Annotated in this window: 32 protein-coding genes, 4 tRNA genes and 2 pseudogenes (1 of these 38 running past the window's edge); 23 read left to right on the forward strand and 15 right to left on the reverse strand. The window is 46.8% G+C overall.

The window, feature by feature from the left end:
• The 11 genes and pseudogenes from C9I43_RS14640 to C9I43_RS14685 form a co-directional block, all read left to right on the forward strand.
• Positions 1 to 725: pseudogene (locus tag C9I43_RS14640) on the forward strand (uroporphyrinogen-III synthase); the annotation flags it as partial.
• A gap of 60 nt (positions 726 to 785) precedes the next feature.
• Positions 786 to 1,976, forward strand: a complete 1,191-nt coding sequence (locus C9I43_RS14645) for a uroporphyrinogen-III C-methyltransferase (RefSeq protein ID WP_107884201.1) — start codon at positions 786 to 788, stop codon at positions 1,974 to 1,976.
• 5 nt (positions 1,977 to 1,981) lie between these two features.
• A pseudogene (locus C9I43_RS14650) lies at positions 1,982 to 3,136 on the forward strand (heme biosynthesis HemY N-terminal domain-containing protein).
• A 428-nt stretch (positions 3,137 to 3,564) separates the two neighbouring features.
• On the forward strand, positions 3,565 to 11,697 hold the full coding sequence (locus C9I43_RS18965) for a beta strand repeat-containing protein (protein ID WP_219907244.1): 8,133 nt from the start codon (positions 3,565 to 3,567) through the stop codon (positions 11,695 to 11,697).
• Positions 11,583 to 17,462 carry an Ig-like domain-containing protein gene (locus C9I43_RS18970; protein ID WP_258192007.1) on the forward strand — a complete coding sequence of 1,960 codons (5,880 nt, stop codon included), beginning with the start codon at positions 11,583 to 11,585 and terminating at the stop codon, positions 17,460 to 17,462. The genes C9I43_RS18965 and C9I43_RS18970 overlap by 115 nt, the downstream gene beginning before the upstream one ends.
• Positions 17,463 to 17,553: 91 nt before the next feature.
• Positions 17,554 to 19,731: a type I secretion system permease/ATPase gene (locus C9I43_RS14660; RefSeq protein WP_107884203.1), complete on the forward strand. Its 2,178-nt coding sequence runs from the start codon at positions 17,554 to 17,556 to the stop codon at positions 19,729 to 19,731.
• Positions 19,728 to 21,110: an HlyD family type I secretion periplasmic adaptor subunit gene (locus C9I43_RS14665; RefSeq protein ID WP_076500678.1), complete on the forward strand. Its 1,383-nt coding sequence runs from the start codon at positions 19,728 to 19,730 to the stop codon at positions 21,108 to 21,110. The genes C9I43_RS14660 and C9I43_RS14665 overlap by 4 nt, the downstream gene beginning before the upstream one ends.
• A 26-nt stretch (positions 21,111 to 21,136) precedes the next feature.
• Positions 21,137 to 22,549: a TolC family outer membrane protein gene (locus C9I43_RS14670; RefSeq protein WP_076500680.1), complete on the forward strand. Its 1,413-nt coding sequence runs from the start codon at positions 21,137 to 21,139 to the stop codon at positions 22,547 to 22,549.
• Positions 22,549 to 23,154: an OmpA family protein gene (locus C9I43_RS14675; protein ID WP_076500682.1), complete on the forward strand. Its 606-nt coding sequence runs from the start codon at positions 22,549 to 22,551 to the stop codon at positions 23,152 to 23,154. The genes C9I43_RS14670 and C9I43_RS14675 overlap by 1 nt, the downstream gene beginning before the upstream one ends.
• 18 nt (positions 23,155 to 23,172) lie before the next feature.
• Positions 23,173 to 23,880: a transglutaminase-like cysteine peptidase gene (locus tag C9I43_RS14680; protein WP_076500684.1), complete on the forward strand. Its 708-nt coding sequence runs from the start codon at positions 23,173 to 23,175 to the stop codon at positions 23,878 to 23,880.
• A gap of 8 nt (positions 23,881 to 23,888) precedes the next feature.
• Complete coding sequence (locus C9I43_RS14685; RefSeq protein WP_107884206.1) at positions 23,889 to 25,808, forward strand: bifunctional diguanylate cyclase/phosphodiesterase; 1,920 nt, start codon at positions 23,889 to 23,891, stop codon at positions 25,806 to 25,808.
• Positions 25,809 to 26,138: 330 nt separating this feature from the next.
• On the opposite strand, the gene C9I43_RS14690 is transcribed toward C9I43_RS14685, so the two are convergent.
• The 4 genes from C9I43_RS14690 to C9I43_RS14705 form a co-directional block, all read right to left on the reverse strand.
• Positions 26,139 to 26,215, reverse strand: a tRNA-Pro gene (locus C9I43_RS14690).
• A 57-nt stretch (positions 26,216 to 26,272) separates the two neighbouring features.
• Positions 26,273 to 26,349: transfer RNA gene (locus tag C9I43_RS14695), tRNA-Pro, on the reverse strand.
• Between the two features lie 24 nt (positions 26,350 to 26,373).
• Positions 26,374 to 26,449, reverse strand: a tRNA-His gene (locus tag C9I43_RS14700).
• A 54-nt stretch (positions 26,450 to 26,503) separates the two neighbouring features.
• Positions 26,504 to 26,580, reverse strand: a tRNA-Arg gene (locus C9I43_RS14705).
• Between the two features lie 206 nt (positions 26,581 to 26,786).
• Between C9I43_RS14705 and C9I43_RS14710 the strand changes: the two genes are divergently transcribed.
• Entirely contained in the window at positions 26,787 to 29,435 is a 2,649-nt protein-coding gene (locus C9I43_RS14710) for a sensor domain-containing phosphodiesterase (RefSeq protein ID WP_107884208.1), read from the forward strand.
• A 34-nt stretch (positions 29,436 to 29,469) separates the two neighbouring features.
• Here C9I43_RS14710 and rep read toward each other — a convergent pair whose 3' ends face one another.
• Positions 29,470 to 31,482, reverse strand: a complete 2,013-nt coding sequence (gene rep / locus C9I43_RS14715; RefSeq protein WP_107884210.1) for a DNA helicase Rep — start codon at positions 31,480 to 31,482, stop codon at positions 29,470 to 29,472.
• Positions 31,483 to 31,714: 232 nt separating this feature from the next.
• Between rep and ubiK the strand changes: the two genes are divergently transcribed.
• The 4 genes from ubiK to C9I43_RS14735 all read left to right on the forward strand — a co-directional run bounded on the left by ubiK (position 31,715) and on the right by C9I43_RS14735 (position 35,394).
• Entirely contained in the window at positions 31,715 to 31,969 is a 255-nt protein-coding gene (gene ubiK / locus C9I43_RS14720; protein ID WP_076500692.1) for a ubiquinone biosynthesis accessory factor UbiK, read from the forward strand.
• 294 nt (positions 31,970 to 32,263) lie between these two features.
• Complete coding sequence (locus C9I43_RS14725) at positions 32,264 to 33,046, forward strand: phosphatase PAP2 family protein (protein ID WP_107884212.1); 783 nt, start codon at positions 32,264 to 32,266, stop codon at positions 33,044 to 33,046.
• Positions 33,047 to 33,228: 182 nt separating this feature from the next.
• Entirely contained in the window at positions 33,229 to 33,729 is a 501-nt protein-coding gene (locus tag C9I43_RS14730) for an Lrp/AsnC family transcriptional regulator (RefSeq protein WP_107885173.1), read from the forward strand.
• Between the two features lie 300 nt (positions 33,730 to 34,029).
• Entirely contained in the window at positions 34,030 to 35,394 is a 1,365-nt protein-coding gene (locus C9I43_RS14735; RefSeq protein WP_076500696.1) for a sodium-dependent transporter, read from the forward strand.
• Positions 35,395 to 35,510: 116 nt separating this feature from the next.
• Here C9I43_RS14735 and C9I43_RS14740 read toward each other — a convergent pair whose 3' ends face one another.
• The 8 genes from C9I43_RS14740 to ilvC form a co-directional block, all read right to left on the reverse strand.
• Positions 35,511 to 36,365 carry a Tim44 domain-containing protein gene (locus C9I43_RS14740; protein WP_107884214.1) on the reverse strand — a complete coding sequence of 285 codons (855 nt, stop codon included), beginning with the start codon at positions 36,363 to 36,365 and terminating at the stop codon, positions 35,511 to 35,513.
• Between the two features lie 481 nt (positions 36,366 to 36,846).
• Complete coding sequence (locus tag C9I43_RS14745; protein ID WP_107884216.1) at positions 36,847 to 38,319, reverse strand: KAP family P-loop NTPase fold protein; 1,473 nt, start codon at positions 38,317 to 38,319, stop codon at positions 36,847 to 36,849.
• Positions 38,320 to 38,798: 479 nt separating this feature from the next.
• Entirely contained in the window at positions 38,799 to 39,932 is a 1,134-nt protein-coding gene (locus tag C9I43_RS14750; RefSeq protein WP_107884218.1) for a pyridoxal-phosphate-dependent aminotransferase family protein, read from the reverse strand.
• A 211-nt stretch (positions 39,933 to 40,143) separates the two neighbouring features.
• Positions 40,144 to 41,751 carry a threonine ammonia-lyase, biosynthetic gene (ilvA, locus tag C9I43_RS14755; protein ID WP_107884220.1) on the reverse strand — a complete coding sequence of 536 codons (1,608 nt, stop codon included), beginning with the start codon at positions 41,749 to 41,751 and terminating at the stop codon, positions 40,144 to 40,146.
• Between the two features lies 1 nt (position 41,752).
• Complete coding sequence (gene ilvD, locus C9I43_RS14760; RefSeq protein ID WP_076500707.1) at positions 41,753 to 43,642, reverse strand: dihydroxy-acid dehydratase; 1,890 nt, start codon at positions 43,640 to 43,642, stop codon at positions 41,753 to 41,755.
• 138 nt (positions 43,643 to 43,780) lie between these two features.
• Positions 43,781 to 44,038 carry an acetolactate synthase 2 small subunit gene (gene ilvM / locus C9I43_RS14765; RefSeq protein ID WP_076500709.1) on the reverse strand — a complete coding sequence of 86 codons (258 nt, stop codon included), beginning with the start codon at positions 44,036 to 44,038 and terminating at the stop codon, positions 43,781 to 43,783.
• The gene (gene ilvG / locus C9I43_RS14770) at positions 44,035 to 45,708 is read right to left on the reverse strand and encodes an acetolactate synthase 2 catalytic subunit (RefSeq protein WP_181317920.1); all 1,674 of its coding nucleotides are present in this window, start codon (positions 45,706 to 45,708) and stop codon (positions 44,035 to 44,037) included. Before ilvG ends, ilvM begins: the two co-directional genes overlap by 4 nt.
• A 651-nt stretch (positions 45,709 to 46,359) precedes the next feature.
• Positions 46,360 to 47,838, reverse strand: a complete 1,479-nt coding sequence (gene ilvC, locus C9I43_RS14780; RefSeq protein WP_107884224.1) for a ketol-acid reductoisomerase — start codon at positions 47,836 to 47,838, stop codon at positions 46,360 to 46,362.
• 254 nt (positions 47,839 to 48,092) lie between these two features.
• On the opposite strand from ilvC, the gene ilvY reads away from it, so the two are divergent.
• Positions 48,093 to 48,980, forward strand: a complete 888-nt coding sequence (ilvY, locus tag C9I43_RS14785) for an HTH-type transcriptional activator IlvY (RefSeq protein ID WP_107884226.1) — start codon at positions 48,093 to 48,095, stop codon at positions 48,978 to 48,980.
• An 83-nt stretch (positions 48,981 to 49,063) separates the two neighbouring features.
• Here ilvY and paeA read toward each other — a convergent pair whose 3' ends face one another.
• On the reverse strand, positions 49,064 to 50,386 hold the full coding sequence (paeA, locus tag C9I43_RS14790) for a polyamine export protein PaeA (RefSeq protein ID WP_107884228.1): 1,323 nt from the start codon (positions 50,384 to 50,386) through the stop codon (positions 49,064 to 49,066).
• 939 nt (positions 50,387 to 51,325) lie between these two features.
• Here paeA and C9I43_RS14795 point away from each other — a divergent pair.
• The 4 genes from C9I43_RS14795 (at position 51,326) to yihG (C9I43_RS14810) (ending at position 55,427) form a co-directional block, all read left to right on the forward strand.
• Positions 51,326 to 51,694: a DUF6232 family protein gene (locus C9I43_RS14795; RefSeq protein ID WP_107884230.1), complete on the forward strand. Its 369-nt coding sequence runs from the start codon at positions 51,326 to 51,328 to the stop codon at positions 51,692 to 51,694.
• A 251-nt stretch (positions 51,695 to 51,945) separates the two neighbouring features.
• On the forward strand, positions 51,946 to 53,472 hold the full coding sequence (locus C9I43_RS14800) for a YifB family Mg chelatase-like AAA ATPase (RefSeq protein ID WP_107884232.1): 1,527 nt from the start codon (positions 51,946 to 51,948) through the stop codon (positions 53,470 to 53,472).
• A 109-nt stretch (positions 53,473 to 53,581) separates the two neighbouring features.
• Positions 53,582 to 54,484 carry a 1-acylglycerol-3-phosphate O-acyltransferase, YihG family gene (yihG, locus tag C9I43_RS14805; protein WP_076500723.1) on the forward strand — a complete coding sequence of 301 codons (903 nt, stop codon included), beginning with the start codon at positions 53,582 to 53,584 and terminating at the stop codon, positions 54,482 to 54,484.
• Positions 54,485 to 54,491: 7 nt separating this feature from the next.
• On the forward strand, positions 54,492 to 55,427 hold the full coding sequence (yihG, locus tag C9I43_RS14810; RefSeq protein ID WP_076500724.1) for a 1-acylglycerol-3-phosphate O-acyltransferase, YihG family: 936 nt from the start codon (positions 54,492 to 54,494) through the stop codon (positions 55,425 to 55,427).
• A 26-nt stretch (positions 55,428 to 55,453) separates the two neighbouring features.
• On the opposite strand, the gene C9I43_RS14815 is transcribed toward yihG (C9I43_RS14810), so the two are convergent.
• The gene (locus C9I43_RS14815) at positions 55,454 to 55,924 is read right to left on the reverse strand and encodes a 2-thiouracil desulfurase family protein (protein WP_444860955.1); all 471 of its coding nucleotides are present in this window, start codon (positions 55,922 to 55,924) and stop codon (positions 55,454 to 55,456) included.
• A gap of 329 nt (positions 55,925 to 56,253) precedes the next feature.
• Between C9I43_RS14815 and C9I43_RS14820 the strand changes: the two genes are divergently transcribed.
• Positions 56,254 to 57,021 carry a GntR family transcriptional regulator gene (locus C9I43_RS14820; RefSeq protein WP_107884236.1) on the forward strand — a complete coding sequence of 256 codons (768 nt, stop codon included), beginning with the start codon at positions 56,254 to 56,256 and terminating at the stop codon, positions 57,019 to 57,021.
• Positions 57,022 to 57,070: 49 nt separating this feature from the next.
• Positions 57,071 to 57,671: the 5' portion of a methylisocitrate lyase gene (gene prpB / locus C9I43_RS14825; protein ID WP_076500728.1), read on the forward strand. The gene runs 278 nt beyond the window's last position; only the first 601 of its 879 coding nucleotides appear in the window; it begins with the start codon at positions 57,071 to 57,073; the stop codon falls past the right edge of the window.

Here is a 57,671-nt window from a genome sequence, read left to right on the forward strand (position 1 = left end):
CTGACGCGTCCTGAAGGGCGCAATCAGTCTATGGTTGATGCCTTGAATGAACGAGGCATTGCCCACTGGTTACACCTCTATTGTGTGTCCAAGCGAGGCCCCTATCGCAGCAAGTATCCCGCATCCACTGGCCAACGCCGATATGATTATCTGTATCAGCGCCAATGCGGTAACGTTTGCTGACGACGCTTTAACCGCTACAGATCCACAAACTCAAACATGGCCTCAAGCTCAATATTTTGCTGTTGGACACGCTACGTGGGAAGCATTAGATAAACTCGATATTGTCGCCCGAAGCCCCAGATGATTGTCAGCAGACCGAGGGATTACTCACACTCTCGCCGCTACAAGATATTAAAAATAAACAAATTATTATTATTCGGGGTGTTGGCGGCCGTGAAACATTAGCCGAGCAATTAGTTGAGCGCGGCGCCAATGTTCGCTATTGGGAAGTGTATCAACGAGCTTGTCCACCGCTAAATGGACGACACATTGCCTTACAATGGCAACACTGCGGGATAGACACTATTGTTATCACCAGCGGTGAAACTCTCGATAATCTGATTAATTTAGTGCCAAAAGAGTTATTTGCATGGCTGCGCGCATGTCATATCATAGTCCCAAGTCATCGAGTAGAAGCTCAAGCTCGCGCTTTTGGTATAACCCAAGTTACCAATGCTAGTGCAGCCAACAACAAAGCCGTGCTAAACGCCCTTAAACTCTAAGCGCTATTTAGCCGGGTTTTACTCGAGTTTCGGCAGTAGCATGTTTTCAAGGACTGTTAAATGGATAACAATAAGCACGACGCAAAAAATACAGAATCAGAGGCTACTCCTACTATTATTGCACCATCGATAATAACCGATGACACGCCCGCGACTTCAGCATCCTCCGCTGAAACTCAAACAAGCAAAGCCAAACCACAAAGCACTGCGCGCAAAACCACTGTCTCCACTAGAAGCTCATGGGCAATTCGTTTGGGGGTTTTATTAGCATTAGGCTTAACGGTATGCTGCCTTGGCGGCGGCTTTATGTTGTATCAACAGATGCAACAACAACTACTAACGCAGAATCAGAAAAATCTCGCCCTGCAAGAGCAACTACAGCAAGCACTGCTACAACCCAATCAACGTATTAGTCAGCTTGAGCAGCAACAGCTAAATGATGCTAAGACTTACCAAGAATTATCTAAGTTAACCGAAGAACAAAAGCAATTGCAGGATAGGATCAATAAACTCGCCCAGCGCAGTCCTACTCATTGGATGGCCTCAGAAGCCGAATATCTAGTAAATATGGCAGGTCGCAAACTATGGCTAGAGAAAGATCCCCGCACTGCCACTGATTTATTGAAATCAGCCGATGAAACCATCGCCGCAATGAACAACCCCGCGTTATTACCAATTCGTAAAGCACTGGCAAAAGATATCGCCGCCACGTCCAGCATAAAACCAACCGATATTGATGGTAGTGTGTTAGCTCTGGATACCTTAATTGAGCAACTCGATAAACTGCCACTTAATCGCACTGATGTAGACGCCGATGCGCCGCAAGATACTGTGATTACCAGCGATTTAAATGATTGGCAAAGCAATTTAGGTAAAACCTGGAAAGCATTAACTGAAGACTTTATCACTATCCGCCATAAAACTGCTGATGCACCCGCCTTACTCGCACCAGAGCAACAATGGTATTTAGTTGAAAATATTCGCCATAAACTATTGCAATGCCAACTTGCACTATATCGCTATGATAGAGCTTCGTATCACCAATCGCTTATGATGGCGCGTAAATGGATACAAACCAACTTTGATATACAAGATCATAAAACGGTCGAAGCCATTGCCGAAATTGATAAATTAGCAACCTTAGAACTTGACCCTATAACCGTAAAATCCTTTGCCGCAAAACCTTTACTGTTACAGCTCACAAGTTATGGTGAACTCACCCTCATTAGAGGGTGCGCCACCTATGATTAAGATATATAATATTGTTACTCATAGTGCTGATTGTTTATGCAATCAGCCCTTGGTTAGTCGGCAATACTGGGTATGTATATCATTGCGGCAGGTGATTATCAGATTGAAACCAGTTTAGTCTTTGGCATCATTGCTTTAATTATATTTTTTATGCTGTATTTCAAATACTGGAATGGATAGTAGTTACTGCCATTAACCTAATGTTACGTAGCCGTTTTATCCCGCACCACTGGCGCCGACGTTCCGCTAAAAAACATACATTAATGGGCGCATTAGCACTGGCTGAAGAAGATTGGCCAGCAGCAGAGCGAGCGATGATCAAAGGCGCTGACAACGGTGAGCTACCTGCACTGAATTTACTTGCTGCGGCACGGGCTGCACAGTATCAACAAAAAATAGCCGAGCGTGACCAATATCTTAATCGCGCAGCAGCACAACCACTGGCAGCAAACGCGGTTACAACCACACGCACTCGGTATCTTTTAAAACAAGGGGAATTAACCTTAGCCCGCGTCGAGCTCGACAAGTTATCTCCTACAAGTAAAAGCAAAGCCCAGTACTTAAACTTGCCCTTGAGCTACATCAAGCACAAGAAGATTGGGATGCGCTTAAACTATTGTTACCTATTTTGAAGAAACGCCAAATCCTTGATGATACTCAGCTGAATGAACTAAATATCGCCACTCACAGTGCTTTACTGCAAGCGGCAACCATTAAAGGTGAAGAAGCATTAGAACAATGTTGCAATGGTTACCACGCAGCGAGCGTAATCAGTCTCAGTTTCTAGCGATTTATGCTATGGGTTTGTGTCGCTTTAATCGTAAAGATCAAGCCATGAAACTGCTCTCGAAAAAGTTACGCAGCTCTCCAGAACCCACATTGCTACAAGCTATCCCCGAAATTACAACAGCTCAAGATACCGAGATCCGTAAAGAGTTACTGAAATATGAAGTGACTCATGAGAATAATGCAGACTACCAGACCTGCCTAGCCAAGCTATATCAGCAAACCAGGGACATGAAAGAAGCAAAATCTGCTGGCAAAATGTTTGTCGACTAGAACCGACTAAAGCCTCTTGGTTAGCCTTAGCTAGGATTCAAGAACAGTTAGGCGAGCAAAGTAACGCTAATCAAAGTTATCGTCAGGCTGCTAATCTATAACTCTATTCAATCCATCGATAAACGATGCCGTGATTTCTAAATAATGAGTCACGGCATCATGACTAACAACTCAGCAACGCCATATTCCCTGAAAATCCCACCTATTTGCTAATAAAAAACTATTTTTACAATTTACTAATCTCTAATTTAAGATTAATTTGTTATATATATGTTTTTTTATAGAAACCAAAGACACTAAATACAGCCCACTCTGCAAATTTAACCACTATATCTAGTTACACATCTAAATTTTGACACTATCGTACGTTTATCTTGCTCAAGCCCATTAAAACTAACCAGCGCAGCTGTGTCAATAAATTGACATCCGTCGTTCCATTAGCTAATATTTCGCCAATTGTATCGCGATCCAACACATCTGTTGGATTAATACTTTATGGATTAACACACTTGGCTGTTGGGAGCTTACTATGGGATCGGTAATTACATCAAAAAAAGGTTTGCTTAAGCTGGTAAATGGGCAAATTGATATCGAAGTTGATGGTTCAAAGCAACCCGCTAAGGATGGCGAACAACTCCCTAAAGGTGCTGTGCTCAATATAGGCGAAAACGCAACCTATGAGATCACCTTCGACGATGGCACTAAGCTATCTAACGAGGTTGAACCGAATACAACAGCTGCGGTTGCTCCCACGGCAAATAATGACGCTGCTTTTGATGAAATCCAAGCGTTACAAGATCTTATCGCATCAGGCGAAGATCCAACCAAAAACCTACCAGAGACCGCCGCAGGAAACACACCCGGTCGTGACGGTAACTCAGGCTATGTCACTTTAGCCCGTGGTGGTAGTGAGATAATAGCAAGCTCAGGCTACTCAACGTCAGGCCAATCATTCGCAGCGACAGTTATCAATACACCAGAACAAACAATCGCCACCGACTCTCCCTCAATCCTTAACAATGACAGTAATATTGTCGACGAAGATACTATTGCTTCTGGCAACGTTCTCGATAACGACAGTGATGTAGATTCAATTTTAAGCGTCGTTAGTTTCGAAATAAATGGAACAACCTACGCGGCTGGTACAGAAGTCGCCCTCGAAAGCGGCTCCTTAGTATTAAATGCTGATGGCTCGTACACTTTCACACCTAATGAAAACTGGAATGGCCAAGTCCCAGTCATTACCTACACCACTAATACTGGTGCAAGTACGACGTTAACGATTAATATCACACCTGTCGACGATCCTTCCATCATTACAAATGACAGTACCACAGTTGCAGAAGACACTGTAGCAACAGGCAACGTGCTTGATAATGACAGTGATGTAGACTCAACCTTAAGTGTTGTGAGTTTCGAAGTCGGCGGTACCACCTATGCATCAGGAACAGAAGTCGCGCTCGAAGGCGGTATTCTGGTTCTTAATACAGACGGATCTTATACTTTCACGCCAAATGAAAACTGGAATGGCCAAGTACCAGTCATTACTTACACAACCAATACTGGCTCTTCAGCAACATTAACCATCAATGTCACACCAGTCGCCGATGGGGGACCTAGTGTCACTATCAATACTGATACAAACAATGATGGTTTTATCAGTAACGAAGAGCTAGCTGGCAATACTGAAGTCAATGTCACTATTGGCTTAGATGGCACAGGTGCAAATGTAGGCGATACGCTGACTGTTAATGGTGTTGACTACACACTGACTCAGGAAGATATCAACAATGGCTTTGTGAATCTCAACCTTCTAGCTCCCGGTGAAGGCGAAACGATTACAGTTGTAGCGACGATCACAGACAGTGCCGGTAACACATCTCCTGAAGGCAGTGATTCAGCACTACTCGATACGACTGCGCCAACAATTACTGTTGATGCACCTGATGAAACCCAAGATACTACACCAACGATCACAGGTTCGACTGATGCACCGCCAGGTAGCACTATTACGATTGTTGTCACCGACAGCACAGGTGCAGAGCAGACTCTCACCACCACAGTAAACCCTGATGGTACCTATTCTGTCGATGTCATTAGCCCACTCGCCGAAGGCCCTATTACAGCAACAGCGACAGTTACAGATCCTGCAGGTAATACTGGCACAGCCACCGATGACGGTAATGTGGATATCACAGCACCTAATATTACTGTAGATGCACCCGATAATACACAAGATACCACCCCAACTATTACTGGTTCGTCAAATGCAACGCCAGGTAGCGCAATTACGATTGTTGTCACAGATAACACAGGTGCAGAACAGACATTAACAACGACTGTTAATGAAGATGGCACCTACGCAGTAGACGTCACAACCCCTCTGGCTGAAGGTGATTATACCGCTGTAGCAACAGTGAAAGATCCAGCTGGTAATACAGGTAAAGCCACTGATAATGGCAATGTAGACACCCAAATTGACCAAGATGGCGACGGCAACACCGTGGCGATCACCAGCATTACCGATGACACTGGCGCCTCGGGCAGCGACTTCATCACCAATGACAACACCTTAGTGTTCAACGGCACGGTCGATTTAGGCGACAACAGCACCTTGGCCGTCACCATCAATGGCGTGGTGTACACCACCGCCAACGGCTTAGTGATTGATGTCAGTGGCAACTGGAGCATCGACTTAACTGACAGCGAGCTGGCTGACGGCACTTACCCTGTCAGCGCCACCGTCACCGACTTGGCCGGCAACAGCAAAACAGTCACCCAAGACGTGGTGATTGATACCGCAGCGCCCAGCGCCACCATTACGGTGGACAACATCACCAGCGATGACGTCCTCAATGCCCAAGAAGCGGCTGGCGATGTCACCGTCACCGGTACCGTTGGTGGCGATGCTGCCATCGGTGATACTGTCACCATGGTGATCAACGGCACCACTTACACCACCACCGTTATCGCCCTCACCACTGGCGGCCTAGGCTTTAGCCTCCCTGTTGCGGGAAGCGATTTGGCACTGGATACCACGTTCACCGTAACCGTTTCTGGTTCCGATGACGCCGGTAACCCATTTACTGCCGACACCGTTTCGACACACACCGTCGATGGCAGCGCCAGCGCCACCATTACGGTGGACAACATCACCAGCGATGACGTCCTCAATGCCCAAGAAGCGGCTGGCGATGTCACCGTCACCGGTACCGTTGGTGGCGATGCTGCCATCGGTGATACTGTCACCATGGTGATCAACGGCACCACTTACACCACCACCGTTATCGCCCTCACCACTGGCGGCCTAGGCTTTAGCCTCCCTGTTGCGGGAAGCGATTTGGCACTGGATACCACGTTCACCGCAACCGTTTCTGGTTCCGATGACGCCGGTAACCCATTTACTGCCGACACCGTTTCGACACACACCGTCGATGGCAGCGCCAGCGCCACCATTACGGTGGACAACATCACCAGCGATGACGTCCTCAATGCCCAAGAAGCGGCTGGCGATGTCACCGTCACCGGTACCGTTGGTGGCGATGCTGCCATCGGTGATACTGTCACCATGGTGATCAACGGCACCACTTACACCACCACCGTTATCGCCCTCACCACTGGCGGCCTAGGCTTTAGCCTCCCTGTTGCGGGAAGCGATTTGGCACTGGATACCACGTTCACCGCAACCGTTTCTGGTTCCGATGACGCCGGTAACCCATTTACTGCCGACACCGTTTCGACACACACCGTCGATGCCAGCGCCAGCGCCAGCATTACGGTGGACAACATCACCAGCGATGACGTCCTCAATGCCCAAGAAGCGGCTGGCGATGTCACCGTCACCGGTACCGTTGGTGGCGATGCTGCCATCGGTGATACTGTCACCATGGTGATCAACGGCACCACTTACACCACCACCGTTATCGCCCTCACCACTGGCGGCCTAGGCTTTAGCCTCCCTGTTGCGGGAAGCGATTTGGCACTGGATACCACGTTCACCGCAACCGTTTCTGGTTCCGATGACGCCGGTAACCCATTTACTGCCGACACCGTTTCGACACACACCGTCGATGGCAGCGCCAGCGCCACCATTACGGTGGACAACATCACCAGCGATGACGTCCTCAATGCCCAAGAAGCGGCTGGCGATGTCACCGTCACCGGTACCGTTGGTGGCGATGCTGCCATCGGTGATACTGTCACCATGGTGATCAACGGCACCACTTACACCACCACCGTTATCGCCCTCACCACTGGCGGCCTAGGCTTTAGCCTCCCTGTTGCGGGAAGCGATTTGGCACTGGATACCACGTTCACCGCAACCGTTTCTGGTTCCGATGACGCCGGTAACCCATTTACTGCCGACACCGTTTCGACACACACCGTCGATGGCAGCGCCAGCGCCACCATTACGGTGGACAACATCACCAGCGATGACGTCCTCAATGCCCAAGAAGCGGCTGGCGATGTCACCGTCACCGGTACCGTTGGTGGCGATGCTGCCATCGGTGATACTGTCACCATGGTGATCAACGGCACCACTTACACCACCACCGTTATCGCCCTCACCACTGGCGGCCTAGGCTTTAGCCTCCCTGTTGCGGGAAGCGATTTGGCACTGGATACCACGTTCACCGCAACCGTTTCTGGTTCCGATGACGCCGGTAACCCATTTACTGCCGACACCGTTTCGACACACACCGTCGATGGCAGCGCCAGCGCCACCATTACGGTGGACAACATCACCAGCGATGACGTCCTCAATGCCCAAGAAGCGGCTGGCGATGTCACCGTCACCGGTACCGTTGGTGGCGATGCTGCCATCGGTGATACTGTCACCATGGTGATCAACGGCACCACTTACACCACCACCGTTATCGCCCTCACCACTGGCGGCCTAGGCTTTAGCCTCCCTGTTGCGGGAAGCGATTTGGCACTGGATACCACGTTCACCGCAACCGTTTCTGGTTCCGATGACGCCGGTAACCCATTTACTGCCGACACCGTTTCGACACACACCGTCGATGCCAGCGCCAGCGCCACCATTACGGTGGACAACATCACCAGCGATGACGTCCTCAATGCCCAAGAAGCGGCTGGCGATGTCACCGTCACCGGTACCGTTGGTGGCGATGCTGCCATCGGTGATACTGTCACCATGGTGATCAACGGCACCACTTACACCACCACCGTTATCGCCCTCACCACTGGCGGCCTAGGCTTTAGCCTCCCTGTTGCGGGAAGCGATTTGGCACTGGATACCACGTTCACCGCAACCGTTTCTGGTTCCGATGACGCCGGTAACCCATTTACTGCCGACACCGTTTCGACACACACCGTCGATGCCAGCGCCAGCGCCAGCATTACGGTGGACAACATCACCAGCGATGACGTCCTCAATGCCCAAGAAGCGGCTGGCGATGTCACCGTCACCGGTACCGTTGGTGGCGATGCTGCCATCGGTGATACTGTCACCATGGTGATCAACGGCACCACTTACACCACCACCGTTATCGCCCTCACCACTGGCGGCCTAGGCTTTAGCCTCCCTGTTGCGGGAAGCGATTTGGCACTGGATACCACGTTCACCGCAACCGTTTCTGGTTCCGATGACGCCGGTAACCCATTTACTGCCGACACCGTTTCGACACACACCGTCGATGCCAGCGCCAGCGCCACCATTACGGTGGACAACATCACCAGCGATGACGTCCTCAATGCCCAAGAAGCGGCTGGCGATGTCACCGTCACCGGTACCGTTGGTGGCGATGCTGCCATCGGTGATACTGTCACCATGGTGATCAACGGCACCACTTACACCACCACCGTTATCGCCCTCACCACTGGCGGCCTAGGCTTTAGCCTCCCTGTTGCGGGAAGCGATTTGGCACTGGATACCACGTTCACCGCAACCGTTTCTGGTTCCGATGACGCCGGTAACCCATTTACTGCCGACACCGTTTCGACACACACCGTCGATGCCAGCGCCAGCGCCACCATTACGGTGGACAACATCACCAGCGATGACGTCCTCAATGCCCAAGAAGCGGCTGGCGATGTCACCGTCACCGGTACCGTTGGTGGCGATGCTGCCATCGGTGATACTGTCACCATGGTGATCAACGGCACCACTTACACCACCACCGTTATCGCCCTCACCACTGGCGGCCTAGGCTTTAGCCTCCCTGTTGCGGGAAGCGATTTGGCACTGGATACCACGTTCACCGCAACCGTTTCTGGTTCCGATGACGCCGGTAACCCATTTACTGCCGACACCGTTTCGACACACACCGTCGATGGCAGCGCCAGCGCCACCATTACGGTGGACAACATCACCAGCGATGACGTCCTCAATGCCCAAGAAGCGGCTGGCGATGTCACCGTCACCGGTACCGTTGGTGGCGATGCTGCCATCGGTGATACTGTCACCATGGTGATCAACGGCACCACTTACACCACCACCGTTATCGCCCTCACCACTGGCGGCCTAGGCTTTAGCCTCCCTGTTGCGGGAAGCGATTTGGCACTGGATACCACGTTCACCGCAACCGTTTCTGGTTCCGATGACGCCGGTAACCCATTTACTGCCGACACCGTTTCGACACACACCGTCGATGGCAGCGCCAGCGCCAGCATTACGGTGGACAACATCACCAGCGATGACGTCCTCAATGCCCAAGAAGCGGCTGGCGATGTCACCGTCACCGGTACCGTTGGTGGCGATGCTGCCATCGGTGATACTGTCACCATGGTGATCAACGGCACCACTTACACCACCACCGTTATCGCCCTCACCACTGGCGGCCTAGGCTTTAGCCTCCCTGTTGCGGGAAGCGATTTGGCACTGGATACCACGTTCACCGCAACCGTTTCTGGTTCCGATGACGCCGGTAACCCATTTACTGCCGACACCGTTTCGACACACACCGTCGATGGCAGCGCCAGCGCCACCATTACGGTGGACAACATCACCAGCGATGACGTCCTCAATGCCCAAGAAGCGGCTGGCGATGTCACCGTCACCGGTACCGTTGGTGGCGATGCTGCCATCGGTGATACTGTCACCATGGTGATCAACGGCACCACTTACACCACCACCGTTATCGCCCTCACCACTGGCGGCCTAGGCTTTAGCCTCCCTGTTGCGGGAAGCGATTTGGCACTGGATACCACGTTCACCGCAACCGTTTCTGGTTCCGATGACGCCGGTAACCCATTTACTGCCGACACCGTTTCGACACACACCGTCGATGGCAGCGCCAGCGCCACCATTACGGTGGACAACATCACCAGCGATGACGTCCTCAATGCCCAAGAAGCGGCTGGCGATGTCACCGTCACCGGTACCGTTGGTGGCGATGCTGCCATCGGTGATACTGTCACCATGGTGATCAACGGCACCACTTACACCACCACCGTTATCGCCCTCACCACTGGCGGCCTAGGCTTTAGCCTCCCTGTTGCGGGAAGCGATTTGGCACTGGATACCACGTTCACCGCAACCGTTTCTGGTTCCGATGACGCCGGTAACCCATTTACTGCCGACACCGTTTCGACACACACCGTCGATGGCAGCGCCAGCGCCACCATTACGGTGGACAACATCACCAGCGATGACGTCCTCAATGCCCAAGAAGCGGCTGGCGATGTCACCGTCACCGGTACCGTTGGTGGCGATGCTGCCATCGGTGATACTGTCACCATGGTGATCAACGGCACCACTTACACCACCACCGTTATCGCCCTCACCACTGGCGGCCTAGGCTTTAGCCTCCCTGTTGCGGGAAGCGATTTGGCACTGGATACCACGTTCACCGCAACCGTTTCTGGTTCCGATGACGCCGGTAACCCATTTACTGCCGACACCGTTTCGACACACACCGTCGATGGCAGCGCCAGCGCCACCATTACGGTGGACAACATCACCAGCGATGACGTCCTCAATGCCCAAGAAGCGGCTGGCGATGTCACCGTCACCGGTACCGTTGGTGGCGATGCTGCCATCGGTGATACTGTCACCATGGTGATCAACGGCACCACTTACACCACCACCGTTATCGCCCTCACCACTGGCGGCCTAGGCTTTAGCCTCCCTGTTGCGGGAAGCGATTTGGCACTGGATACCACGTTCACCGCAACCGTTTCTGGTTCCGATGACGCCGGTAACCCATTTACTGCCGACACCGTTTCGACACACACCGTCGATGGCAGCGCCAGCGCCACCATTACGGTGGACAACATCACCAGCGATGACGTCCTCAATGCCCAAGAAGCGGCTGGCGATGTCACCGTCACCGGTACCGTTGGTGGCGATGCTGCCATCGGTGATACTGTCACCATGGTGATCAACGGCACCACTTACACCACCACCGTTATCGCCCTCACCACTGGCGGCCTAGGCTTTAGCCTCCCTGTTGCGGGAAGCGATTTGGCACTGGATACCACGTTCACCGCAACCGTTTCTGGTTCCGATGACGCCGGTAACCCATTTACTGCCGACACCGTTTCGACACACACCGTCGATGCAGCGCCAGCGCCACCATTACGGTGGACAACATCACCAGCGATGACGTCCTCAATGCCCAAGAAGCGGCTGGCGATGTCACCGTCACCGGTACCGTTGGTGGCGATGCTGCCATCGGTGATACTGTCACCATGGTGATCAACGGCACCACTTACACCACCACCGTTATCGCCCTCACCACTGGCGGCCTAGGCTTTAGCCTCCCTGTTGCGGGAAGCGATTTGGCACTGGATACCACGTTCACCGCAACCGTTTCTGGTTCCGATGACGCCGGTAACCCATTTACTGCCGACACCGTTTCGACACACACCGTCGATGGCAGCGCCAGCGCCACCATTACGGTGGACAACATCACCAGCGATGACGTCCTCAATGCCCAAGAAGCGGCTGGCGATGTCACCGTCACCGGTACCGTTGGTGGCGATGCTGCCATCGGTGATACTGTCACCATGGTGATCAACGGCACCACTTACACCACCACCGTTATCGCCCTCACCACTGGCGGCCTAGGCTTTAGCCTCCCTGTTGCGGGAAGCGATTTGGCACTGGATACCACGTTCACCGCAACCGTTTCTGGTTCCGATGACGCCGGTAACCCATTTACTGCCGACACCGTTTCGACACACACCGTCGATGGCAGCGCCAGCGCCACCATTACGGTGGACAACATCACCAGCGATGACGTCCTCAATGCCCAAGAAGCGGCTGGCGATGTCACCGTCACCGGTACCGTTGGTGGCGATGCTGCCATCGGTGATACTGTCACCATGGTGATCAACGGCACCACTTACACCACCACCGTTATCGCCCTCACCACTGGCGGCCTAGGCTTTAGCCTCCCTGTTGCGGGAAGCGATTTGGCACTGGATACCACGTTCACCGCAACCGTTTCTGGTTCCGATGACGCCGGTAACCCATTTACTGCCGACACCGTTTCGACACACACCGTCGATGGCAGCGCCAGCGCCACCATTACGGTGGACAACATCACCAGCGATGACGTCCTCAATGCCCAAGAAGCGGCTGGCGATGTCACCGTCACCGGTACCGTTGGTGGCGATGCTGCCATCGGTGATACTGTCACCATGGTGATCAACGGCACCACTTACACCACCACCGTTATCGCCCTCACCACTGGCGGCCTAGGCTTTAGCCTCCCTGTTGCGGGAAGCGATTTGGCACTGGATACCACGTTCACCGCAACCGTTTCTGGTTCCGATGACGCCGGTAACCCATTTACTGCCGACACCGTTTCGACACACACCGTCGATGGCAGCGCCAGCGCCAGCATTACGGTGGACAACATCACCAGCGATGACGTCCTCAATGCCCAAGAAGCGGCTGGCGATGTCACCGTCACCGGTACCGTTGGTGGCGATGCTGCCATCGGTGATACTGTCACCATGGTGATCAACGGCACCACTTACACCACCACCGTTATCGCCCTCACCACTGGCGGCCTAGGCTTTAGCCTCCCTGTTGCGGGAAGCGATTTGGCACTGGATACCACGTTCACCGCAACCGTTTCTGGTTCCGATGACGCCGGTAACCCATTTACTGCCGACACCGTTTCGACACACACCGTCGATGGCAGCGCCAGCGCCACCATTACGGTGGACAACATCACCAGCGATGACGTCCTCAATGCCCAAGAAGCGGCTGGCGATGTCACCGTCACCGGTACCGTTGGTGGCGATGCTGCCATCGGTGATACTGTCACCATGGTGATCAACGGCACCACTTACACCACCACCGTTATCGCCCTCACCACTGGCGGCCTAGGCTTTAGCCTCCCTGTTGCGGGAAGCGATTTGGCACTGGATACCACGTTCACCGCAACCGTTTCTGGTTCCGATGACGCCGGTAACCCATTTACTGCCGACACCGTTTCGACACACACCGTCGATGGCAGCGCCAGCGCCACCATTACGGTGGACAACATCACCAGCGATGACGTCCTCAATGCCCAAGAAGCGGCTGGCGATGTCACCGTCACCGGTACCGTTGGTGGCGATGCTGCCATCGGTGATACTGTCACCATGGTGATCAACGGCACCACTTACACCACCACCGTTATCGCCCTCACCACTGGCGGCCTAGGCTTTAGCCTCCCTGTTGCGGGAAGCGATTTGGCACTGGATACCACGTTCACCGCAACCGTTTCTGGTTCCGATGACGCCGGTAACCCATTTACTGCCGACACCGTTTCGACACACACCGTCGATGGCAGCGCCAGCGCCACCATTACGGTGGACAACATCACCAGCGATGACGTCCTCAATGCCCAAGAAGCGGCTGGCGATGTCACCGTCACCGGTACCGTTGGTGGCGATGCTGCCATCGGTGATACTGTCACCATGGTGATCAACGGCACCACTTACACCACCACCGTTATCGCCCTCACCACTGGCGGCCTAGGCTTTAGCCTCCCTGTTGCGGGAAGCGATTTGGCACTGGATACCACGTTCACCGCAACCGTTTCTGGTTCCGATGACGCCGGTAACCCATTTACTGCCGACACCGTTTCGACACACACCGTCGATGGCAGCGCTGATGCACCGACCGTATTAATTGTCGATGACGGTACCCCTGGTGACGGTCTGCTGACACAAGGCGAAATCAGCAGCAATGGTGCTGGCGTACAGTTAACCGTGAGCATCAATGCCGCGGACTTCAGTGCCGGCGGCCATGTGAACCTGACTATCGTCAATGGCACCGAGACCACCAATGTGGAACTGAAACTGGTGAATGGCGAGCTGCGGTTTGCCAATGGCACTCCAGCGAGCGGTTACAGTTACAACGCCACCACTGGTGTTATCAGCTGGACTGAAACCACCCCAGCTGAAGGTGGCAGCATCACGGTCACCGCGACCCAGACCGATGCAGCAAACAACACATCAGACCCAGGCTCTGATACGGCAACGGTCATTTATGCGAAAGACGATAGCTTTACCGAGAAAGAAGATCAGTTGGTAACTGGCAAACTTCTGACCAACGACCATCCAAGCAATACCAGCGTCGTCAGCTTTACCGTTATGCATAACGGTGTGCTAACAAGCTACAATGCTGGTCAAACAGTAGCCCTCTCCATAGGTAGCTTACTAATACAAGCCAATGGAGAGTTCACGTTTATACCTAATCAACATTGGTCAGGCGATGTATCCACTGTGACATACACGACTAATACGGGAGATACGGCAACACTCAATATTTCTGTGCAGCCAGTTGCAGACAAACCATTGGTTGACGTGATACTGACCGCTAATGGCACACCACTTTACAGCGGATTTATCAGCTCAGGGATTACAACTGAACAGTTCCGCAGTGGTGATTTCACTAAACAGCCATTTAGTACCGAAGCTAAGAAGACCGATACCACCAGCAGCCAAGATCAAGTGTTGGGTTCATCCAATAACGATCACCTTGTCAGCCAACAAGGTGGCGGTGATATGCTCTACGGGTACGGCGGCAATGACGTTCTGGTTGGTGGCGATCATATTCAAGGTGATTCACTCTATGGCGGAACTGGTAATGACATTCTGGTTGCAGGTTTAGGCCATGATGGCTTGTATGGTGGCACAGGAACTGATATTGCCGTGCTGATGGGCAATCGTGCAGATTACATCATCACCAACGGCAGTGGATATCATCCTCAAAACGATATCTGGTTTGATTTTACAACTAAAGAAAATGGCGCAGCCGTCGTTAAGGCGCTTCATGATATCGAGTACATTCAATTTGATGACGGCATTTATACACTTGACAAGAACACTGGTCAGCTCGTCATGGTTCAGCCAACCTATGTTGACTACCCAGTTGAAATCAATGCATCTCTAACTGATCGTGACGGCAGCGAATTGCTCGACTCCATTGAATTAAGTGGTTTGCCCGCTGGCACGCAAGTGTTCTACCAGGGAGTGCTACTCGGTGTAGCTGACAATGATGGCAAGCTACTGCTGGATTACAACGGCCCTAATGGCTGGAGTGGTGGCAATCTCTGGGCTGAAAATGCACTGGACGCTTCGCTGACTGGAGTCACAATTCGCGTTCCAGGAGCAACTGCAGGTCAGGTGGACTTGGTGGTAGAAGCGGTTGCCAGAGAAAAAGGGACCGATCTCACTAATTCAGCAACGGGTGAAGATACTATCCGCCTTGATTACTTCAAGGGCACTGAAGGTGAACCTGGAAACCAAGATGTCAATTTTGGTAGCGAGCACAATATTGTGGTTGGCGACTTAGATGGCAGCATTATTCTGCCAGGCCAAAACTACAATATCGCCTTTATGGTCGATAGTTCCGGTAGCATTAACGCTAATACGCTAGAGACGATGAAGTTGCAGTTGGCCCAGGTATTGGAAACCCTCATAGACAGTGCCGGTGGTCCACAAAGCGGCACAGTGAACATCTTCTTGGTTGATTTTGATACTCATGCTAAGGGCAGCATCAGTGTAGATCTTAGTGACCCCAATGCATTGAATATTCTTCAAGAAGCATTAGATGATATGAGCAGCGGCGGCGGCACCAACTATGAGGATGTATTCACTACCACGGCCAACTGGTTCGCCAATGGTGATGCCCAAAATAATAGTGGGGCTACTAATCTTGCCTTCTTTATCACTGACGGCAAACCGACCTACTATAATGCTAATGCGGGTGGTAACCCAAAGGTCTACGACACATGGTGGGACAATAATGATCGTAGCTTGTCACAAGTCATCGGCACTAGCTACGTATTCGGCCAAGTCTATACAGTTAACGGACGTGTGGTGATTGATGAAAATGGTAATGTGTTCAGCGTAGACGACTTCTACAGCGTGAGCCGGAGCCTTGTTGGAGCCATGCGACCCGATGCCCAAGGTAACTATCAGTACTATGCTTTATCTGGTAACGGTAAAGACACCGATACAGATGCAGTTACAAATTCCCAAGCTGGTTTTGCATTACTCTCGGGCCTTGGAGTCACAGTTCAAGCCATCGGCATGGGCTCAAACATCAATGAGGCTGACTTATTACCTTATGACACTGATGGTAATGTTCAAACGAATATAGATGCTGATGATCTAGCCGATGCCATTCTTGGTGACCAAGTTAACGCCATTCCAGGCTCAGATCGTTTTGATGGTGGTGCTGGCGACGATGTCATCTTTGGTGACGCGATACACTTTGCCGGTATTAGCGGTCAAGGTTACGCAGCCATTAAAGCCTACGTTGCCGATAAACTCGGTATTAACGAAGCCAGTGATGCGCAGGTACACAGGTATATCAGTGAACATACTGACGAGTTTGACCAATCTGGGACAAATGATAAAGCAGACATCCTATTTGGTGGTGCCGGTAACGACATTCTCTTTGGTCAAGGTGGTAATGATTATTTAGATGGAGGAGCAGGCAAAGATACTCTCTATGGCGGCACTGGCAACGATACCTTGATTGGCGGTGCTGGCAACGACACTCTGATTGGAGGTCTTGGTAATGACGGCCTGCGTGGTGATGGCGGCGCAGATACCTTCGTGTGGCGCTATGCTGATACCGATAATGGCACTGACCACATTGTGGATTTCAATGTGAATGAAGATAAACTCGACCTGAGTGATTTGCTCCAAGGAGAAACGGCTAATACATTAGATGAATATCTCAGCTTTAGATTAGATAATGGTTCTACCGTTATCGATATTGATGCAAATAAGGATGGCATAGCTGATCAACATATCGTGCTTGATGGGGTTGACCTCTATAGCCAATATGGAACGACTGATAATGCCGGAATTATTAATGGGTTACTTGGTACCAATGGTAATGGCCCACTCATTATTGATGCCGCGCCAGTGACACTAGATGCACCACAAGGAGTGACGTCACTGATAGACCCTTATAATAATACTAACGGCACTATCATTCCTTAAATAAAATCAATTCATATGGCCTATAGAAATATAGGCCATCATGACCGATACTTCCTATAACCGTATAAAAATCCAAAGGATAAGTCATTAGGTGTCTGCTGCAGCTTCTGAAAAAATAGACCAATGGGCCATTTCAGCCTCACAAAGAGTGTTAGTGGATCCTCTACTGGATTGTTTAGTATTACTCACTGAACATTTTGGTAATCCGTGCTCAAGCGATTCGCTTGCGGCAGGTTTACCTATGTCAGGCGCCGTATTAACGCCTGATTTAGTCCCCCAAGCCGCATCGAGAGCTGGCCTAGCGGCTAAGTTGTCTCGAAAAGGTTTAAATGAAATATCCCCTATATTGCTGCCTTGCATTTTATTATTAAAAGACAAGAAAGCCTGCATATTACGTGCGTTAGACGTCGAGTCAGATAAAGCCATTATTCAATTGCCAGAAACAGGTGGTGAAGAAACGCTAACGATTGAGTCACTCGAAGCCTTATATGTGGGATATTTATTCTTAGTCAAACAAGAATATCGTGGTGATATGGGTTTTGATGTTTACCTTCACGATAATAAAACCCACTGGTTAATCCAAACTCTAAAAGAGTCTGCACCAATTTATCGTGATGCATTAATCGCCTCTGTATTAGTGAATTTATTCGCTTTAGTTTCACCCTTATTTATTATGAACGTGTATGACAAAGTCGTACCCAATCTGGCCTTCGAATCCCTTTGGGTGTTAGCGATTGGGGCATCTATTGCTTATTTGTTCGACCTTATAATGCGTCAACTAAGAAGCTACCTTATAGATGTAGCTGGTAAAAAAGTCGATATTATTGTTTCTTCCCGCTTATTTGCTAAAGCGATTGGTATTCCACTTGAAAAGCGCTCACCCAGTATTGGTGGTATGGCAAAACAGTTAGGTGAGTTCGATAATATACGTGAGATTTTAACGTCTGCGACGATTACCACCTTAGTCGATCTCCCCTTTGCACTATTTTTCGTCATCATTATCTATATTGTTGCTGGAGATCTCGCCGTTGTACCCGTAATTGGTGGCATGATTATTATTACTTTTACCCTGTTTATTCAACCTAAGCTCAAAGCTGCCATTGAAGAAGGTAATAAATTCTCTAGCTTAAAACATGGCCATTTAATTGAAAGTTTATCTGCATTAGAGTCAATTAAGGCTAATGGCGCTGAAGGCATAGTACAAAAAAGCTGGCAACAAATGATTGGCCATAGTGCTAACTGGCAATTAAGGTCAAAAAAACTCTCTAACGCAGTATCGAATGTAGCTAACTTTACCGTGCAATTTACGGTTGTGTGCGTGGTGATTTTAGGTGTGTATCGCGTAGCGGATAATGCGATATCTATGGGCGGTATTATTGCTGCGGTCATGTTGTCGAGTCGAGCGATTTCCCCCATGGCACAACTTGCAGGATTAATGACAAGAGCGAACCATACCGCTAGTGCATTGCGCCAACTGAATGAAATCATGACTCAGGAGGATGAGTTTGAAAACAAAGGACACTTAGTCAGCAAGTTGAGGTTACTTGGTAAGATTAATGCTGATCATGTCGGATTTAGCTATCCTGGCTCCGAAAAACCCGTGTTACATCCTATGTCATTGACGATTAATCCAGGTGAACGTGTTGCGATTATCGGCCGTAATGGTTCAGGAAAAAGCACATTAGCAAAACTACTGGTTGGGCTATTCCAACCAACAAACGGCAGTTTGCGCTACGACGGTTTAGATTCGGCGCAAATCCACCCGAGTGATTTACGTCGTAACTTTGGCTATTTACCACAAGATGTCACCTTATTCCACGGCACAATTCGCGATAATATTCTATTTGGTACACGCCAAGTCACTGAACATCAGCTAATTCGTGCTGTGCAACTGTCTGGTGTCAGTCAATTCACCAATCTCGAAGCCGAAGGTTTAGATCAACAGGTTGGCGAAGGCGGCATGTCACTCAGTCGTGGACAAAGGCAAACCGTTGCCCTTGCACGTGCCACACTCAATGATCCTCCAGTACTACTGATGGATGAACCCACGGCTAGTTTAGATGCAAGAGCGGAACAACAGTTTATTCGCTCAATGCAAAATGTTAGTAAAGACAGAACCTTAATTCTTATCACCCATAAAATGCACCTATTACAGCTTGTTGACCGCATTATCGTACTCGAACGGGGTCATGTGGTTGCCGACGGACCCAAAGCTGAAGTGTTAGAAAAACTCAATTTTGGCCTTGTGAATGGTGAGGCTAAAAGATGAGTAAAAATTTAACAGCAAACGATTTAGACATGGTTGATGACGTCTATGGCGCCATGATGACCGATGCTCCTAGCGGTCACAGATTAATTATTTGGGCACTTGCTGCCATGGTGGTGTGCTTTTTACTCTGGGCTGGCTTTGCACAATTAGACAAGGTCACCACAGGGACAGGGAAAGTGATTCCTTCATCACAGGTTCAAGTCATTCAAAGCCTCGATGGCGGCATAATGCAAGAGCTCTACGTTCGAGAAGGAGAGATTGTGACTAAAGGACAACCTTTAGTCCGTATTGATGATACCCGTTTCCGCTCCGATTTTGCGCAGCAAGAACAAGAGGTTTTTGGCTTACAAACCAATGTGATTCGGATGCGTACCGAGCTTGACAGCATTCTAATATCTGACATGACTGCTGATTGGCGTGAACAAGTGCTTATCACAAAAAAAGCGCTTATATTTCCTGATAATATCATTGATGTTGAGCCAGCTTTAGTGAAAAGACAGCAGGAGGAATATAACGGACGCTTAGATAACTTAAGCAATCAACTTGAAATACTCGTGCGTCAAATTCAACAAAGACAGCAAGAAATTGATGATCTTGCGTCGAAAATCACAACCTTAACAACGAGTATGCAACTGATTTCCCGCGAACTTGAACTTACTCGTCCTTTAGCCAAAAAAGGAATTGTACCTGAAGTTGAACTGCTCAAACTCGAGCGGACAGTTAACGACCTACAAGGCGAACTCAATTCAATGCGTCTGCTTCGCCCTAAGGTCAAAGCGGCAATGGATGAAGCCATCCTCAAACGTCGCGAAGCCGTATTCATCTATGCTGCCGATCTACGTGCGCAGCTCAATGATACCCAGACTCGCCTCTCTAGGATGAATGAGGCGCAGGTAGGCGCACAAGATAAAGTCAGTAAAGCCATTATCACCTCTCCAGTTAATGGCACTATAAAAACTACACATATCAATACACTCGGTGGTGTGGTGCAGCCCGGCGTCGATATTATTGAGATAGTGCCGTCAGAAGATCAATTACTAATTGAAACCAAAATTTTGCCTAAAGATATTGCCTTCTTACATCCTGGCTTACCGGCCGTAGTTAAGATTACCGCCTATGACTTTACGCGTTATGGCGGCCTAAAAGGCACCGTTGAACATATCAGTGCAGATACATCTCAAGATGAGGAAGGTAATAGCTATTACCTCATCAGAGTTAGGACCGTAGAGTCCAGTTTAACCAAAAACGATGGCACACAGATGCCAATTATCCCGGGGATGTTGACTTCTGTCGACGTGATTACGGGGCAAAGATCTATACTTGAGTACATCTTAAATCCAATTTTAAGAGCAAAGGACACTGCGCTCAGAGAGCACTAAGCTTTTTATAAACCGGGAGGTTGGTCATGAAGATTCCAGCAAAACAACAATTTCAATATTCAAAGATAGCCGTTGTACTGTCATTTATACTATTACCGTTATCGGCTCAAAGTCAGACGCTAGAACAAGCTGTGGCACATACGCTCGATACCAATCCTGATTTACGTGTTGCCTTCAATCGCTTTAAAGCGCGAGAAGAGCAAGTTAATCAAGCGATAGCAGGTTATATGCCGACTATTGATATCAATGGCGGTTATGGTTATGAACAGACTGATGGCGTATCGACCCGTAGACGACCAAATGTAGGTGATGTCGATAGTGATGGCGTGGCCGAATTAAACCGCGGAGAGTTTGGTGTTAGCTTAAAGCAAATGCTTTTTGATGGTTTTTATACCAGCAGTGAAGTTGATCGTTACAGCTTCGAAGCTAGTGCAGACCAATGGGCACTACTTGCAGCAGCAGAAGACATGGCGCTTGATGTCAGTAAAGTGTACCTCAACTATCTACGCAGTGATGAAGTACTCAGATTGGCGGAAAAAAACCTTAACAGCCATAAGGATATATACGACCAAATTAAGCAACGTACTGATTCTGGTTTAGGTTCTATTGCGGATTTATCTCAAATAACCGGACGTCTTGCACGTGCAAATGCTAACGTTATTTCTGCTCGCAATAATTTACTCGATGCTAAAGCACAGTATATTAAAATTGTAGAAACAGCGCCAACAGACCTGATATTACCCGTGCCAGATGCCGATATGTTACCTAAGGATCTCGGCTCAGGCATTACCACTGCACAGGAAAACCATCCCATTCTGAAATCTGCCGCAAATGATATCCGTGCAGCAGAGAATGAACGTTCTTCAGTCCAAGCTAGCTATTATCCCCAGGTTTCTTTAGAACTAAATGGCAACTGGAATAATGATATTGGTGGTGAAGATGGCGTGAGTAATATTCCAAGTCAGAATGTTGGAGGTTACAGCAATGATTTAGTTGCCATGGTTCGCGTGAGATACAATCTATTCGCTGGCGGTAAAGATTTAGCTCGCGAAAAAGAAACCGCTTATAAGTTAGGTGAAGCCAAGGAAATCCGTCAACGCGCTCAACGTGAAGTAGTTGAAGGCGTTAACTTGGCTTGGAACGCATTTGAAATGCTAACACCACAAAAGCAGTATATTCGTGATCATGTTGTGGCTGCAAAGGACACTCAATCAGCTTATGCACAACAATTTAACTTAGGCCAACGTAGTTTGCTCGACTTGCTCGATACCGAAAATGAACTGTTCGAAGCACGTAAAGATTATTTACAAGCCGAATATGATGAAATCATTGCCAAGTATCGGGTTCTCAACTCTACTGGACGTTTATTAGACTCACTCAAGGTCACTCGCCCAGAAGCATGGCGTGGAGAGCATAACTACGAAGAAGGAGTCAAATAATGAAAACTATTATATTTGGTCTAAGTATCATTCTTTTAGCTGGCTGTTCGATGCGCGATACAGTTAATATTGAAGAAATGACAACAACTCAAGCTTATGATCTATCAGATAAAGATGGTGACGGTGTTATTGAGGCGCGCGAGCGTTGTAATGATACCGCTAAAGGTGCGGCTGTCGATAACTATGGTTGTGGTCAGGTAAAAGCGATCAATGAACGAAAGGAAATAAGCATCTTATTCCCAAATAACTCCGCTTTTATTGCGCCAGAGTATTACCCTCAAATTGAAGAGGTCGCACTCTTTTTACGTCAATATCCAACGACCAAAGTGACTATAGAAGGCCATACTAGTCGTACAGGTACAGATGAGCGTAATACCGCACTGTCTCAAGAGCGAGCTAATGCGGTTACAGCAGTGCTAGCAGAACGTTTTAGTATTGATAGAAGTAGATTAACTGCTATTGGGTATGGTTCTAGCCGTCCCATTATCTTAGAGCAGACACCAGAAGCAGAAATCCGTAATCGTCGTGTGGTCGCTGAAGTAACTGGAGATGACACCACAACGGATATGAGATGGACAGTTTACTCGGTCGATGAGCAACAATAGGGGCTAATACGCTAGATTATGAGCGGCAGACTTGATTATAAAAATTCATTATTGAGAGTCTGTCGCTTTAGCCTAATTGCGTCAGCCCTTAGCATATGCTGTTTATATGCAAAGCCAACGCAAAATCTTGATGAAACGAAGATCGTCTCTACTTTAGAAAAAAAGTATGGTGAGCGAGCAGGAATGCGAGCAAGAGCTTGGTTTAAGGTACAGTCTGAAGCGAGCACTATGAGTGAAAAAGAAAAGTTATTGAAAGTAAATAATTTTTTTAATTTATTTAATTTTGTTGATGACATAAAACTCTGGGGGGAATCAAATTATTGGGCAACACCAATGGAGTTTATTGGCGTAAATGGCGGCGACTGCGAAGATTTTTCAATCGCAAAGTACTTCACTTTACTTCAGCTTGGCGTTCAAGAAGATAAGATGCGGATCACTATGGTCAAAGCGACTACCCTTAACCAGTACCATATGGTGTTGGCTTACTATGAGACCCCCGCATCCATTCCTTTAGTCCTCGATAACCTTGACCATACAATAAAACCTGCCACCCAAAGAAAAGACTTACTGCCTGTTTATAGTTTTAACGGTAAACAGTTATGGCTTAACAAAGAACAAGGACGAGGCGTTTTAGCTGGCTCGTCAACACGATTAGAAAAATGGAATGACCTTAACCATAGGTTAGGGGTTGATCGCCTTAGACAGCCTAAATTAAAACTGGAGTAGCATCAAAAATGACACTGTTTAGACAGATTTATTCGCTGCTTTTTAGCCTATTCTTGCTTGTAATTGCAAGTCTTGGCTATGTGCAATTCACAGAGACCCAAAGTTTTTTAACAAAACAAATGGAGTCCGATCTAAACAATGCCAGCACTTCACTCGGCCTAATGCTAGCACCAGCACTTCAAGCGGGGGATACCGCTGCAGCGGAGACCTTAGTGAATGTGATTTTTGAAGGCGGTTACTATCAAAATATCAAGCTGACATGGATGGTCGATGGCAAACAAAAAGAGTGGAATAATCCACTCACCATTGAAGACGTACCACAATGGTTTATTAATCTAAATCTATTTAAAACGATTAAAAAAGAAAGCACTATTACCTCGGGTTGGTTACAACTAGCGCAACTTGAGATCACTGCACATCCTGGTTTTGGCTATCATGAGTTGTGGCGAATAATGTCCAATACTATCATCGTCTTTTCGCTCCTTTTTCTCGTAGCTATTTTTACTGCAAGAGTCGGATTAACATGGATATTAAAACCACTCCATACTCTTTCAGAACACGCAAAGAGTATAGCTGCACGCCAATTCGGCCCCGATATGGCGCTTCCTAAAACTGCTGAATTGAAGGACTTAGTCATTGCATTTAACACTATGTCTGCTCAGCTTAAACAAGTATTTCACTCACTCGACGAAGAAGTGGGCGCATTACGTAAGAAAAACCTTATCGACCCAGCATCTGGCCTGCCCAATCGCCAATATGTGGTGAGTCGTCTTAATGGCTGGCTCAGTGAACCGAGTAGCGGTGTCGTATTCCTCGCGAAACTTGATTGGCTAGAGGAAGTTCACAGTAAATATGGTTACCAAGTTCGTGATGAAACCATACGCCTTATGGGTGAAAAGTTTCAACAACAATTAAACGAAATTGCCCCTTCAGTTATAGGCCGTATTGCCGCCTATGAATTTGCTTTTTTAGTCACCGATGTTGAACACGATCAAATCAGTAAATATTTACAGACGCTCATCCGAACGATTAATCAGGAAATGTCGAAAGCAGGCTGTAAGCCCAATGAAGACTTTGCTATTGGTGTTGCGGAGCGCATTGGAAAAATGGATGTCTCAGATATTTTAGCCCAAGCCGATAATGCCCTACAAAAAGCGCGCCAAGATAACAAAATATTCCATTGGTTTGCAACGACCGAACAACAGCTATTCACTCGTGAACAATGGCGAGATAACCTTAGTCATGCTATCAGTAATAAGAAATTTAAGTTTAGATGGCAGCAGATTCAGTTTTGCGATAATGATGGTGTAGCGCAACGGGAATTATACTGCCAATTAGAACTCGGTGATAAAATTGTCCATGCAGGGCAATTTATGCCCTATATTGAATTATTATCACTCGGAGCCTTACTTGATAAGTGCTTAATTGAAACAGTCTATGAACAAAAGCTACTAGAACGAAACTATGAACCTTTAGCTATCAATTTAACGCATCAGAGTATCAACGATTCGCAGTTCCATGAATGGTTAAATCACTTTTTGCGAAATGCTACCTTCGTTGAACGCATCTGCTTCGAAATTCCTGAAGCTGGAGTCTATAGTAATCTCCAATCTTGCCAGCTGTTATGTAATATCATTCGTGATAATGGTGCTAAATTCGGTATTGACCATTTTGGACGTCAATTTGGTTCCATGGCCTATTTACAAGAACTGAGACCTAGTTACGTGAAACTCGATCAATCCTTCGCGTACTACGATGAGACGCATCATAATAGTGAACTGTGCCGCGCGTTAATTAACGTAGCGAAAGGGTTAGACATTCAAGTGATTGTGACGGGAATCCAAGAGAAAGCTCAACTAGAGCGCTTTAACGAGCTTAGAACAGATGCTTATCAAGGCTTTATCTCTCCTCCCGTAAACCTTGATTAACTGATATGAATAAATAAACATAAATAGTAAAAAGCTCCTTCGGGAGCTTTTCTTTTTTGTAGTATGAGAACACTACAGCATCAATCTTGGCCTGATTCAATAACCTAAACATTAGAATGCGTAACCTATAATTGCTCCAATAGAAGACTACTTAGGGATTAGGCCTAATAAATTAAATTTAATCATATGAATAGCTATATTTTTGACTAGAGACGCTATCCTAGGTAATAGCTATCGACAACGACCGCTGCAACACCAAGATATTGTTCAAATATATGATATAAAAAAGCCCCAGAGTTTCATTAAGAACTCTGAGGCTTTTCTATTTATTGGTCGGTGATAGAGGATTCGAACCTCTGACCCTCTGGTCCCAAACCAGATGCGCTACCGGGCTGCGCTAATCACCGTAAATTATTAACTATTTACTTAACCCTAGGTTAAATTCGCTAGCTATGCGAAAAATTTGGTCGGTGATAGAGGATTCGAACCTCTGACCCTCTGGTCCCAAACCAGATGCGCTACCGGGCTGCGCTAATCACCGAATTTTTATAAAACGTAAATGAAATGGGGTGACTGATGGGGCTCGAACCCACGACAACCGGAATCACAATCCGGGACTCTACCAACTGAGCTACAATCACCATTGAATTTCATTTACTACGCTAACCTTAAAAGCTCACAACCATTAACGGAAGTGGTGCGCCCAAAAGGATTCGAACCTTCGGCCTCACCCTCCGGAGGGGTGCGCTCTATCCAGCTGAGCTATGGGCGCTCGCCTTGGTTAGCGCCGCATATACTAGGGTCAAATCCCCCTTGAGTCTATAGCTGTTTTGCAATTATTTTACTGACTGCTCAAGTTTTATCATATTGGCTGACATTTCAAGCAAAATGCAGCCTAAATATGGCTTGGATGTTACAGTATTTCATGTTAATTATAGAGTCAGGCAAAATAACCCATATATTTTAACAGTGAGTATCATGTTTAAGGATGAAGATGAAACTAGCCAACTTCGCAAAAATGAAGTTGATTGCTTACGTAAAAGAGTTATTCGCTTAAAAAAATTAGCGCATAAATATAAGCATGCTGAGATCATTCAAAACGCACTACTCGAAATCTCCAATATTGCGACCCACGCAGCTTCACTCGAAGAATTCTATATCGGGGTACATCGTCACCTAAAGCAACTCATTCCAGCTGATAATTTTTTTATTTCAACTCTTGATATCAGCACTGGCGAACTCGCGATTCCATTTTTTGCCGATGAGAAAGATGCTCATCCTGCCGAGCTTTACCCTGAACAGTCACTGTCAACGCTACTGCAGCAAGGATTAACTGGTTACGTTGCTAGGACTGGGGAAGCGTTGCTATGTAACAATGATAAAGTCAATGCGCTGGTTGCTGCGGGGGAAATCCTTAATTTAGGTTCCCCCTGCCATCTCTGGCTAGGTGTCCCGATCAAACATGATGATAGTGTCACTGGCGTGTTAGTCGTACAAACCTACGACACCAATATTAGCTATGGCGAAATTGAACTCGAGTTAATGACGTTCATTTGCCATCATATCGCGGGTGTAATGGAGCGACTAAAACACCAAGAACAACTAGAGCAAGCCATTAAGCTAAGGACCAAAGAATTAAGCCAAGCTTACGATAAATTAAAACTTGAAGTATATGAAAGACGTAGAGCTGAACGCTTACAAAAATCACTATTCGAGATTGCTGAACTCGCTAGCTCCAGTGCCGATAATCCCGATTTTTATGCCCAATTACATAATATTATTCGTCACCTTATTCCTGCAAATAACTGCTATATCGCGCTATTAAACGAGGCAGGGACTCATCTCAGATTTCCTTTTTATGTATCGCAATTGAACAATAAGCACCCTAAAACTCGACCAATGCAAGATGGTCTGACTGAATATGTGCTCAAGCATAAGCGGCCATTGTTATTAGACCAAAATGATATTAATGCATTGATTGTATCTGGAGAGATCTACGCCCAGGCACCAACGCTCAATCACACGCAAACTATGCATCAGTGGATAGGTATTCCGCTTTTTATCCATGGCAATATAAGTGGTGCACTAACGATTTATAGTTTTAGCATGACGCAAAATTATCAAGTTAAAGATTTAGAATTACTGACATTCGTATCACAGCACATTGGTTCTGCCATCGAAAAGAAACTTTCAACCGAGTCCCTGCAACGCAGTTATGAAGAGCTTGAAGAAAAGGTAAGTGATCGTACCAAAGCCTTAGCCGAGCTCAATAAAGATCTACAAAAAGAAATTAAACAACGTCGCAGCATGGAAGCTAAGTTAGTTCACGATGCAAAGCATGATGCGCTAACAGGTCTGCCTAATCGTTCGCTATTAATGGAGCGCTTATCACAGTCAATTAAACACGTTCGGCGCCATCGCTTAGAGCAATTTGGCTTACTCTTCATTGACCTCGACCATTTCAAACAGATTAACGACACTATGGGGCATTTAGAGGGTGATAAATTTTTAATTGAAACTGCGAGCCGCCTTAAGTCCTGTATTCGCGATAACGATACTTTGGCGCGCCTGGGTGGCGATGAGTTTGTGATTTTACTTGATAGCATCAACAACATAAACGACGCAAAAGAAGTGTCTGAACGTGTGATTCAAACTATATCGCAACCCTATAGGCAGGGCAGTTTAGAGTTTAGCTCTGGTGCCAGTATCGGCATCAGTATTAGTGGTAATCATAAGGTCGATACAAGTGAATCTTTGTTACGTAATGCCGATACTGCCATGTATCAGGCAAAAGCGAATGGTAAAGGTTGTTATGTTATTTTTGATGATAATTCCCAGTATCAACAGACGCTGGATGCCGCGCTAGAAACTGATTTTAGACATGCGTTACACAATGCAGAAATTACCCTAAGTTATTTATCAGTGGTCGATTTCAAAACCGGTCAAATATCTGCGTTAGAAAGCCGTCTTTTATGGCAGCACCCACGTAGAGGCTTATTGCAACAAGAACAGCTTAATGCGCTTGCCGAACAAGCGAATCTCACCGTTGAATTAGATAAATATACGATTAACATCATAAACAGTAGCTATTCAGAACTACTCACACAATATACGGAGTCGATTGAGTTACACGTTATGCTGTCAAGCCAGCATCTTAAACATCGACATGTGCTACGTAGCCTGAAAAACACTCTTAAGCAGACACAATTAAATTTGAATAATTTGTGGTTATTCTTCAACGAAAAAGCTTTAGTGCAAGAAATCGAAAACCACATTAATGGCTTTGAATTATTACAAAAAACCGGAGTAAAACTGGGTATAAGTCATTATGGTAGCGGCCATAGCGCATTGAATTGTTTATTATTTTTACCGATTAAAGGTTTAAAAGTTGATGCGAATATCACTAAACAATTACAAACTGAACAACAGATCAAGTTAATGTCTGTGTATCAAAAAACAGCATCGACCTTAGAACTACAAATATTTGTGGATGGGGTTAATAGCCTAGACCAAATACGTATTTTCAGTGAATTAGGCTATCAATTTGGTCAAGGAACGGCGTTGGATCACACATTTACTTTAAATGAGGGTCAACAGCCTGAATTTATTCAGCTTGAATATGCTTAGCAAAAAATACTTAAGCAACCCAAACACTCATCGCCTACTTTTTAAACATATCTCTTAAGTTAGAAATGTTTGCCCGCCCAGTTTGCATTCGTTCCTGCTCCGTTTGTTGTGGTTTACGGTTTTCCCACACCACATCATCTTGCGGTAACTCCAGTAAAAAACGGCTTGGCTCACAACGCATGGTTTCACCAAATTGTCGCCTTTCACGGCACAGGGTAAACCAGAGCTCTCGCTGAGCCCGCGTGATCCCCACATAGGCTAAACGGCGCTCTTCATCGACATTATCTTCATCTATGCTGGATTGATGCGGCAAAATACGCTCCTCAACGCCAATCATAAACACAAACGGGAACTCTAAGCCCTTAGATGCATGTAAGGTCATCAGCTGCACTTGATCGCCGCCTTCATCCTCGCTATTGCGCTCCATCATGTCTCTGAGCGTCAGTCGAGTAACCACCTCAGGTAAAGTCATTGGCTCATCTAATTCATCACCTGCAAGCATCTCAGTGACCCAACGGTAGAGCTCAGAGATATTCTTCATGCGCATTTCAGCCGCTTTGGCACTGGTGCTGGTTTCGTACAAATAGTCTTCGTAATTGATCTTACGGATCAAATGTTTTACCGCCTCCACAGGCTCACCGCGCTGGGCATGATCGCCCGTTTCTACGATAAAACGACCGAATTGATATAGCGACGACATAGCTGCAGGCGGCAAATGATGATTGAGATCTGGCTCAAAAATCGCCGCAAACATTGAAATGTGCTTCTCGTTAGCAAAATTACCTAAGCGTTCTAAGGTCGATGGACCTATGCCACGTTTCGGTAAGTTAACGATGCGCAGGAAAGCATTATCGTCGTCAGGATTCACCACGAGTTTTAGATAACCCATGATGTCTTTAATTTCAGCACGGGCGAAAAATGAAGTGCCACCGCTCAATTTATAGGGAATACGGTTGGTCATTAGCGCGCGCTCAAGCAACCGCGATTGATGATTACCGCGATACAAAATCGCATAATTGCCAAACTGGGTACGGCCGACAAACTTATGCCGCACAATTTCTGCCACTACGCGCTCAGCTTCTTGTTCTTCATTTGCAGCAAATAACACCCGCAGTGGCTCGCCGTAGGCCAACTCACTAAACAGCGCTTTATCGTAAACATGGGGATTATTAGCAATAAGTATGTTGGCAGCCCGCAGGATCCGCTGGCTAGAACGATAGTTTTGCTCGAGCTTAATCAACTTAAGCTGAGGAAAATCTTTACCCAATAGCACTAGGTTTTGTGGTTTAGCGCCACGCCATGAATAGATAGATTGGTCGTCGTCACCCACCACGGTAAAACACGCCCTTTCACCCACTAACAGCTTTACCATTTCATATTGGCTGGTATTGGTGTCTTGATATTCGTCCACCAACAAATATTGAATTTTCGTTTGCCAGCGGGTACGTACTTCTTCGTAATGCCGTAGCAACAGAGTCGGCATCAAAATTAAATCATCAAAATCTAAGGCGTTATAAGCCTTCATGTGCTGAGCATAACGCTGGTACAACATGGCAAATAACTGCTGTTGTTCATCTTTAGCAATTTTACGCGCCTGTTCTGGAATGATGAGGCCACCCTTCCAGTTAGATATCGTACTGGCAAGCGACTTAAGTAAATCTTTATCTTCTTCTAATTCATCTTGAGTCAACTCTTTGAGCAATGCCAAAGTATCTTGGTCATCAAACAACGAAAAGCCCGGCTTTAAGCCTAAGACCTTATGCTCACGTTTAATGATTTCCAGCCCCAAGGTATGGAAGGTTGAAATCCACAGACCTCTGGCCTCTTTGCGTCCCATCGATTGTGCAACCCGCTCTTTCATCTCACGGGCAGCCTTGTTGGTGAAAGTCACCGCCGCAATATTGCGTGCCTTATAACCGCACTTTTCGACCAAATAACCGATTTTATTGATAATTACGCGAGTTTTACCACTGCCCGCACCCGCCAGCACTAGGCAAGGGCCTGAAACATAATGAACAGCATCGTTTTGGGCGGGATTGAGTTTCATCTTTGCGCAATATCCAAACAAGTCGACAGAAAGGAGTGGGATCATAGCAGAATTGGCGGTTTTAAGGTTAACAAATCCCCCTTTCGCGATGCAAAACCAACAGTGTTTATTGGCGTAGGCGTGATGTAAAGCGCAAGAACAACACTGCATGACTATCAGACATCAGCTTTACTTTTGAAACCTAACGCACTGAGTTACAATCAAGCTATTCAGTCAAGAGGCGGACAAGATTATGATCAATTCTAAGAAAATCGAAGAGATGGCAAAACAACTGAGCGAAAGTTTACCCAGTGGTCTGAAGCAATTTGCCGGTGAGTTTGAAGAACGCAGTAAACAAGTGCTGCAAAATCAATTACTCAAGTTAGACATGGTTTCCCGCGAAGAATTTGACGTACAGCAACATGTATTACTGAAAACCCGTGAAAAGTTAGAAACCTTACAAGCTCAAGTCAATGAGTTAGAAAAAAAGATCAACGCGGCAGACTGATTTTATTTGTATGTTGTCATAAAGCACAGTCAGCTAAAACGCACTGTGCTTTTTTGCTAGTTAACACTTAGCACTATAGGGAAATCATACAACTTACCCATCATATTCACTCACGGCACTATTTAACGCTGTACTGTAAACCTCATCCAATTGATTCACCCTCACTACGTTTTCTAAGGCCATTACAGTAAGCGAGGTTAAGGTTAACCCTTAACTCACCATTTTTTAAAGATTTTTTATTGGCTATACCATTATCACGTTGTAGCCTATAACGTTTATTAAGAGACTAATATTTTGACCAAAAACGTTTATCCTCTGCGTCGTTTAGGCTTAGCTTGGCTACTACTGATGATTATTCCTGGATTACTGTTACTGACACGGTATCAGCTGTTTCCGTTAATCGACCTACAATCCAACTTAGCAACTCTCTTATATTGGATAACGTCAACGGGTACTGCCCCATATGGCATTGCCACCGTTGTATTTGTGCTACTGATTGGCTATCGCATGATGCCTAAAGCACTCTTTATTAGCTTCTTTTTAGCCATTAGTCTCAGCCAATTATCGAGTTTAGCCTTAAGTCACACGCTGAAACCTTACTTTAAGGAGCCTAGGCCGAATTTGGTTTTCCTCGCCCAACAAGATTTACCTAGCGATGCGCAGCTTTCACTCGATAGTTTTTATCAACTAGATAAACCAAGCCGTTCAACGGCAATTGCGACCGCACTCGAAGGGCTAAAGGTCGTTAAACCTGAAATAAAATTTACCCCTCGCATTCACCAACATTGGCAAAATGAAGTGAGCTATTCGTTCCCATCTGGGCATACCATATTTGCAGTGACACTCGTGCTCACCGCTGGCTACTACCTACTACTAGCTGGATTGCCCTGCTTTACGCTAGCGTTAGTCACTTGGGCATTATTAATGGGGTTAAGCCGCATGTTATTAGGTATGCATTGGCCACAAGATGTGCTGTTTTCAACTATTCTCGCGGCTTTCACCAGTGGATTTGGTATTTTTATCGTTAATAAACTCCCCCCGTTCAAACGGTATATGCTTGAAAAATCTATCAGTTAGCTTTGTCTCCACTGTCGATTAAAAGCCATTAATTTCGTACACCTTGGGCTAAGAACAGCCAAGGTGAGACTGATACAAGATAATCGGCTTTATAATCTCAAAGCACTATTTAAACGAGACTTTTGGAAAAGTGGGTTAAAACTGGCACACTAGTGACTAACTCCGCCAAACCGCAATTTTCAATGACAGAAACTCAGCAGTATAAACTCGACCAACTCGACTTAACTATTTTGCGCTTACTGCAAACTCATGGGCGGCTATCTAACCTCGAACTGGCTAATAAAGTTGGCCTATCACCGTCCCCTTGTTCGCGCCGTGTAAAAGCCTTAGAGGAAGCTGGTTATATTGCCGATTACGCCACTCGTCTGTCGGCGGAGAAGTTTAACCTGCATTTGACCGCCTATATCCATGTGCGGATGGAAAAACACACGCCAGATATTTTGAATCAGTTTGAAGCTAATGTTATCGCCTATGAAGAAGTCCAAGAATGCGCGCTCATCACAGGTTCAGAGGCCGATTATCAACTCACTGTGCTGGTGCAAGATATGGCGCACTTTCGCACCTTCCTGTTAGATAAACTCACCACAAATGTGCATATCGCCGGCGTACATTCCAGCTTTGTGCTAAAAAAGGTCAAAGACCACACCGCGATCCCCTTAAGTCATATCAACATTCAGCCATAAACCACGTTAAAACTCCCATGGTGTTTAAATATTAATAAAATATCTGTCATCGCGTGTTTTTACAGACCAAAATGCACCATTCATTGAATTTTTATCATCGCAATTATTCGCTAACATTAGGCCCCCAGCCACAACCGCTAGCAATTTAATCTCACGCAAAACCTAAAGGCGAAATATAACGTCAAAAAAGCACCAGTTATTGAGATAAAGAAACTAATTAACATCACATTAACGCACTAATATTGCGTTGAAATTCTGATTTATCCGCCTAAGATACGCCTTCTTTTTACGGGAGGCACAATGCAAGCGGCCAATACAAGTTCAACTAATCACTTCAGTTCACGCTTAGGTTTTATCATGGCAGCAGCCGGTAGCGCCGTTGGCGTAGGCAATATTTGGGGCTTCCCCACCCAAGCGGCCACTCATGGCGGAGGGGCCTTCTTACTGGTTTACCTCGTGCTGATTTTTATTCTAGGTATTCCCATGTTGATGGCCGAACTCATGATTGGTCGCCACGGGCAAACCAACCCCGCCGATGCGATGGGCAAACTCGGCTTTAACGCGCTAACCCGTAACTTAGGCAAGACCATAGGTTTGGTTTCTATCGTAACTGCAGGATTAATTTATACCTTCTACAGCATTCTTTCAGGCTGGTTCATTAGCTACGCCATAGCCCCGATTGCCACGGCTTTAGGCTCGAACGATACTGCGGCCTGGCTAGTAGATTTCTCGCTGTCACGTAATCTGCTGTTTACGCTAATTTTTAGCACACTGGTATTTTTAGTGCTACTGCAAGGCGTGCAAGAAGGTATCGAAAAATGGTCGAAACGCCTAATGCCGTTACTACTGATCATGCTGATTGCAGGCGTGACGTATATCTTCACCCTTAATGGCGCCAGCGAAGGGATTAATGCGCTATTAACACCCAACTTTGCCAAGGCTTTAGCACCAGACACCTTGATCAGCGCACTCGGACAAACCTTCTTCTCCCTCACCATAGGCACAGGTGCCATGATGGTTTATGGCAGTTATCTGAATCAAAAAGAAAATATCGCCAAGCTAACCGTCTGGGTCGCTTTTACCGACAGTGGTATCGCCTTTCTCGCGGCTTTTTTAATTATTCCTGCCATGTATGTCGCCCAGCAAAATGGCGTAGAAATTTTTAATGCCGAGGGTAAATTACTCGATTCAGATGCGCTGGTTTTTACCGTTTTACCCGCCTTATTCTCAACCTTAGGCGACACGGCGAACCTCATCATCAGCGTAGTGTTCTTTATTCTGCTAATCATCGCAGGCTTAACTTCTGCTATCTCAATCGCCGAAGTGCCGACGAGTTATGTGATGCAAAAGTTTACACTCAGCCGCCAACACGCGACCTTGATCATCGGCTTATTGTTGACGTCATTATCCCTATTACTGGCGGTATTTTTTGATGCGCTATTTAGCTTCATGGTCACGCTCACCACCCAAATAGCCCAGCCATTAGTTGCACTCGGCATTGCAATTTATTTAGGTTGGATTTGGCGTCAAACACAGCTAATTAGGGCCATACGCGAGCAAGAACATGTCGATAGCTCGGGGCTTTTCTGGCGCATCTGGCCAAGGTATGTGAAGTATGTTTGTCCAGTGTTGATTCTGGCAATCGCCATCAGGCAGTTTGTTTGATGAAGTTGAGTGGCGATATCGGCTCAAATTTATTAATAAATACAAGCGCCGCATCATTAGAGAGGGAATAAAGACAGCAGCCTTAAAGGATTAAGGCTGCTTTGAATGCGAGCTGATTACTGCTCAATACCCACGATTAACCAAGGTGAGTTGGCTTGCGTTACGTTACGCTCTAAATGCCATACTTCCTTAATTTCCTCTTCTACGCCTTCAACGGTATCGCGATAGCGGCCGCTAAATTTAACACTCACTTCCGCAAGATTTGCATTGTGTGTGGCGCGTACCAGTTCAGCATCCAAAAACATCACTTCTGTGTGCTGGTCACCGGTTAATTCGCGGCGTTGACTATTGAGCTCATTGTAAAGATCAATCGAAACATACTCTTGGATCTTACTTAAGTCGTTTTCATTCCACGCCAGTTGTAGCGTTTTGTAGTGGCTGCGCGCGCCTTCTAAAAAGCCTGGTAAATCAAAGCCTGCTGGCAAATCAAACGGAACATCGCTTGCCGCTTGGCCAAAACCATTGCCACCGCTGTTAGCAGCCCCTGTTTGCTCTGCTGCTTCACGCGGCATATTAGGGCTTGGTTGGCTCGCACCCGCATAGGCCGGCCTTTGCTGCGCACCTGCTTTTGAGGCCATCACAGTACGGACGATTTTAAATAGCACAAATGCCACCAACGCCATGATCAAAATATCCATAATTTGAATATTTTCAAAGCCGCCGCCCATAAACAGCGCAGCTAATAGACCGCCAGCTAATAAACCGCCTAACATGCCGCCCATCATACCTTTCTTGCCCGGCGCGCCCGCTGGTGCCGTAGTCGGTGTGTTAGTCGCCGCAGGCTGAGCCGGAGCTGTTTTATGGCTTTTGCCAATAGATTTACTACCGCCGAATTTTTTTGCTTCTACAACTGGGCTAGTAACCAAACTAACCGCAAAAATCATCGCCAGCATAATAAATAACTTTTTCATTTATAGGATCTTTATATAACCATAGGTGCTGGCATCATAACGGTGTGACATTATATGTCAACTATGAAAAAGCGGAGGCTAATTATCTTGTGCATATTTAGTGAGTTTCGATTAGCACTGTCATTCCCGTGACTCACTGGCCTTAGTTATAGAAAAGATTCGACGAAGAGTACCTCAAAAGATGTGTATATTCTGACTCTGTGACGTGAGAAATGATTAAGCTCTCACTCCAGTGACGCGCAGCAAGCACATCCCTGTGTGCTCGACCGTGACATCCCTGTCACAGACGGTCACCTACATGCCAGTGCTTAATCCCGTTAACTTCGGTGCATCCTTATAGTCAGAACTTCCCGAAGTTCAATGCCAAGAGCGAAGTACCATCTAAGCAAACATAGCTTTGGAAGAGTCATTAACAGTCGCCATAGTGAAAAAATGCATGTCCTATCTTTTCTCATCTTTTCTTATTTCAAAGCATTATTTTTTATTCAATATTCCCCGCTAATTCAATAGCTTTTTTATAGTCATCCCAGAGCCAATATTTTCTGCTACTGTCATAACTATTCGATATATCAGCTGTCATATAATTTGCCCATCTATTAACTTCTAAATGTATTGCCCCTAATTTAAGATCTTCTATTCTTGAATACGACCTAACCTCAGTTACTTGGATTTTTCTTCCATATTGATTAAGTTCTTCGTAAATATGCAATTGGGTGCTAGACATACAAAGATTAATGAAATCTTTAATTTTCAAGCCTTCAAATATTTCATCTTCTGTATTTTTTCGTAGGGAAAGGTCATCTGATTTATTATTCTTTCTTTTATAAAAAAAGCTTTCACCTCTATCAAATTCAATTAAACCAATAATCAGTGCTGGAATACAAATAGCTTGAATTTGTTGTTTTTTTGAACCCACGTTTTGAGCAAACCGCAAGCAAGAATTTAACTTATTAATCAACTGGTCTACATCACGAATTTTTAGTTGATAATAATTTGCTAGCTTAGCGATCGTTTCTATTTCCAGAATTTTTAGATTTGCATAAAAGCCAGAAGGGAAAGGATACAAATAGCTATACGGCTCATTATCTTGCAGCTTAGAGCTGAGATAATCAACTAAATTAGGCTCAGGCAAGCTTGCCTTACGATCAAAGAAGCGTTTGAGATATTGAGCTGCATCAAAACCTGCACCATAAACTGCCGCAATTGAATGTATAAGTTGGTCTGTATCGGTCGCGACTACAAAAACAAAGTTATCAGTTTTAAAGAAGTGTTTGATAACTTCCAACATTTCGATAGCATAATTGGGACGACAGCGATCCAGCTCATCCACCAGCACCACGACAGGAAGCTTAGCACCACCACCCGTTAATTTTCCCGCAACTTCTCCCAAAGTTATTCTAATCTGTTGAATAGCACTGACCAGTTCTTGATGCTCAGTCGATAATACCGTTAATAAACTGTCAGGCTCACCGCTTATTGCTTGCTGTACCGCATTACCAATAATGCTCGGATCACCTAAATATTGCTTAGAAAGATAGGCTGAAACCCCCACAGCAAGCCCCTTAATAAATCGGCCGCATAACTTTTTGAATCTTTCAACTTCTTCAATAGAGTCAAGATTATAGTTAAATGTTTCTAATTGAGTGAGGAGTTCACTAGTGACTACAGTGAGCGGATCTTTAGAGAAATCACTCTCCCACGCATCGATATAAATAACGGGGTGATTGCGCTTAAGTAATAACGAGTAAAAACGTTTTAGGAATTCAGTTTTACCACTGCCCCAACCACCATTCAGGTTAAGCACAAATCCATCGTGCTCGCCGGTGATATAATCAGCGAGAAACTCACCGTATTCACCACGTTTGAGCAGACAATTATCAAAAGTGTATTTATCCTGCCAGTCGGCATATTTAGCTTGATTAATGAATGAGGCTTGCTCTGCACTATTTTCCATATCAATTCCTTAGTCGAGGCGAGGTCATACTGTAGGCAGCAATCGCCACCACTGCAAAACCACACCTTAAACACCTGATAATAAACAATATTTACAACATCAACTACCTGTAACTACCGTGGATTTACAGCTGACTTAGGAAAAAATCGGACATGCAAAATGCACTTGGCATTAACAGCCAACATCGAGGCTACAGAAGTTCACCCTCCCCTCGGAGTTGCCGCAGGGCGAATAGACAAATTGCGTGAGTTCGGTCATGGATGACCGACTAGCTTTCGCAGGTGCAGGGACGCATCCTTCGGAAGCGATAGCAAATTTGGCTATGAGCACAAGGGGCTTTCAACTCCGTTGGGGGCGTCTTGGAGAATCCAAGGAGGATAGGACGAGCAGTCCTCCTTGGTCGGGTGTGGGGTGAAGCCCCACGACCTTGATTCACCTCGGCCGTAAGGCCGCAAACGGCAAAGCGTAATCTTGGCACATTAGCTCAAAACCTCTTCTAATGCCTTGAGGCATAAAGAGACATTCTCACGGCGGGCGCCAAAGCCCATTAGGCCGATGCGCCATGCTTTACCTGCTAAGGCGCCAAGACCTGCGCCGATTTCGAGGTTGTAATCCTTCAGCAAACGAGTGCGCACTGCGCCGTCATCAACTCCTGCTGGGATATAAACCGTATTAAGCTGTGGTAAGCGATAATCTTCGGCGACCACAAAATTAAGCCCTAACTTTTCAAGCCCAGCACGCAGCACTAAATGCATCTCGTGATGGCGTTGCCATGCATTTTCTAAACCTTCGGCCGCCAAAATACGCAGGGATTCATGCAGTGCATAAAGCGCATTAACTGGCGCCGTGTGATGGTAACTGCGCTTGCCGCCCGCGCTGGTCCAATAGGCCATGACTAGGCTTTGATCGAGGAACCAACTTTGTACTGGGGTTTTGCGGTTTTTAAGTTTTTCGACTGCTGCTGGTGAGAATGACACGGGCGATAAACCCGGTACGCAGGAAAGACACTTCTGGCTACCTGAATAAATTGCATCGATTCCCCATTCGTCGACTCTTAACTCAACGCCGCCAAGGGACGTGACCGCATCGACTATGGATAAACAACCGTATTGCTTGGCTAATGCACACAAAGTTTTGGCATCGGACAAGGCGCCAGTAGACGTTTCAGCATGTACAAAGGCTAAAAATTTTGCATCAGGATGGGCTTTCAGCGCCGCTTCCACCGCAGCAGGATCAACAGGTGTGCCCCATTCGTTGTCCACCAGCACAGCAATGGCGCCCATGCGTTCGACGTTTTGGCGCATTCGGTCACCAAACACCCCATTACGACAAACAATCACCTTCTCGCCCGGCTCAACTAAGTTAACAAAACAGGTTTCCATGCCCGCACTACCCGGCGCAGATACTGCCATAGTCATTTCATTTTTAGTTTGGAAAGCGTATTGAATTAGGCTCTTGAGTTCATCCATCATGCCCACAAACAGCGGGTCTAAATGGCCGACTGTTGGTCTGGCTTGCGCGGCAAGCACTTCAGGGTAAACATCCGACGGGCCTGGGCCCATCAAAATACGGCGAGGTGGATTAAAAGCGATAAAATGCGGTGCTGGTAACATCATGGCTCCTTAATGCGTGCAGGTTGAGGTCTTACTCTTATTATGTGTATTAGGGTGTTGGCGAATAGTTAATATAGATACTGTTAGAGTATTCGCTCTTAACTTTATCCAAGCTACCACAAAAAGGCGCGCATGTGCGCCCCTCCTTTAGCCTAAGTGGTCACTATATTGGTTATAAAACAATGAAAAATGTAGTGATAACCAATTGTTTTTATTTATTTAGTTTATTATTTGCATTTAAGAACAGTTGATAAGCTGGGCTATCGGTTTCCTCTTGATACACAAAATCCAGTTCAGTTAAAAACTGCTGGAATGGCAAGGCATCACTCGCAGGTACTTCAAAACCCGCTAACACTCGGCCAAAGGCCGCACCGTGATTACGATAATGGAACAAACTGATATTCCATTTGCTTTGCAATGTAGTTAAAAATTTCAGCAGTGCACCGGGATGCTCGGGGAACTCGAAGCTAAATAAACGCTCTTCTAACGGCTCAGGTGGATGTCCACCCACCATATAGCGCACATGCAATTTAGCGGTTTCGTCACCCGACAAATCCTGCACTTCAAAACCATTAGCCTCTAAGGTGGTAATAATGTGTTCTAGCTCGCCTTGGCCGCGGCTTAAGCGAATGCCTGCAAACACCACAGCCAGATCGCGACTGCTGAAACGATAGTTAAACTCTGTCATTACTCGCCTATCGAGTAACTCACAGAATTTTAAGAAACTTCCTGGACGTTCTGGGACTTTCACCGCTAATACTGCTTCTTTTTGCTCGCCGAGTTCGCAGCGCTCCGACACATATCGCAAACTGTGAAAATTCACGTTTGCGCCGCTTAAAATCGCCGCTAACTTTTCACCATTACCAAAGCCACCTTTACCACTTTCGCCGCTGGCATTTATGCTGACATATTTTTTAAGCCCCGCCAGCGACAAAGCCCCCGCTGGTTCGGCTATAGCGCGGGTGTCCTCAAAAATATCTTTCACCGCCGCGCAAATTTCATCCGAGGTGACCGTCACCACTTCATCAACATAGAGTTTAGCGACCCGAAACGGCTCAGTACCAATGCGTTTTACCGCCACGCCGTCAGCAAATAAACCAACCTGCGCCAGCGTCACTGGCTCGCCCGCCGCCATCGCCGCCTTTAAACAAGCGGCATCTTCTGGCTCTACGCCGATAATTTTTACCTGCGGCATCACGGCCTTGTAATACGCAGCGATACCCGCGATTAAACCGCCGCCGCCCACGGGCACAAATATCACTTCAAGATCGCGCTGCTGCTGCAACATTTCTTGGGCGATAGTGCCTTGGCCGGCTATCACGGCTTCATCATCAAAGGGGGCGATATAAACTCGGCCCTCTTCTTTCGCCAACGCCATCGCAAAGCCATTGGCTTGATCGAAAGCTTGGCCGTGTAATACCACGTTGCCACCTAAACGGCGCACCGCATCGACTTTGATATCTGGCGTGGTTTCTGGCATCACAATCACCGCATCCACACCGCGACTCGCCGCCGACATCGCCACACCTTGGGCATGATTACCGGCTGATGCGCACACTACGCCGCGCTGACATTCGTCCTTGGTTAGCTGCGCAATACGGTTATAGGCACCGCGTAACTTAAAGGAATGCACTGGCTGCATATCTTCACGCTTCAAAAAGACCTGACAACCTAAACGCGCCGATAACTTGTTCATGCTTGAAAGTGGCGTCACTTTCGCGATGTCATACACTGATGACAACAGGATTTTTTGCAGATAGCTCTGTGCCAACTGAAAATGGGCTAAATCCGTCTGAGCTTGCGCTGCAAGTGGTAACATATTAGTCCTCCAGTTTACTGCGATCGCGCACCGCGCCCTTATCGGCACTGGTGGCGAGCATGGCGTAGGCTTTAAGCGCGAGTGACACGAAACGCTCTCGACCGATAGGTTTCCACGCCAATGGGCCAAGACTGTGCATTTTTTCGCGCCGAGCAGCGAGTTCAGCATCGCTTAACGCCAGCTTAATACTGCGCGCCGGAATATCAATTTCGATGCGATCGCCGTTTTCAACCAAGGCGATAGTGCCGCCTGCCGCCGCTTCTGGCGATACGTGACCTATAGATAAACCTGAGGTACCACCGGAGAAACGACCATCGGTAATCAGCGCGCAAACTTTACCTAAACCGCGCGACTTTAAATACGTGGTCGGGTACAACATTTCTTGCATTCCTGGGCCACCTTTGGGGCCTTCATAACGGATAACCACGACATCACCCGCGACCACTTCGCCGCCTAAAATGCCGGCAACCGCATCATCTTGGCTTTCATAAACGCGAGCCGAGCCAACAAACGTTAGATTAGATTCATCCACCCCCGCGGTTTTAACAATACAACCATTTTCAGCCACGTTGCCCGATAACACGGCGAGCCCGCCCTCTTGGCTAAAAGCAAATTCGCGGGTGCGGATACAGCCTTCTTGTCTGTCGTTATCCAGTGTTGGCCAGCGGCAATCTTGGCTAAAGGCTTTAGTGGTTGGAATGCCCGCAGGCCCCGCCATAAAGAAGTGTTTTACCGCGTCATCTTGGGTTTGCATGATGTCGTACTGCGCTAATACTGACTTTAAGGTGCCGTCACTGACTGTACCACCCGCAAAAGTGTCACCCTTGTTGGCCGCCACATGGAACACATCGGTATGCAGTAATCCAGCTCTATCTAGCTCGCCTAAAATCCCCATTACGCCGCCTGCGCGGTGTACATCTTCCATATGGTATTTAGGCGTTGAGGGGGCAACTTTACAAAGGTGCGGCACAAGGCGCGACATACGGTCGATATCCGCCATGGTAAAATCAACATCGGCTTCCTGCGCTGCCGCCAATAAATGCAATACTGTGTTAGATGAACCGCCCATGGCGATATCAAGCGTCATGGCGTTTTCAAAGGCTTTAAAGTTGGCGATATTACGCGGTAAGGCCGACTCATCATCTTCATGGTAATAGCGTTTTGCCAGCGCCATCACGCGCCGACCGGCCTCTAAAAACAGCTCACGGCGATCGGCGTGAGTCGCCAACATAGAGCCGTTACCCGGCAAAGATAGACCTAGGGCTTCGGTTAAACAGTTCATCGAGTTAGCGGTAAACATGCCAGAGCAAGAGCCGCAGGTTGGGCACGCACTACGTTCAATTTTGGCACTGTCTTCATCGCTAACATTGGTGTCGGCGCCTGCAATCATTGCGTCGACTAAATCAAGCTTGATAAGTTTATCCGACAGCTTAGTTTTACCCGCCTCCATCGGCCCGCCAGAAACAAACACCACCGGAATATTAAGCCGTAGCGCCGCCATTAGCATGCCGGGAGTAATTTTGTCGCAGTTAGAGATACACACTAAGGCATCGGCGCAGTGGGCGTTGACCATGTATTCCACACTGTCGGCAATTAACTCGCGCGATGGCAGGCTGTAAAGCATGCCGCCGTGACCCATAGCGATACCGTCATCAACGGCGATGGTGTTGAACTCTTTTGCAATACCGCCCGCTTCTTCAATGGCGCTCGCAACGAGTGAGCCCATGTCTTTTAAGTGCACATGGCCTGGTACAAACTGGGTAAAGGAGTTAGAAATCGCAATAATTGGCTTACCAAAATCACCGTCTTTGACCCCTGTAGCGCGCCATAACGCACGGGCACCCGCCATATTGCGGCCTTCGGTACTGGTAGCTGATCGTAACTTTGGCATTGACTGTATCCTTTATCTTAAATCGAAAATGGTATGCTTAATTCACATGGCGAATGCAGCGTTAGCTGCACTGCCCTTATTTATAGCGCCCTTGTCAGCCCTAAAACCGGCGGCTGAAATCGAGCTTAACGCAACGACTTATGCACTGGCCGTTTGTTGCAAACTCATCGGCAACAACACCTTACACAAGGTGACATCAATTAGCTTATTCAGTTGATTACTTAGGAGTTCAATGGCGCGATCGCTATCAACCTCCATATCCAGCGACAGGCTAGCATCGTCGTTCATGCGCATTTGCATTTGGGTGATGGTAAAACCACGGTGACGCGTCACACGCAAAACACGCTCAAGCACTTCGGGGCGTTGTTGAACCGTTAACTCCAGAGAGTAGATCATGTTTGTTTCTCCATTTCGTCCATCATATCGCTGTTTGATGCGCCGGGGGGCACCAGTGGCCAAACATTAAAAGCATCGTCAATTGCAACGTGTAACAAATACGGACCCTTTGCCGCTAACATCTCGGTTAAGGCTTCTTCCACTTCGTCGGAAGAAAAAATAGTACGGCCGGGAATATCAAAGGCCGAGGCCAGCAAGACAAAATCTGGGTTATCGGATAAATCCGTTTCACTGTAACGCTCTTCAAAAAACAGTTGCTGCCACTGTTTCACCATGCCGAGCTTTTGGTTATCAACCAGCACAATTTTTACCGGCAGCTTACGGCGTTTGATGGTGGTCAGCTCCTGCACATTCATCATAAAAGAACCATCGCCAGAGACTGTGACCACTGTGGCATCAGGGCGCGCCACTTGAGCGCCAATCGCTGCAGGCAAGCCAAAGCCCATAGTGCCTAAACCTGCGCTGGATAGATGATCCTCAGGGCGGCGAAACCACATATGCTGGGCAACCCACATTTGGTGCTGGCCTACATCGCAGCACACAACGCTGTCCTCGGGTAACTTATTGGCTAAACGGCGCAGTAGCGCAGGGGCGTAGATCAAACTGCCGGGGTGTTGATAATCCCATTGATGCTTACGGGATAAATGCTCAACCTCGGCCTGCCAAGGGGTGATGTTCATCGGCATGGCTAAGGCAGGCAAAATTTGGCGTAAGTCGCCGGCGATTGCCACCTCTGGCATACGCAATTTGCCTAGTTCAGCGGCGTCGATATCGAGATGGATCACTTTGGCCTTATCGGCAAAGCTCGCTAAGCGACCGGTAACTCGGTCGTCAAAACGGGCACCAACCACAATCAGCAAGTCGCAATCCTGCACCGCTAAGTTAGCGGCCTTGCCACCATGCATGCCTAACATGCCTAAATAACCAGACGTGCCGTGGGCGATACTGCCAAGACCTTTCAGCGTCGCCACCGAAGGTATACCAGTGACTTTGATAAACTCACGCAGTTGATCCACCGCGCCCGCCATACCTACGCCGCCACCGACATACAACATGGGCTGTTTAGCTTCTGCCAACAGTGCACGGGCGGCGTCGATGTCGCTCATCAGGGCTTGGGGTTCATTTATAATCGCAAGTAGAGGTGTGCGGTATTCCAAGTGGGCGATTTGAATGTCTTTAGGGATATCCACTAGCACAGGGCCTGGGCGACCCGATGCGGCGATTTCGAAGGCTTGATACAAGGTTGGGATCAGGTCGTTAACGTCTGTCACCATAAAACTGTGCTTAGTGCAGCTTAGTGACATGCCTAGTACGTCGATTTCTTGAAATGCATCGGTACCGATAACCGCGGTGGAGACTTGGCCGGTAATGGCCACAAGAGGCACTGAATCTAATAATGCATCGGCTAAAGAAGTGATGAGGTTTGTCGCGCCTGGGCCTGAGGTCGCAAAGCACACACCGGTTTTACCGCTGGCTCTGGCATATCCTACCGCAGCAAAGGCGGCGCCTTGTTCGTGACGGCTGAGTAAGTGTTCGACAGGGCTTCCATAGAGGGCATCGTATATTGGCATAATGGCACCACCGGGATAACCAAACACTGTGGTTACGCCATGTGCTGCTAACACTTTTATTACCGCGTCTGCGCCTCTGATCATCTGCCCTGGTTCCATATTCTCTCTCGCTACGTTAGTCCTGAATTGCCGAAATCGACGCTAATATTGACTCTTTTTATACCTTTTCAAACTTTGACCCTAAAACTTGAGCCCTGAAACGAAGAACCCCCCAGTCCTTTCGGAGCGGGGGGTTCTTTTGAAACTTCTAACCTTTTAGGTCTATCAGTTCGCCATGCGCCGCCCCCGCTGTGATTTAATAATCACGACGGTAATAATCACGAGAATGAGCTTGGCAGCTTGGTTAAACATCAATATGGATCCCTAATCGGTGTTTTTAAAATGGTTCTCTAACATCGAGAATGACTTGAAAGTTAGTTTCGCTTTGGGCCTTGCCCTACCGCGAGCTATTAGCTTTACCATAAAGCGACAGCCAAACACAATAAAAATATTTTTTGTCAAAAAAAATTCAGCTTCCCTGCCGAGACAATGCAAAACAACAAAGTAAAACGTTAACTATTGATGCTTAGTGGGCGCCATTCACCTACTGAGCATTTACTGACTTAACTGTGTCGTTTTTGCCCGCTCGACCACTGACTGAACAGGAAAAATGTGTACGTAAACGATTGTAAAACCTGATCTTCAATCTGTTGAAGCCGGTTGAGTAGCAAGCGATGTTTCGGCCTTCTACTCAAGCGCGACCCCAATCAACTAAGCTTCAACAATACTTTTCATATCAGTCATATAACCACGAAGCTCAGCGCCAACATATTCCACCGCGGTTTCACGAATCGCTTCGTTAACGGCGATGAGTGTTAAATTGTCGACACCGGTTGCGCTGTCTTTTAAACCAGCACCTAAATACTCAGATGACATATTATTAACGTAGTCGCGCAGCATAGGCACCGCAGCGTGGTTAAACAGGTAGCAACCGTATTCGGCAGTGTCTGAAATCACTACGTTCATTTCATACAAACGCTTACGGGCAATGGTGTTAGCAATAAGCGGGGTTTCGTGCAGTGACTCGTAATAAGCCGACTCTTCCACGATACCCGCAGACACCATAGTATCGAACGCCAGTTCCACGCCGGCTTTGATCATAGCGACAAGGAAAATACCTTTGTCGAAATAGGTTTGTTCGTCGATATGCTCGCTTGATACGGGCGCATTTTCGAAACCTGTATCACTGGTTTCGGCTCTCCAACGCAGTAAGTTCGCATCATCGTTTGCCCAGTCTTGCATCATAGTGCGAGAAAACTCACCGCTGATGATGTCGTCCATGTGCTTTTCAAATAATGGCTGTAAAATTTCTTTTAGATCTTCTGCAATTTCAAAGGCTTTAATTTTAGCAGGATTAGACAAACGGTCCATCATGTTAGTGATGCCACCGTGTTTCAGCGCTTCGGTTACGGTTTCCCAGCCTTGCTGAATAAGCTTGCCTGCATAACCTGGCTCAACGCCATCGGCGATCATTTTCTCATAACCTAAGATAGCGCCCGTCTGCAACATACCGCACAGAATGGTCTGTTCGCCCATCAGATCCGACTTCACTTCGGCGATGAAAGATGACAGTAAAACCCCTGCTCTGTCGCCACCGGTAGCGCTAGCGTAGGCTTTAGCAATCTCTAAGCCGTCACCATTTGGATCGTTTTCTGGATGAACCGCGATAAGGGTTGGCACACCAAAACCACGTTTGTATTCTTCACGGACTTCAGTACCTGGGCACTTAGGAGCCACCATAACGACAGTAATATCTGAGCGAACTTGCATGCCCTCTTCAACGATGTTGAAACCGTGTGAGTAAGACAAGGTAGAACCTTGCTTCATCAGTGGCATAACCGCGTTAACCACATTTGAATGTTGTTTATCTGGCGTTAGGTTAAGAACTAGATCTGCCGCTGGGATTAATTCTTCAAACGTGCCGACACGAAAACCGTTGTCGGTGGCTTTTTGCCAAGAGGCGCGTTTTTGCTCAATCGCTTCTGGACGCAAGGCAAAAGAGATATTCAATCCAGAATCACGCATGTTCAAGCCTTGGTTAAGACCTTGAGCACCACAACCTAAAATAACAATATTCCAATCTTTAATGTAATTACAGCCATCGCTAAACTCTGAACGATCCATAAAACGACATTGCCCAAGCTGTGCTAATTGTTGACGCAAATTCAGAGAGTTAAAATAGTTAGCCATCTGATATACCACCTATAAAGTCAGAAATATTGGACGCAACCAAACTAACATAATGTTAAATAATGGTTGTGATTAAGGTCACTATAACCTATGCGTATCATTGCTTAAAATGATATATTCGAAACTTAATATTGCATTATGTGCAACGTCAACAACAATGACAGCCCACGTAATATCGGCTTAATAAACCTAACGGCGATAGACAAACACTCAAGTGTGGCGTCATTCAAGCACAGGCTAAACAGGATAAGATCATGGATATTCGTACTCTCAAATTGTACCTGCACTTATGTGACAGTTTGCACTTTGCCAAAACGGCAGAGCAGATGCATGTGAGCCCATCGACCTTAAGCCGCGCACTGCAAAGATTAGAAGAGGAAGTTAACGCTAAACTATTAGAGCGGGACAATCGCAGTGTGACCTTAACCCATGCGGGGCGCGAATTTAAGCTATTTGCCGAACAGACTTTGAATCATTGGGGGACGCTTAAACACAGTATAAGCCTCAAACAGGATGTGCTGCGCGGTCGATTAAACCTGTATTGCTCGGTCACTGCCGCCTACAGCCATTTACCCGCTTTGTTAGATTTATTTCGCCAAGAGCACCCATTTGTCGAAATTGCATTAACCACAGGAGATGCGGCTAACGCCTTGGTTGAAGTGCAGCAAAATCGAGCCGATATTGCCATTGCTGCCCTACCAGACCCATTCCCCAGTAGCTTACACTTTGCCAAAATTGACGATGTGCCGTTATCAATTATCGCTCCAACTATTCGCTGCGCGGTACAACAACAGATTTCTCAACATCCCATTGATTGGTCGAACGTCCCCTTTATCATTGCTGATCATGGCCCTGGACGACGCCGCGCCGATAATTGGTTCAAACAAATGGGTATTAGCCCCAATATTTATGCCCAAGTGTCGGGCCAAGAAGCGATTGCCTCTATGGTGGCGTTAGGCTGCGGTATCAGCATGAGCCCTGTGGTGGTGATCAATAACAGCCCTGTGCGGGATCGTATTCAGCTATTATCGTCGCCCGTTACGATAGAGCCATTCGAGTTAGGTTGCTGCTGTAGGGTAAAACGTTTGGCAGAACCCATCATCAATGCATTTTTAGAGGTGATTAAAACGCCTACAATGTAAAGAATCGAATTATTAATTATGCCTAAGCTGACGCGACCCTTTGCAGCTAAAATGTTAGCCAAAATGAGTCGCATCACCGCAGGTTAAATATCGGGGGAATTAAGCTTGTCAGTAGAAATCGGGTCAATTCGAGTCACTAATAGCTGGTCGACTTTATAAGAGTCGATATCAACCACTTCAAACTTATAACCTGCATAGTTAACAAAATCAGTACGCTTAGGGATTTTACGCAGCATATACATCATAAAACCGGCAATCGTTTCATAGTTTTGATTATGCGGAAATTCTTCAATGCCAAAAGCGCGCATCACGTCAGTAATCGGCGTAACCCCGTCCACCAGCCAAGAGTTGCTATCGCGAGCAATAATTTGCTCTTCACTCTCATGTAATGACCAAGCCCCCATCACCGCGCGCTGTAAATCGTTAGTAGTAACAATACCGACCACGAGGGCATATTCGTTAATCACTACCGCAAAATCGGCACGACTATTTTTAAAGTATTCCATCGCCTCAGATAGGCTTAACGTATCAGGAATAATCAAGGTGGTGTGGACTAGGCTGGTATCCTTTAAGGTAATGTTTTCACCATTAATCACTCGAATTAATAGCTCTTTAGCATCGACAATCCCTTTGATCATATCGAGCTGACCATCACACACTAAAAACTTAGTGTGTGGATCTTCAGAAATCTTACGTTTGATATCTTCTTCACTATCTTGCAGTAAAAAATACACTAAACTTTCGCGGGCTGTCATCGCTGAAGTAACAGAAACGGTTTGCATTTCAAACACATTCTCCATCATCTGCTGATCGCCGCGATCGAGTACCCCAGCCTCTGCACCCGCATTCATTACCGCATAAATATCATCTGAAGTAATGGCATCGTTACGAATGGTAGGAATTTGCAATAGCTTAAAAATACCACTGGCCATACCGTTAAAAACCCACACCAATGGGCGCAATAGCACAATACAGAAAGACATAGGTCCAACAACAGCTAAGGCGACAGGCTCAGGCATTGCCATCGCGATACGCTTAGGCATAAGGTCAGCCACCAAGATAAAGGCACTAGTTACCAACACAAACGAGCATAAAAAGCTCACTTTGCTAAGCCAAGGATCGGTTAACCAAGGAGTAAGCAGACCATAGAAATACGGCCGAAATGCCGATTCACCCACGATACCGCCCATAATTGCTACCGCATTAAGCCCAATTTGTACCACGGTAAAAAAACTACCTGGAACGGCTTGTAACTGCAGCACTTTTTCAGCTCGTATATCACCTTCATCGGCTAACTGGCGTAAACGGATTTTGCGGGAAGCGGCAAGCGAAATTTCTGACATAGAGAAGAAACAACTTGCGCCAATCAGGCACAATATAATCATCACGTTATCAAAGAGACTCATGTAACACCTTTCATTTAACACTGGACTAACTAGGACCAACCCGCGCTTTATTGCTCGCGTGTCAGCTGAATTTATTGTATTGAAGCCACAATGATTGGATTAGCGTAGTCGCCCACCCATCGCGCCAACTCACTCTATTACTGATAAATAAACACTAAGATGACAATAAAAAGAGTGCTGTGAGTATATCTGCAAATGCTCAAGTTGTGCGTGACTCGCCTCCGCAGAATACGAATTCTACTGCTAGGATCACACCGCAATATTCGACGATTTTTAGTGACTATCCTCAGCCAGAATTTAGCCGCCGACTTAGCCTAATATACTGAATATTATATTTTTAATTATTTTATTCGGCTCGACGGCACTAATGTATCAGAACTTTGTGACCTTAGTGATTGATCTGCTAGCACATACAAAAAACAATCGTTTTGACTACGCCAACATGGTTTTAGCGATGATTTTAGCTTAGTCGCATTATTTGAAAGACGTTCAGAATTGCAGCATAGACGCTACTAAGAGCGCATCGTCACCTCGATAATCGGCGACATATTATATCCGATCTGTGGGCTAATATTCCTCAGCTTGAATAATTTTTTATCAGAGAAGCAAACTGGCAGCGCAATCTCATATAAATGTTATCAATTGGTTAGCGCGATTAGATACTGTCAATCGCCAAATAATATTAACTTTACAGTTCTAAATTTCATCGTATACAACATATGATTTGAGGAGTTTTTGACTGCGATAGATTAACTCAGCCATGGATAAATTTTACATATACCCATTCGTAGGTGATTGCTATTAGGATCAGAACCATAGGACAGACCGCGCATGTGAAACATATGTAACAACTAAAAGTTTGTTATGTTTTTATTTGTTGAATTAAATACTGTATTGACACAAAATCCTCATTAAACCAAACACAGATAAGGATTCAACATGGAAGAAAAAGTGTTTTTTAATCAAGGAAATGTCAGCGTAAGCAATAGTCGGTTTATTGTTTCAGGTCAAACCTACGCTATAAGTAATGTTACATCGGTTAAATCAGGAATAATATCGGCTTCAAAAGGGGCGGCTGTATTTCTTATTTTTATTGGTTTATGTTGTTTTTTGGGTGGGTTCATAGTGAAAATCATTGGAGTTATTTTTTTAGCTTTAGGTGTGTTCTCTTGGAAGGGAGCTAAAGATAAATACACTGTCATTCTAAATACTTCAGCAGGAGAAAATAAAGCTTTAATGAGTGAAGATAAAAGTTATATAGAATCAGTTATTACTGCTTTGAATAACGCGATTATTAGCCGCGGTTAATTATTCATCACTGGAAGTTAGGGTCAACTTAACTTCCAAGTTTGAATACAACTACACATATGATTTGTATGATATGAATATTACCGTAGAGCCCTCAATAGATAAATTCACGACATGTCACAAACGTCATCGCATTTACATTACAGCGTAATATCAATTTCAAAAAAATAGCCAACTCAACAAAAAAGCCATCATCCTATTTACTGCTACACTCAAATTCTGCGTGAAATGAACCACAAAAGGATTTGTTTATGGCCATTGCCTGCGTTACTACCCGAGCAAGTTGTGGGGTAGAAGCCCCAGAGGTCACTGTTGAAGTACACCTCAGTAACGGCTTACCCGCATTTAATCTAGTAGGCTTACCTGAAGCATCAGTCAAAGAAGCTCGCGAGCGGGTACGCAGTGCACTGATTAATGCTGGATTTGAATTCCCGATGCGGCGGATAACAGTCAACCTCGCACCAGCAGATTTACCTAAACAAGGTGGCCGCTACGATTTACCCATAGCAGTGGGCATACTGGCGGCTTCAGAACAAATTCCGTTGAATAGCCTTAAAAATCTCGAGTTTGTCGGTGAGTTGGCGCTTTCTGGGCATATACGTTATTGCCAAGGATTATTACCGGCGATCATCGCGGCTAAACGCCAAGAACATACTTTAATCCTGCCACTCGATAACCGTCACGATGCCGAACTCGTCGGCTACTCCAAGGTATTATTTGGTTCGCACTTGCAAAGCCTTGCCGCTTATTTACAAGGGCAAACCCAACTGCCCACGTTAGCGCCGCAATTAGAGTGGATAAGCCAAGAAACGCCCGAATCAAATACTTGCCTAAGCGATGTGATTGGCCAATATCAGGCTAAACAAGCACTCGAAATTGCCGCTGCGGGAAACCACAACCTCTTGATGCTTGGCCCGCCGGGTACGGGCAAGACTATGCTCGCCAGCCGCATGATGGCGCTATTACCCGCGCTCAATTATGAGGAAGCATTGGAAGTGGCTGCGCTGCATTCGGTTGCTGGACTCGATATTAAACCACAGCACTTTTTACAGCGGCCGTTTCGAGCGCCGCACCACACCAGCTCAGCTATTTCACTCGTGGGCGGCGGCAGTATTCCCAAACCCGGTGAAATCTCCCTGGCTCACCGTGGCGTATTGTTTTTGGATGAGGTCGCCGAATTTCCTCGAAAAGTCTTAGATTGTCTGCGCGAACCGATGGAAACTGGCGAAGTGGTGATTTCTCGCGCCGCAGCTAAACTCACATTTTTAAGCCGATTTCAATTAATTGCCGCGATGAACCCAAGCCCGAGCGGCGATCTTGATAGTCAGCACCGGTCGAGTCCCGAACAAATCCAACGTTATCTTTCACGGCTTTCAGGTCCATTTCTCGACCGTTTTGACTTAACCATAGAAGTGCCAAAACTCCCCGCAGGCACATTAACGCAAGCAGCACCGCAAACAGAAACCAGCCAAGATATCGCCAAACGCGTCAAACTAGCACGCGAGCGGCAACTTGCCCGCGCTGGAGTGCTTAATAGTGAGCTAACAGGAAAACAACTCAAAATATTCAGCGGCATTAGCGATGCCGATTTAATCTTTTTAGAACAAAGCGTAGTAAAACTTGGCCTTTCGGTTCGTAGTTTCCATCGCATACAAAAGGTGGCGCGCACGATTGCCGATCTTGAACAAGTACCTAACACTGAACGTCGCCATCTTGCTCAAGCCTTAGGCTACCGCGCAATGGATAGATTACTCGCCCGCTTATCCCAGCAATATTGAACTCACCTTGAAATAAATGTTAAACAAATGCACCAACTGCGGCGCCTAAGATTGAGCCAAACGCCGACACCGAGTAACATAGGCCTCCAATTTTTGTCAGGGGGCTCGGATGGGGACGCTGTTTTCACAATTCAAAGGCTGTATCGCATTTTTAGGCTATGTTGTTAATACTATCTTTTGGACTATCCCAATTGTATTAATCAGTTTTATAAAACTGATACCTATCAGTCCATTAAGGACTGCAACTAGCCATGTACTCGACTTTTGCGCCAGCGCGTGGATTAGTGTTAATGGTGTGATTGAGCGTTGCTTGCACCCCGTTAAAATAGAACTTAGCGGCGATACCGATTTTTCGACTAAAGAATGGTATATGGTCATTGCCAATCACCAGTCTTGGGTCGATATCTTGATCCTACAGCGAGTTTTTAACCGAAAAATCCCTTTTTTAAAGTTTTTTCTCAAGCAAGAATTAATTTTTGTGCCGATTTTAGGCTTAGCCTGGTGGGCACTTGATTTTCCCTTTATGCGTCGTTATAGCACAGCGCAGCTGCGTAAAAACCCTAAGTTAAAAGGCAAAGACATTGAAATTACACGTAAAGCCTGCGCTAAATTCAAGGCTAAGCCAGTGAGTGTGATGAACTTTGTCGAAGGCACGCGCTTCAGCAAAGCTAAACATCAAAAGCAAAACTCGCCGTTCCAACATTTATTAAAACCTAAAGCAGGCGGCATGGCTTTTGCGTTATCGGCCATGGGTGAACAGATCCACAAGTTAGTCGATGTTTCTATTTACTATCCCGATACAGTGCCCACCTATTGGGACTACCTGACGGGTAAAATGCCCAGCGTTAAAGTACACATTAAGATATCGGACATCGATCCCGCCATGCGCGGTGATTATATGAATGATCGTGATTTTAAAATTAGCTTCCAAGAACAATTGAATCAAATCTGGCTGGCTAAAGACCAAGTATTAAACCAACTAGCTAGCCAAGCGAATAAAGAACAAAGGTAACACCATTATGTTGAATTTCTTGCCTGGGCCAGTGTTGTTTATAATTAGCTTTAGTCTACTGATTATAAACACCTTTATATGGAGTTCGCTTATCAGCCTTGGCGGGTTAGTGAAAATCGTGATGCCTACGCAAGGTGCGCGTAATGCAGTATCCAGCGTCATGAATCGTTTCATGTGGGCGTGGGCGAGCTGCAACGGTGGCATTTTATTCTTGATCGCTAAAATTGAGTGGGATATACAAGGGCTTGAAGGGCTGGATAAAAACAGTTGGTATTTGCTGATCAGCAACCATCTCAGTGGATTTGATATCGCCGCGCAAACTTATGTATTGCGTAACCATATTCCAATGCTGAAGTTCTTCCTCAAAAATGAGCTAATGTATGTGCCGATTATGGGCCTAGGCTGTTGGGCGCTCGATATGCCATTTATGAATCGAACCAGTCCAGCAAAACTGAAGAAGAATCCAAAGCTTAAGGGTAAAGATTTAGAGACGACGCGCCGCGCCTGCGAAAAATTCAAAAAAATGCCCACATCGATTATTAACTATGTCGAGGGCAGCCGTTTTACCAAACAGAAGCATCAGCGCCAAAACTCGCCCTATCGACACTTATTGCGCCCTAAAGCCGGCGGGATTGCCTTTACCCTATCTGCTATGGGTGAGCAATTTACCAATCTACTCGACATGACTATTGTGTATCCCGATGCACCTGAGGATATTCTGTTTGGGGTGATGAACGGCAAAGTGAGTAAGATTATTGTGCGCATTAATGCTCTGCCCGTACCTCAGGTTGACCCTGCACGTTACTTTTCTGAGTCTGAGTACCGCGTCGAATTCCAGCGCTGGTTAAATCAAGTATGGGCTGAGAAAGATCAACAAATTGATGACTTACTGCGCGACTATCAAAATGCCGCCACCAGCACTAATAACACTCACATTCAATAACGAACTAAATCATAAATAGAACAGGATCAAACAGCGCCCGCTTCCAGCTTTGCTATATATGCCGCAGCCGCGACTAACTCAAATTCATTAAAGACGGTTATCCCTGCGGCGCAGAGTTTTTCTGCCGTTAACCCTTGCCCAGCAATTAATTGTTTTGTAAAACGGCCATCATAAATCTGCTGATTGCCACAAGATGGACTACGGGCTTTCAAAACTGCCACTTTAATCCCTTCTTGCTGCGCCAGCTTTAGGGCGAGATCTGCTCCCAGACTAAAAGCGTGCGTCACATCTTCCCCTTGCGCGGTTAAGATGCGCTGCCCAACTCGCTCAGCTGGCGGTCTAGGCGTCTGCAACCCGCCCGCACATTCGGGACAAATCGCCACAATCCGCCCTTGCTCAAGCCATGTGCGTACAACATCGCTTTCCATCAAATTATGGCCACCGTCGTAACGCACCGCTTGACCGAGTAAACAACTGCTCACTAACACTTTCTCCACTGTCGCCTCCAAGTGTGTTATTCCGCACATAGCATAACGCGAAGGACACACATGCAAAATGCATTTGGAAGATTTACCCCAAAGCCATAAACACCTGCAACAAGATAGTACGGCTAAAACCGCATCATTGTTGACAATTTAATATTTTAAATATTTATAAAACAAAATACTAAACACACAAATAAAAATTAAAAAATATAAAAATCAACAAATAAAGCAAAAAACCCTCAAAATATAGACTTACGTCTAAGTAAACACATTGTTGACAATCTGTTCAAGGGGGGCTATTTTTTACCCATTGTAGACAATCCCATTAATAGTGACGCGCTATGTTGAAGCAAGACACGACGTTGATTTCTGATGACACACAAGTTTCCCACCTGCATAAGGTCAAATCGACCTCGGCAGATAAAACGTCGACCACATTAGCCGATCAAATTTTGGTGCAGATCCAAACCAGCATCATCAAAGGCGAATTGCCAGCGGGTAGCAAAATTAATGAGCAAGCGCTAGCCGAAAAATACGGCATCAGTCGTGGCCCAACCCGCGAAGCCCTGCACACCTTAGAAAGACAGCGTTTAGTGGTGCGCTCACCCCATGTTGGTGCCCGCGTAGCACAGCTCACCGTTAGCGAACTTAACGATTTATATCAACTGCGTAGCGTGCTTGAAGGTATGGCCTGCGAGCTCGCCGCCAGTCGCATCACCCCTGAGCAGTTAGCCAAGTTAGAAGATTTACTCGCCTGCCAAGATGCCGCGCTCGCAAAGGGTGATACCTACTTCCAAGAAGAAGGCGACGTCGATTTTCACTACCAAATCATTCAAGCCAGTGGCAACAAACACTTACAGGAAACCCTAGTCGGTGGTCTGTATCACTTGCTACGTATGTATCGTTATCAATGCACCAATAAAAATCGTCCCGTAAAAGCGATTGCCGAGCACAGACGCATAGTCGAGGCCATTGCCCAGCGCGATGGTGAACTGGCAAGTTTGTTAATGCGCCGCCATATCGAACAGGGACGTAAAAATACCGAATTACGCTTAATTGAATTGCAAGCCAATGCCGCCGCAAAAGAAACCTTAGCGAACATCAGCTAAATTCTTACGGCTCACATGCCAAACAATGGATAAATAGAAGGACAAAACCATGACCCAAAGCGCAGGATTACGTTTTCGCCAAGCTCTTGCTAAGGCTAAACCGTTACAAATCGTTGGCACCACCAATGCCTATTTTGCCTTGATGGCAGAGCAAACTGGCTTCCAAGCCTTGTATCTTTCTGGCGCTGGCGTTGCCAATGCGTCATACGGTTTGCCTGACTTAGGCATGACCTCAATGAGCGACGTGCTGATTGATGCGGGTCGTATCACCTCTGCCACACAAGTGCCTTTATTGGTCGATATCGATACTGGCTGGGGCGGCGCATTCAATATTGCTCGCACCATCAAAGAATTTGAAAAAATCGGTGTTGCTGCCGTGCACATGGAAGACCAAGTGTCGCAAAAGCGTTGCGGCCACAGACCTAACAAAGCGGTGGTGAGCATAGAAGAAATGGTCGATCGCATTAAAGCCGCCGTCGATGCCCGTATCGATCCTAACTTTGTCATCATGGCGCGTACCGATGCTGTTGCCGTTGAAGGGGTAGAAGCTGGTATTGAACGCGCTCAAGCTTATATCGCCGCCGGTGCCGACATGATTTTTGCCGAAGCCTTAACTGAGCTAGACCAATATCGCCACTTTAAAGCGCAAG

It is taken from the genome of Shewanella morhuae (assembly GCF_003028295.1).
GTDB classification, from domain to species: domain Bacteria; phylum Pseudomonadota; class Gammaproteobacteria; order Enterobacterales; family Shewanellaceae; genus Shewanella; species Shewanella morhuae.

Excerpts from the sequence above, each read along its gene's own strand:
- C9I43_RS14680 (WP_076500684.1), top strand. The coding sequence starts at position 23,173 with ATGAGCGGCAGACTTGATTATAAAAATTCATTATTGAGAGTCTGTCGC.
- C9I43_RS14645 (WP_107884201.1), top strand. The coding sequence starts at position 786 with ATGGATAACAATAAGCACGACGCAAAAAATACAGAATCAGAGGCTACT.
- C9I43_RS14740 (WP_107884214.1), bottom strand. The coding sequence starts at position 36,365 with ATGAAAAAGTTATTTATTATGCTGGCGATGATTTTTGCGGTTAGTTTG.
- yihG (WP_076500723.1), top strand. The coding sequence starts at position 53,582 with ATGGGGACGCTGTTTTCACAATTCAAAGGCTGTATCGCATTTTTAGGC.
- C9I43_RS14745 (WP_107884216.1), bottom strand. The coding sequence starts at position 38,319 with ATGGAAAATAGTGCAGAGCAAGCCTCATTCATTAATCAAGCTAAATAT.
- C9I43_RS14675 (WP_076500682.1), top strand. The coding sequence starts at position 22,549 with ATGAAAACTATTATATTTGGTCTAAGTATCATTCTTTTAGCTGGCTGT.
- yihG (WP_076500724.1), top strand. The coding sequence starts at position 54,492 with ATGTTGAATTTCTTGCCTGGGCCAGTGTTGTTTATAATTAGCTTTAGT.
- C9I43_RS14730 (WP_107885173.1), top strand. The coding sequence starts at position 33,229 with ATGACAGAAACTCAGCAGTATAAACTCGACCAACTCGACTTAACTATT.
- C9I43_RS14800 (WP_107884232.1), top strand. The coding sequence starts at position 51,946 with ATGGCCATTGCCTGCGTTACTACCCGAGCAAGTTGTGGGGTAGAAGCC.
- ilvC (WP_107884224.1), bottom strand. The coding sequence starts at position 47,838 with ATGGCTAACTATTTTAACTCTCTGAATTTGCGTCAACAATTAGCACAG.
- ilvD (WP_076500707.1), bottom strand. The coding sequence starts at position 43,642 with ATGCCAAAGTTACGATCAGCTACCAGTACCGAAGGCCGCAATATGGCG.
- C9I43_RS18965 (WP_219907244.1), top strand. The coding sequence starts at position 3,565 with ATGGGATCGGTAATTACATCAAAAAAAGGTTTGCTTAAGCTGGTAAAT.
- C9I43_RS14710 (WP_107884208.1), top strand. The coding sequence starts at position 26,787 with ATGTTTAAGGATGAAGATGAAACTAGCCAACTTCGCAAAAATGAAGTT.
- paeA (WP_107884228.1), bottom strand. The coding sequence starts at position 50,386 with ATGAGTCTCTTTGATAACGTGATGATTATATTGTGCCTGATTGGCGCA.
- ubiK (WP_076500692.1), top strand. The coding sequence starts at position 31,715 with ATGATCAATTCTAAGAAAATCGAAGAGATGGCAAAACAACTGAGCGAA.
- C9I43_RS14685 (WP_107884206.1), top strand. The coding sequence starts at position 23,889 with ATGACACTGTTTAGACAGATTTATTCGCTGCTTTTTAGCCTATTCTTG.
- ilvA (WP_107884220.1), bottom strand. The coding sequence starts at position 41,751 with ATGTTACCACTTGCAGCGCAAGCTCAGACGGATTTAGCCCATTTTCAG.
- C9I43_RS14750 (WP_107884218.1), bottom strand. The coding sequence starts at position 39,932 with ATGTTACCAGCACCGCATTTTATCGCTTTTAATCCACCTCGCCGTATT.
- C9I43_RS14795 (WP_107884230.1), top strand. The coding sequence starts at position 51,326 with ATGGAAGAAAAAGTGTTTTTTAATCAAGGAAATGTCAGCGTAAGCAAT.
- C9I43_RS14820 (WP_107884236.1), top strand. The coding sequence starts at position 56,254 with ATGTTGAAGCAAGACACGACGTTGATTTCTGATGACACACAAGTTTCC.
- C9I43_RS14670 (WP_076500680.1), top strand. The coding sequence starts at position 21,137 with ATGAAGATTCCAGCAAAACAACAATTTCAATATTCAAAGATAGCCGTT.
- ilvM (WP_076500709.1), bottom strand. The coding sequence starts at position 44,038 with ATGATCTACTCTCTGGAGTTAACGGTTCAACAACGCCCCGAAGTGCTT.
- ilvG (WP_181317920.1), bottom strand. The coding sequence starts at position 45,708 with ATGGAACCAGGGCAGATGATCAGAGGCGCAGACGCGGTAATAAAAGTG.
- C9I43_RS14735 (WP_076500696.1), top strand. The coding sequence starts at position 34,030 with ATGCAAGCGGCCAATACAAGTTCAACTAATCACTTCAGTTCACGCTTA.
- rep (WP_107884210.1), bottom strand. The coding sequence starts at position 31,482 with ATGAAACTCAATCCCGCCCAAAACGATGCTGTTCATTATGTTTCAGGC.
- ilvY (WP_107884226.1), top strand. The coding sequence starts at position 48,093 with ATGGATATTCGTACTCTCAAATTGTACCTGCACTTATGTGACAGTTTG.
- C9I43_RS14665 (WP_076500678.1), top strand. The coding sequence starts at position 19,728 with ATGAGTAAAAATTTAACAGCAAACGATTTAGACATGGTTGATGACGTC.